The sequence below is a fragment of the Streptomyces sp. NPDC079020 genome, assembly GCF_044542225.1.
Taxonomy (GTDB): domain Bacteria; phylum Actinomycetota; class Actinomycetes; order Streptomycetales; family Streptomycetaceae; genus Streptomyces.
Genome location: NZ_JBITUB010000024.1, coordinates 1 through 47706 on the forward strand (window position 1 = coordinate 1; position 47706 = coordinate 47706).

A 47706-nucleotide genomic window follows, 5' to 3' on the forward strand; every position below is an offset into this window, starting at 1 on the left:
CACTGTACTTCGAGGGCCGTGCCACGTAGATCTACACCTTCCAGGATCAGCAAGATCCATTGTCAGGTGTGTCCACACCACAGGGGTCACCTCAGGGCGGCCGTGGAGGATGTCGCCGCGCCCGCGCATGACGGCCTCGGTGGAGAACACGACAGACTGGCCGACGAGGTAGTCCTCGGGGTCCTTGAGCGGGGAGCGGGCCACCGAGATGACGGGGCAGGGCAGTTTGTCGAGGGCTTCGTAGCGGCGGTGGCCGTTCTCGGTGTCCTCGACGACACCGACCAGGCGGCCGGTGAAGCGGCTGTGGATGTCGGTGAGGGTGGGGGTGAAATAGCCGCCGACATCGAGGAGAGAGATGGGTTCCCCGGCGGCCCGGGATTCGAAGTAGTCCAGCGCGGTGTCCGGGTCGGTGAACAGTTCGCGGGTCAGGGTGTCGACGGCGACGGTCCGCTCGGTCTCGCGCTGGGCAGCCGGGTGGACGGATTTCGGCTTGGGCAGCACCGCCGTGAGCCGCGTCATCGCGGCAACGGCGCGGACGAATGCGGGGCGCTCGGCCAGTAGGTGGGTGATCAGGAACGACGAGGTCTGCTCGTCGGGAGCGAACTGGACGGCGATCCGGGCGAAGTATGCGTCCAGCTTGGCGCGTTCGAAGGTTTCCACGGCACTTGCCTCTCATCCGTACAACAGGGGCCGTGCAGGGAGTTCCAGGGGGTCAGCGGCTGCGGGCAAGCCCGAACAGCAGCCGGTCGGCCCCGCTTGCGGTATCCAGGTAGGTGTCGAGCTGAGAGGCGCCGGCGGACTGCGACAGCGGTTCCAGACCGAGCAGGAGAACGGCTGTGCCGGTGCGGGCGACCAGCGCTGTCCAGTCGAGGCGGCTCGGCAGCCGCAGCCTGCGGGAGGCGCCTGGGAAGTGCAGAAACACGTGGTCGCCGATGATGTGGAGGCAGCGGCCAGCGTCCCGGACCACGTCCCCCGCCCGGCCCAGTCCGCCGAGGCTGTCTGCGAGACGCCGCATGCGGGCTTCGGGCGCGTCAGCAGTGCCAGGGAGGGCGGAGGCAGGACTGTGGGTGATCAGGATGTGGGCGATCTCGCGGCCGTCCGGACCGGTGCCCGGCCAGCTCCAGGCGGCGAGCGAGATCAGTAGCCGAAGCTCGGGGCCGGTCGGAGTGAGGGTGGCGCTCACGCGGTCGTCCCTCCTGCGGTCTTGAAGCAGGACCAAACGATCTTTCCGAGCGGTGTGCGGTCCTGCACTCCCCAGCCGTCGGCGAGCGCGGCCACCAGGACCAGACCGCGTCCGGACAAGTCGGTGTCGGCGGCTTGGCGAGTCTCGGGGCGCCGACGGCGGCTGTCGTGCACCTCTAGGCGTACGACGTCGTCCTCGGCGTCGAGACGGACCAGGAATCCGTGGTCGGAGACAGTGCCGTGGACCAGTGCATTCGTCGCCAACTCGGACACACAAAGGCGGATGTCGTCGATCCGTTCCGCAAGGCCCCATCCGGCCAGGGTCTCGGAGGCGAATTCCCGTGCCTGTCCCACGGATTCGGGGTGGGCCTTGAAGAAGCGGTGCACCGTTTCAATCATTGCTGCCCTCATGACTCGGCATCCAGGAGGCGGATGGTTCCCGGGCTGTGGCGTCGGGCCGCCGTGCTGGAGGCAATCGGCGGGCATGCGGGGTGGGACCGGCGGACCAGAAGCAGCCGGGAGCCGGCAGCCTCGATCCGCCGACCGCGTTCAGCGGCTATCGCCTTGGGGCCGAGGTGTGACGCGGCCGGGGCGAGCACGCCGTAGACGTCCGGCAGGGCCAACACGTCCAGCAGACCGGTGAAGGCCGCCGAGCCGGGGCTGGCACTCGCCTCGCGTTCGGTGAAGACGCCGGACAGCTCCAGCTCGTGGCTGCGGCAGTACTCGGCGAGCGAGGCGACCAGCGCCTCCTGCCGGGCTTCGGAGACCCGCACCAGCCGCAGGAAGCCGTAGACGACAGGCCCGCTGACCAGGCGATGTTCCGTGAGGGGTTCCATGCGGGGGACCGTCCAAAGGGTCGACGAGTAGTGACGATCCTGAGCATGGAGGTCCCCGAACTCCCGGCCAATTACCTGCCGTTCTACTTCCGTTCCACTTTTGTCCCGCCGCCCCCACCCGTCTGCTTCGATGACGGTGGAAGGGAGTGAGCGTGGCAACCGTGCACCACTGGACCGGCTTGGAGGCCAGGGCACTGCGTCTCGCCCTGCGCTTGAGCGTGCGGGCCTTTGCCGAGCACCTCGGCGTGGCCGTCGCGACGGTCTCGAAGTGGGAGAGCAAGCGCGCCGAAACCGAGCCCAGACCCGACACCCAGGCCATCCTCGATACCGCCCTCGGACGCGCGGACGCCGCCGCCCACCTGCGCTTCGAGACGCTCCTGTCGGAGATGGCCAGCACCGTGCAAGGTGCCGGACGGCGCGTCACCCCCGCCGGCCCCCGAGCCTGGGAGTACGAATCGTGGGCGGACGACCTGGACCACGACTACGCGACCCGCGTCATGCAGGCCGCGACCCGCGACTTCGAGGACCTCACCGAACCCGACGACTGGTCGGTCGCCCACCAGAAACTCGCCCTCGCCCGCCGTGGCGCCGGCGACCTCACCCAGGCCCTGCACTTCATCGACATCGCCCGCAGCAGCGGGGCCGCCGACTCCCCGATGCAACGCGTACGGCTGGACACCGCTCATGGCCACATCCTGCTCTCCGACGCGGCGACCCGGGATGATGGACTCCTTGTCCTCGATCAGGCCACCCGCACGGCCGCGCAATACGGACTCGTGCACCAACTGCGCAGTATCGAGGGCATCAAGGCCATGAACGAGGGGCCGACCCGCCCCCGGCGACGGTGACCAGGGAGAGACGCGTGAGTGACAACCAGCAGGCCATCACCGAGGACCAGTGGCGCCGGGCCGCGCTGATCTGGGACTACCACCAGATGCACCACCAGCTGCGGCCCGTCGACGTGGCGATCGGGCTGGGCAGCCACGACCTCGGCGTGGCCACCCACTCCGCCGAGCTGTACCGCGCCGGGCTGTTCCCGACCCTGGTCTTCACCGGCGGCAACAGCCCCACCACCGCCAAGGTCTTCCCGCGCGGCGAGGCCGTCCACTTTCGCGAGCACGCCATCGACCTCGGCGTCCCCGCCGAGGCGATCCTGCTGGAACCGGAGGCTGGCAACACCGGGCAGAACGTCACTCTCTCCCGAGAGGTCCTCGCCGCCGCCGGCATCACCCCGACGACGGTGATGCTGGTCTCCAAGCCCTACATGGAACGGCGGTCGTTCGCGACCGCCCGCAAGCTGTGGCCCGACGTCGAGATCCTCTGCGCGTCGGAGCCGCTGGAGTTCGACGACTACGTGAAGTCCATCGGCGATGAGAAGCTCGTCCTGGACATGCTCGTCGGCGATCTCCAGCGGGTCATCGAGTATCCGAAGCTCGGATTCGCCATCGAGCAGGAGGTCCCGGAGGACGTGCATGGAGCGTACGAATCCCTCATCCATGACGGCTTCACCAGCCGTCTCATCTCTTCCTGACCTGCCCGAGTCGGGCGGGCTGTGTGCAATTCACCAGCCCAATCTGTTCCCGAGACTGACCACACTGGCCAAGCTGTTCGCGGCGGACTACTGGATCGTCCTGGACGACGTGCAGTTCACCCGCCGCGACTACCAGCACCGAGCCCGCCTCGGTGCCCTCGACGAACCGGATCGTCGGCAGTGGCTCACCGTCCCCACACACCTTCCCCACGGGCGGTCGACTCTCATCCGGGACGCGTTGATCGACGATCCCGACCGGGCCCGCCGGAAGACCGCGGGTGTACTGCGGCAGCACTACGGAGCGAGCCCACACTGGCCGGCCCTCGCACAGGCCCTGGACCCCGTACTGGATGCCTTCGGCACCGGCAGGACCGCCACTGTTGCTGCAATCTCCACCCGCGTTCTGCTCGGCCTGCTCGGCTGGCAGGGCCAGATCCTCGCCAGCAGCGATCTGCCCTCCCGCCCGGGACGCTCCCAGCGGCTCGCCGACCTCTGCGCCGCTACCTACGCCCGCGCGTATATGTGCGGGACCGGCGGCATGACCTATCTCGACCCGGCACCGTTCGCCGCCGAGGGCATCGCCGTCACGCCCTTCCAGCCGCCGACGACCAACATCTGGTCCTCCAGCCGAAGGCTCAGTGCGCTGTGGGCGTTGGCGGCACTCGGCCCACAGGATCTGGCGGCCCGCCTGCAGGAGCTCACTCCATCCATGCCGAGTGAGGGCACCGGGCATGGCACAAACGCTGTGGATGAACGGACCGAGTGCCGTACTGCGCGGCTGCCGGTGCTTCGCTCCGTCCCAAAGACGAAGACGTGAACGATGGGCGCGACGCGACCATGTTCTGTGGCGGTGCATGGGCTCTTGGGAGGTCGGTAGGCGACGGCGCCCAGGCGGTGACTACTGCATCACCAACGTCGAAGGCCCCCGCAGCAAGCTGCGGGGGCCTTCGACGTATTGCCCGGTGAGAGCAATGGCGGAGGATACGAGATTCGAACTCGTGAGGGGTTGCCCCCAACACGCTTTCCAAGCGTGCGCCCTAGGCCACTAGGCGAATCCTCCGCGGCAAACAATACAAGACGTTGGGGAGTGCTCGCGAACCTGTTCCCTCGTTGATCGTCCGGGACGGTTCCGGAGCCGGGTGGTGGGTGGGCGGGGGTGGACCGGAGGGGGTGGGGATCCGCTAAGGTGGGCGTCAGCCCCTCACGTGGCGCTATCTGACTGAACTCCCCCAGGGCCGGAAGGCAGCAAGGGTAGGTTGGCTCTGGCGGGTGCGTGGGGGGCCCTTTGCGTTGTCCGGGCGGGTTCCGCTGCGGGGTCGCCGGACGGTACGGGGCCGGTTGTCGGTCCGTCCCGATAACCTCGTAGGTGTGTCGTCCCTTGCGCTGTACCGCCGCTACCGCCCCGAGTCGTTCGCCGAGGTCATCGGTCAGGAGCATGTCACTGACCCGCTGCAGCAGGCCCTGCGTAACAACCGGGTCAATCACGCGTACCTGTTCAGCGGGCCGCGCGGCTGCGGAAAGACGACCAGTGCGCGCATCCTCGCCCGCTGTCTGAACTGTGAGCAGGGCCCGACGCCGACCCCGTGCGGCGAGTGCCAGTCCTGCCAGGACCTCGCGCGCAACGGGCCGGGTTCCATCGATGTGATCGAGATCGACGCGGCATCGCACGGTGGCGTGGACGACGCCCGTGACCTGCGCGAGAAGGCGTTCTTCGGTCCCGCGTCGAGTCGCTACAAGATCTACATCATCGACGAGGCGCACATGGTCACCCCGGCAGGGTTCAATGCCCTGCTGAAGGTGGTCGAGGAGCCGCCGGAGCATCTCAAGTTCATCTTCGCGACCACCGAGCCCGAGAAGGTCATCGGCACGATCCGGTCGCGTACGCACCACTACCCGTTCCGGCTGGTCCCGCCGGGGACGCTGCGCGGGTATCTCGCCGAGGTCTGCGGCAAGGAGAACAGCTCCGTCGAGGACGGAGTGCTGCCGCTGGTCGTGCGGGCCGGTGCGGGATCCGTGCGTGACTCGATGTCCGTCATGGACCAGTTGCTGGCCGGCGCGGGCGACGACGGTGTGACATACGCCATGGCGACCTCTCTGCTCGGCTACACGGACGGGTCCCTGCTCGACTCCGTCGTGGACGCCTTCGCGGCGGGTGACGGAGCCGCCGCCTTCGAGGTCGTGGACCGGGTGATCGAGGGCGGCAACGACCCGCGCCGCTTCGTCGCCGACCTGTTGGAGCGGCTGCGCGACCTGGTGATCCTGGCCGCCGTCCCCGACGCCGGGGACAAGGGCCTCATCGACGCCCCCGCCGATGTCGTCGAGCGCATGCAGGCCCAGGCGTCCGTCTTCGGTGCCGCCGAGCTGAGCCGCGCCGCCGACCTGGTCAACGAGGGGCTCACGGAGATGCGCGGGGCGACGTCGCCGCGCCTCCAGGTGGAGCTGATCTGCGCCCGGGTCCTGCTGCCCGCCGCCTTCGACGACGAGCGTTCGCTCCAGGCCCGGCTGGACCGGCTGGAGCGCGGCGCGTCCTTCGCGGCACCCACCGCCGCCCCCGCCGCCGGTCCCCCCCTGGGGTACGTACCGGGGCCGGAGGCTCAGGCCCACGCTCCCGTCGCTCCGGCCGGACAGCCCGGTGGCGGACCCGCCGCGGCCCGTGCGGCGGTACGGGGCGACGCCCCCGCGGCCCCCGCCCCTGCGGCGTTCGCGCCGCCGGTCGCGGCCGAGCCCGTGGCCCCCGCCGCGCCCGCCCAGCAGCCCCCGGCACAGGCTCCCGCGCCCGCCCAGCGCCCCGGGTCGTGGCCCGCGGCCGCCGGTACGGAACAGGCGCGCCGGCCCGGCGGCTGGCCCACCGCCTCCGCGCCCGGCAGCACGCCCCCCGCCCCGCAGAGCGCCGCCCCGGCCCCCGCGCGGCCGGCCGCGCCCGCCGCCCCGGCCCCCGTCGCCCCCGCCCCCGCGCCCGGCCAGGGCATGGTGCAGGGCGCCGCCCAGGTCCGGAACATGTGGCCGGACATCCTGGAGGCGGTGAAGAACCGCCGCCGGTTCACCTGGATCCTGCTCAGCCAGAACGCCCAGGTCACCGGCTTCGACGGAACCACCCTCCAGATCGGCTTCCTCAACGCGGGCGCCCGCGACAACTTCGCGAGCAGCGGCAGCGAGGAAGTGCTGAAGCAGGCGCTCTCCGAGCACTTCAACGCCCAGTGGCGGGTCGAGGCCGTCGTCGATGCCTCCGGCGGTGCCGGAATGCCTCCGGAGACCGGCGGTGGACGCCCGGCGGCCCCCGCGTACCAGCCCGCGCCCGCGGCCCCCCAGCCGTACGAGTCCCAGCCGGCCCCGGCACAGCAGCCCCCGCAGCCCCACTCCGCACCGGCCCACCAGCCCCCGCAGTCGCAGCCGCCCCAGCGCGGCCAGGGCCAGGGGCCCGGCCAGGGACCGGGCGCGGAGCACTCTTCCTTCGGTGCGGAACCGCCGCGTCCGGTGGCACCGGAGGACGACACCCCGGAGGCCGACGACCCGGATCTCGTCGACTCGGCGCTCTCCGGGCACGACCTGATCGTCCGCGAGCTGGGCGCCACGGTCGTGGAGGAATTCACCAACGAGCAGTGACGAGGCCGGTGGCACCTCCCGCTGTCCACGGCCTGGCGGACCTGGAGGTGTCCACGGACCGGCGGCCGTCAAGACCCCCGGCACCCGGCGGTTAGGCTGCACCCGTGAAGGTCCTCGTCATCGGCGGCGGCGCCCGCGAACACGCCCTGTGCCGCTCTCTGTCCCTCGACCCCGACGTCACCGCTCTGTACTGCGCCCCCGGCAACGCCGGCATCGCAGAGGTGGCCGAACTGCACCCGGTCGATCCGCTCGACGGCGACGCCGTCGCGCGCCTCGCCACCGACCTGGGCGCCGAGCTGGTGGTCGTCGGCCCGGAGGCACCCCTTGTCGCGGGGGTCGCCGACTTCGTGCGCGCGGCCGGCATCCCGTGCTTCGGCCCCTCCGGCGAGGCCGCCCAGCTGGAAGGCTCCAAGGCGTTCGCCAAGGACGTCATGGCCGGAGCGGGCGTTCCGACCGCCCGCAGCTATGTCTGCACCACCCCCGCCGAGATCGACACGGCCCTCGACGCCTTCGGTGCCCCGTACGTCGTCAAGGACGACGGTCTCGCGGCGGGCAAGGGCGTTGTCGTCACCGACGACATCGAGGCGGCCCGCGCCCACGCGCTGGCCTGCGACCGCGTGGTCATCGAGGAGTTCCTCGACGGCCCCGAGGTCAGCCTCTTCGCGATCACCGACGGCATCACCGTGCTGCCGCTCCAGCCCGCCCAGGACTTCAAGCGGGCCCTGGACGGCGACGAAGGCCCGAACACCGGCGGCATGGGCGCGTACTCCCCGCTCCCGTGGGCCGACCCCAAGCTGGTCGACGAGGTCATGGAGACCGTTCTCCAGCCGACGGTCGACGAGCTGCGGCGCCGCGGTACGCCCTTCTCCGGGCTGCTCTACGCGGGCCTCGCGATCACCTCGCGCGGGGTACGGGTCATCGAGTTCAACGCCCGCTTCGGTGACCCCGAGACCCAGGTGGTCCTGGCCCGTCTGAAGACCCCGCTGGCCGGTGTCCTGCTCGGCTCCGCCAACGGCACGCTCGACCTTCTCCCCCCGCTGACCTGGCGCGAGGACGCGGCGGTCACCGTGGTCATCGCCTCGCACAACTACCCGGGCACCCCGCGCACCGGCGACCCGATCGAGGGCCTCGCGGACGTCGAGGCACAGGATGCCCCGCACGCGTACGTCCTGCACGCGGGGACCCGGACCGAGGGGGACGCGATCGTGACCGCGGGCGGCCGGGTGCTCTCCGTGACGGCGACCGGCAAGGACCTCACGCAGGCCCGTGAGCGCGCTTACACCGCGCTGGGCCGGATCCGGCTCGACGGCGCCCAGCACCGTACGGACATCGCCAGGCAGGCCGCGGACGCCTGACCGCCGACGCGGAGACCCGAGGCGACCTGACGTGGAGGCCTGACGCGGAGACCCGAGGCGACCTGACGCGCGTACGGGGTGGGGTCCGGGGGTGGAGACCCGAGGTGGAGACCCGACCGCCGGGTGGCTCTCCGCCGACCGGTATCTCCGTGGTTGCGCGCCCCTTGTGCGCCGGTGCGTGAGGCGCTTTTGAGCCGCACGTACCGGTTGCACTGCCTTATCGGCGTCGACAAGTCAGCAGCTTTGCCCAAAGCCATTCCATCGAGTGACGACTAGGCCATCCGGATGACGTCCGCCGGGCCCCCAACTAGGGTGCGGCGGAAGCGTTCCGGCACTTGGCCCACCGGCATTGCGATGTCAGTGACGGGTGCCACAGTGGGGGAGTGAGCAACAGCGTCGCGGGGGCAGAGGGGGTGACTTCCGGCCGTGTCCGGTACCGACGTAGGTGAGGAACTGGGGGCGCGGGCAGCGCGGGCCCGAGCGCTCGCGCTGCTGCGTATCCGCAGCAGGGCACTCGCCGTGGCGATCCTGCCGGCGGCCGTGGCCGTCGTGCTGTTCGCCGCGGCCGCGCAGGGCCACATCGGCGGCGCGGGCTGGGACGCGGTGCGCTGGTCGATGGCCTGTGTGGCCGTCCTGGTGCTGCTGGTCACTGTCGGCGTCGCCGTGTCCGTCGCCCGCGCGCGCCCCGCGGTCAGTCCGACCGTCGCCGTGACGGAGGAAGCGGCCCCCGATCTCTACCGGCTGGTCAGGGACCTGGCCGAGCGGCTCGATGTCCCGGCGCCGTCGGCCATAGCGCTGACCCCGGACTGCGACAGCTGGCTGGAGGACCGTACACATCCCGCCGCCCAGCCGAAGGGGCGCGCCGGACCAGGAGCGGTGGCCCAGGAATTCGCGGCCGAGCGCCGCCGCCGCAGGGTGCCGGCCGCCCCCGTCCTGGTGATCGGCTCGCCCTTCCTGTGGTGGATGCGGGTCGCCGAGCTGCGCGCGGTGCTCGCCCCGGTCGTCGCGGGCACGGCGCCCTCCGCGCACCCCGACATAGCCGCGGCACGCCGGTTCGTGCGCGGGCTCGACGCGGCGGTGGCGGACGCCTCCGCCGCCGGATCCGGGCCGGTACGCGGGCTCCCGCTCGCCTTCGTCGGCTGGATCTCCCGGCTGCTGCTGCGCGGTTGCCGCGGCCACGCCGCCGAGATGGAGCGGTGCGTGGCAGCTTCCGCCTCCATGCGCGCACAGGGTGTGGATCACAGGCTCCGCATCGTCGCCCAGGAACAGGTCGGACTCGCCTACGCGGGCTGGGACCGGCTGCTGACCCGGGTCGCGCTGCCCGCCTGGCGAATGGGGCGCTGGCCCTCGCGGCTGGACGCGGGCGTCGTCTCCGCGCTCACGGAGCTCTCCCGGCGCGACCGGTTGGCCGAGGGGTTCACCTCCCGGCTCGGCGAGCGGCCCGCCTGCGACCTCCTGGAAGAACCCGGTACGGCCGACGAGGCGACCTCGCTGCTCGCCGCCCGGCTCTTCCACGGCGGTCCCGCCGAGAGCGGCCCCGACTGGGCGCCGGTCGACTGGCAGCAGTATCCCGAGGAGGTCGTCGACCGGAAGTGGCGCTCGGAGGCCGCCCGGCTGCACCGGGTGCTCGACTCCCTGGGCGTACCTCCGGTGTCCGCGGCCGAGCCCGGGGGGCCCACCCTGGCCCGGGTCATGGAACACCTCGCAGGACCGGGCGGTACGGGCGAGGAGCTGGCGGCCGGGATCAGTGCCGAGGTCGCCCGTGAGGAGGCCGCGGCCCCGCCGGCCGGGGGCGGTGCGTCGGAGCCGCGCACATCGGGCGGCGCGGGCCCGGACCCCCTTGACCTCTGGGGCCCCGATCCGCTTCCGCTCTTCCCGCTCCAGCCGCCGCGTACGGGCACGGAGTTGCTCGCCGACCATGTCGCGGCGATGGTCTGCTGTGCGGCCGTGGACACGGCAGGGGCGGCCCCCGGCCTGGACTGGCTGGACGGCCCCGCGCTGCTGGTCGACGGCGAGCGCCGGGCGGACCTGGGCACTCCGGTCCTCAGCCTGGTGGAGGACGGTGACGCGGGACCTCTGCGGAGCTGGCTCACCGATCTGGGTGTGCGCTCGGACAAGCCGGTACGCCTGGTCTGAGCAACGGGCCACGCCTCGGGGCCGCGAGGGACCGTGCGCGGGCCGCTGCCGGGCCGCGAGGGACCGTACGTGCTGCTTCCCGGGCCGCCGCGTGCGGACCGCAAGGGAGACCCTGTACGCGGGCTGCTCCCTTGCCGCCCCCGGGACGGCAAGGGACCCCGTACGCGGGGATGTCCCCGGGCCGCGCTCCCGGGCCGCGCTCCCGGGCCGCGCTCCCGGGCCGCGAGGGACCCCGTACGTCGGCCGCTTGCCGCGCTGCCGCCCCTGGCCGCAAGGGAACCCGCACGCGGGCTGCTCCCGGGCCGCGAGGTCGGCCGCTTGCCGCGCCGCCGCCTCCTGGCCGCAAGGGAACCCGCTCCCGGGCTGCTCCCGGCCGCATCGGGCCGCTGACGAGCCGCAACGGGCGGGACCCGGCGGGCAACCGCTCCCCGTCCGCAACGGGCCGTACACGGCGCTCTGTTGCCCCAGAGGCGTACGCGCGGCTGCCGCCCAGCCGTTCCTCCCGCCCTGCTGTTCCCGTCACTTCGCCGTCCCGCCCTGCCGTCCCCGTCACTCCGGCCGTCCCACCGCTCTCCCGCGCCCGGTCCCACCCCGACCGGCCGTAAACGCCCGCCTCCGACCCGCCTCCGAGCCGCACCGGTCCCGCCCCCGACCCGCCTCCGAGCCGCACCGATCCTGCCCCCGACCCGCCCTGTCCACGCACCGGCCGAAACTTGCCCATCCGGTCCGCTCGACTCGTCCCAACTCGCCCCGGATGCCCGCCGGGAGCCGCCCCGGCCCGTGGAGGGCGCCGCCGCGTGCGCCTCCCGAACAGAGTCCCTCGCCCACCCTCTTCGCGGCGCGGTGCGGACCGGTCCCAGCTCTCAATAACCGGAAGGGCAGGTTCCGTTCACGTCAATTCGCGACGAACGGTGACGGATCGCATGCGTTATGTGATGTGCTGGGGCCCAGTGCTGACATCAAGCCACAGGATTGGCGCACCAACGATGTCCGGGGACTGAGGGAGGGGAGCGGTATGGGGGCGGAGCAGATTCGCCGGGCGGAACACATCCGCCGATGGGAATCGGGTGCCCTCGCGCATGCCGTGAGCGATCCTTTCGGCCAAGGGCCACTGCCCTGGCTGCGCGGCAGCGAGAACTATTTCGACGACACCGGCCAGGTCGTCCCCTGGTACGCGGACCCGGATCTCGGCCGTGGAGGGGCCGGCGGCGGCACTCGTACGGCTGATGATGTGCACCGGCAGATCAAGGGTTTCGTCTCGCCCAGTGCCGCCGCCCCGGGCGAGGCCATCGACTTCCACATCACCGTGGACCCGCCCCAGCAGTTCTCCGTCGACATCTACCGGATCGGCCACTACGCGGGCGACGGCGCAGCCAAGATCACCACGAGTCCCCGGCTCTCCGGCATCGTCCAGCCCGCCCCGCTGGCCGCCGACCGTACGGTCTCCTGCCACCACTGGTGGATGTCGTGGCGGCTGCAGATCCCCGGCTACTGGTCGGTCGGCGCGTACGTCGCCGTCCTGACCACCGTCGACGGCTACCGCTCCCACATCCCCTTCACGGTCCGCGACGACCACCCCGCCGATCTGCTGCTCCTGCTGCCCGACATCACCTGGCAGGCGTACAACCTCTATCCCGAGGACGGCCGTACCGGCGCCAGCCTCTACCACGCCTGGGACGAGCAGGGGCGGCTGCTCGGCGAGCAGGACGCCGCCGCCACGATCTCCTTCGACCGCCCCTTCGCGGGCGCCGGGCTGCCGCTCCACGTGGGGCACGCCTACGACTTCATCCGCTGGGCCGAGCGGTACGGCTACGACCTCGCCTACGCGGACGCCCGCGACCTGCACGCGGGCCGCGTCGATCCCAGCCGCTACCGGGGCCTGATCTTCCCCGGCCACGACGAGTACTGGTCCCTGCCCATGCGGCGCACCACCGAGCTCGCCCGGGACACCGGCACCTCGCTCGTCTTCCTCTCGGCGAACACCATGTACTGGCAGGTCGGCCTCGCCCCGTCCGCCTCCGGGGTCCCCGACCGCCTGCTCACCTGCCGAAAACGCCGGGGGCCGGGGAAGCCGACGCTGTGGCGCGAGGTCGACCGGCCGGAGCAGCAGCTCCTCGGCATCCAGTACGCGGGCCGGGTCCCCGAACCCCGCCCCCTGGTCGTGCGGAACGCGGAGCACTGGCTCTGGGACGCCACGGGCGCCGCCGAGGGCGACGAGCTGGACGGTCTGGTGGCGGGTGAGGCCGACCGCTACTTCCCGCGCACCTCGCTGCCCGAGCACGACAACCGCATCCTGCTCGCCCACTCCCCGTACCAGGACTCCGAGGGGGCCACCCGCCACCAGGAGACGTCCCTGTACCGGGCCCCGTCGGGCGCTCTGGTCTTCGCCTCCGGCACCTTCGCCTGGTCCCCGGCGCTGGACCGCCCCGGTCATGTGGACGCGCGGATCCAGCGCGCCACGGCCAATCTCCTCGACCGGATCTGCAAACGCGACTGACCTGCCGGCCCGTGCGCCCCAGGAACGGCCCATGGCACCTCAGGAACGGCCCGTGCGCCCCAGGAACGGCCTGTGCGGCCCTGTGCGGGGTCCGAACCCGCGCAGTCGGGCCCAGGGATGGCGGGACGGGTGCCGGTGACGCGTTCCCCGGCCCGCACCACCGGTCGCACCACCGGCCCGCACTTGCCCGCACCGCCCGCCCCGGCCCTTCGGACGCACCGGGCGGCCCCGCTCCCGGGTCCGGCGCCGGGATACGGGACAATCGGAACCGCTCCTGGATCAACCTACGCGGAGGCAGCGTGTCCGGTTTCGTAGAAAAGCCCGAGCCCGTGCAGGTCTCGGGCCTCACCCACCTGCACACCGGCAAGGTGCGTGACCTGTACCGGAACGAGGCGGGCGACCTCGTCATGGTCGCCAGCGACCGTATGTCCGCGTACGACTGGGTCCTGCCCACCGAGATTCCCGACAAGGGCCGCGTCCTCACCCGGCTCTCGCTGTGGTGGTTCGACCAGCTCGCCGATCTGGTGCCCAACCATGTGCTGTCCACCGAGCTGCCGGCCGGCGCTCCGGCGGACTGGGCGGGCCGCACGCTGGTCTGCAAGTCGCTGCGGATGGTCCAGGTCGAGTGCGTGGCCCGCGGCTATCTGACCGGCTCGGGACTCGTCGAGTACAACCGCTCCCGTACGGTCTGCGGCATCGGCCTTCCCGAGGGGCTCCTCGACGGCTCCGAGCTCCCCGGCCCGATCTTCACACCCGCCACCAAGGCGGCCGTCGGCGACCACGACGAGAACGTGAGTTACGAGGAGGTCGCCCGGGAGGTCGGCGTCGAGACGGCGGCCCTGCTGCGGCAGACCACCCTGGACGTCTACCGCAGGGCCCGGGACGTCGCGCACGAGCGGGGGATCATCCTCGCCGACACGAAGTTCGAGTTCGGCTTCGAGCCCACGGCGGACGGCGACGAGCGGCTGATCCTCGCGGACGAGGTGCTGACCCCCGACTCCTCCCGCTTCTGGCCTACCGCGGGCTGGGAGCCGGGCCGTGCCCAGCCCTCGTACGACAAGCAGTTCGTCCGGGACTGGCTGACCTCGCCGGCCTCCGGCTGGGACCGCGCGAGCGAGCAGCCGCCCCCGGCGCTGCCGCAGGAGATCGTCGACGCGACCCGGGCCAAGTACATCGAGGCGTACGAGCTGCTGACCGGCAGCAGCTGGTAGCCGCCGGCAGCCGCGTACGGCGGACAGCGAGAAGGCCCCGGTCCTGAGGACCGGGGCCTTCTCCGTGGAGCGAACGACGAGGTTCGAACTCGCGACCTCAACCTTGGCAAGGTTGCGCTCTACCAGCTGAGCTACGTTCGCATGCGCCGAAGCGCGATGCCCACTATACCCATCCTCGCTCCCGTGCGAGACGCACTGCCGTATGACGGTTCTCCGCACCGATCTTCGAGGCGGCGGAGGACAGGTAGTTCCGCACGGTTCCCTGCGACAGCGAAGCCCGTTCCGCGATCTCCGCGACCGGTGCCCCGTCCGCCGCGAGCTCCAGTACTTCGGCCTCCCTGACGGTCAGCGGAGAGTCCCCGGCGGCGATGGCGTCGGCGGCCAACTCCGGGTCCACGTAACGGTTTCCGGTGTGCACGCTGCGGATGATCTCGGCGAGTCGGCGGGCGCTCACCGTCTTCGGCACGAAGCCCCGCACGCCCGCCGCGAGGGCCCGCTTGAGATGTCCCGGGCGGCCGTGGCTCGTCACGATCATGGTCCGGCAGCCGGGCAGCGCGGACCGCAGGGATGTGGCGACGTTCACACCGTCCGCCCCCGGCATCTCCAGGTCGAGGACCGCGACATCGGGCCGGTGGGCCAGTGCCATGGCGATGGCCTCGGGGCCGGTCGCCGCCTCCGCGACCACGACGAGATCGTCCTCCAGGGCGAGGAGAGCGGCCAGCGCGCCCCGGATCAGATGTTCGTCGTCGGCGAGCAGCACCCGTACGGGCGGCGCGGTTGTCATCGTTCCTCCATGAAGGGTTCCAACGGCGATGACCCGGAACCGGAACCGGAATCGGAACCGGAACCGGGACCCGCCCCGGCCCTGGCGGCCCCGGACACAGGACCATCCCCCGACCCCGCCCCCGACCCCGCCCCGGACCCCGACGCCGCCCCGGATCCCGAACCCGCCCCGGACCTCGACCCCGACGCCGCCCCGGATCCCGAACCCGCCCCGGACCCCGCCCTCGCGTCCGATTCCGGTACCGTCGCGGTCAGCCGGAAGAGGCCGGCTGCCGCCGGTCCCGCCTCCAGCGATCCGCCGAGCGCCGCGAGCCGTTCCCGCAGTCCGGCGAGGCCCGAGCCGCCGCCCGGGGTCCCGGAGGCGGTGTCCGCCGCCCCGCCGCCCTCCGCGGCCATCCCGTCGTTCTCCACGACCAGGACGGCGGCGCCCCCGGCCGTCGTGAGCCGGATCGTGCACCGCTGCGGGTCGCCGTGCCGCAGCACATTCGTCGCGGCCTCCCGGACGACCCAGCCGAGCGCGGCCTGCACCGGCGGGGCGAGCAGCCCGCCGCTCCGGTCGTCGATGCCGCAAGCGATTCCGGCGGCCCGCAACACGCCCTGGGCGCCCAGCAGTTCCGTACTCAGGTCCGCCTCGCGGTAGCCGCGTACGACATCGCGCACCTCTTGCTGGGAGGTGCGCGCGATGCGCTGCACCTCGACCATCTGGTCCATGGCCGCCGCGTTGCCGCGCTGGGCCAGCTCCACCGCCAGTTCGCTCTTCAGCGCGATCACCGCCAGATTCCGGCCCAGCACGTCGTGCATGTCGCGGCCGAACCGCAGCCGTTCCTCGGCGACGGCGAGCCGGGTCTCCATGTCCTGGGCGTCCCGCAGCTTCGTCATCACCCCCAACGACCACGCGGACACGCGCGTCGTGAACGCGACCAGCCCGCTGCCGAACACCGACGAGACGATGATGCTCACCACGAACGCTCCGTCCGCTCCGGCCAGCGCGGCGCCGCCGCTCAGCGCCGCGGCCACCGCGGTCTGGAAGACGAGGGACACCCACAGCGGTACGAAGAGGACGAGCGGGGTGACGTACGGCACCGCCGAGGCGATGAGGGCCAGTTGCAGCTCGGGGAACTGTTCCACCCCGGTGTACCGGCCGAGGGCCAGCAGCCCGGTGGCATTCGCCAGGAACAGGAGGAATCCGAGGACGGCGAGCCGCCGGTCGACGGCGCTCCGGCCCAGGTACTCGTCGAGCGCGCGGGCGGTCAGCCGGGTCCCGCAGAACCCTTGGGCGAGCGCGGTCAGCAGTGCCGCGACGATCAGTACGACGGGTGCGTCGGAGGCCCGCACCGGACGGGTCACCATCAGCAGGGACTGGGAGACGACCGTCAGCCATACCAGCGAGTACAGCGTGCCGCGCGTGTAGAGATCGATCTTGTCGAAGCCGCTGCGGCTCTGCCAGCCCCGCATCCTCGTCCTCAGCCACACGGCACAGCCCTCCCTCTCAGCGACGCGGGTCCCAGCGGAACCACCGCTTCACAGCAAACACGGCGAACACGGTCCAGGCCAGCGCCGTCACCGCCGCCCCGATCAGGTCACCGCCCCCGCCCCCGCCCCCGCCGAGCCAGCCGGCCCGTACGAGGGTCATCACCCCGGTCAGCGGCAGCAGCTCGCACACCGAGGCGACCCGGTCCGGGAAGACGTCCAGCGGGATGAAGACACCCGAGCCCAGCATCGAGACGAAGAACAGCGGCAACGTGGTGAGCTGCGAGGTCTGCACCGTACGGGTCAGAGTCGCGGTCGCCGCCGCCAGCGCGGACAGCAGGACGGACCCCACCAGGAGCCCGGCGACGAGCAGGTCCGGCCGCCCCGGTGCGCCGAGGCCGAAGGCGAGCGTGCCGATCACCACGATCAGTACGCACTGGACGAGGGCCAGGAGCACGGCCGGCAGGGCGGTCCCGGTCAGGATCTCCGGGTCGGAGACCTCGCCCGTGCGCAGCCGCTTCAGGACGAGTTCCTCGCGCCGGGCCACGTACGCGGAGACGAGGTTCAGGTAGACGACCTGGAGCAGCACCATGCCGATGCCGCCGGTCAGGGCCGCCCCGGCGACGCTCAGCCCGGTGCCGCCGAGGTCGATCCGGTCGAGCGAGGACTTGATCGCGAAGATCATCAGGAGCGGCATGAGCAGCGCGATGAAGACGGCTGTCCGGTTGCGCGCGAGGAGGGTCAGTTCGGCCCGCCCGAGCGCGCTCAGCCGCCCCGCAGCGGTGGAGGTCGCGGTCATGCCGTCACCTGGCCCTTCCGTACGTTCGTACCGTCCGGCCGTGCGTCCGCCGGGTGCGGGGCCTGTGCGTGCTGGGTCTTCGCGATGTCGAGGAATGCCTCTTCGAGCGACCCGGAACGGGCATCGAGCCCGGCCAGCCGGACCCCCGACTCCCGCGCCCAGTGCAGGAGTTCGTGCAGGGACTCCTGGAGCTCCGGGGTGCGGATCTCGATGCGCCGGCCGTCGGCCGCCGCCCGCAGCGTGAGCGGGAGCCGTGAGGCCGGTACGTCGTCCGGCAGCGCGAACCGGATCCGGGCCGGCTGCCGGGCCGTGACCTCGGCGGTCGTCCCCGTGGTCACGATCCGCCCCTGGTGCATGATCGCCAGCCGGTCGGCGAGCGCCTCGGCCTCCTCCAGGTGGTGGGTGGTCAGCAGCACGGTCGTGCCGTTGTCGCGCAGCGCCCGGACCAGGTCCCAGGTGTCGCGCCGTCCCTCGGCGTCGAGCCCGGTGGTCGGCTCGTCCAGGAAGAGCACCTCGGGCCGGGAGGTCAGGGCCAGCGCCAGGTCGAGGCGGCGCCGCTCGCCGCCGGACAGCTGCTTGACCCGCACCCCGGTGCGCGCGGACAGACCCACGAGCTCCAGGACCTCGGCCCCGGGCCGGGCGCCGCTGGTGCAGGCCGACCACATCCGTACGGTCTCGGCGACCGTCAGATCGGATGGGAAGCCGCCCTCCTGGAGCATCACCCCGGTCCGCGGGCGGACGGCGGCGCGCTCGCGGTACGGGTCGTGGCCGAGCACCCGTACGGTTCCGCTGTCCGGGCCGGCCAGGCCCTCCAGGAGCTCGACGGTGGAGGTCTTGCCCGCACCGTTGGTCCCGAGCAGGGCGAACAGCTCACCGCGGGCCACCGAGAAAGTGATCCCGGACATGGCCTCGAAGCCGCCCGCGTAGCTGCGCCGGACGTCGACCGCCTCGATCACGGGGTCCTGCCCCCGCGCCGGCCTTTGTCCCCGTTCCCGTCCCTGTCCCCGTTCCCGTCTCTGCCTCTGTCCCTGTCTCTGTCCCTGTCCGCGTTCGCTGAGAGCGTCGTCGCTGGTCATGACTTCAGACTCGCGCCGGATCAGGAACGGGAGCAGTGCGCGCTGTCATCACTGCTCATGACAAACGTCATGGATGCCGGAAACCCATGGGGAACGGAGAGCGGGCGGCGCGTATCGGGATCGGAGATACGACAAAGGCCCCGATCGAAATCGATCGGGGCCTTTGATCAAGAGCGGACGACCAGGTTCGAACTGGCGACCTCAACCTTGGCAAGGTTGCGCTCTACCAACTGAGCTACGTCCGCATTGCCGCCACTCGGCTTTCACCGGTGGAGCACTCACCACTCTACCCGATCCACCGAAGTGGTCGGACAAGGTGATGTAGAGCGGGTGACAGGAATTGCACACTGCGCCTTCCCCCTGGAAGGGGGATGTTCTACTACTGAACTACACCCGCACGCTGCGTGGGATTCGGCTTTGCGGCCTCGCCCCTCGGCGTGCTCCAGACTCTAGCCGACCTGCAGGGGTGTCGCGCAAGTCGGCTTCCTGCGGGTGTCGCGGGAAGGGGTCGGAGCGGGCGGCCGGGGAGGGTCCGGAGCGGGCTCCCGGGCGGGCTCCGGAAGGGCATCCGCGGGGGTTCTCCCACGGGTGTCCGCCAACTGACGGTCCGACGGGCATGTCCCCGGCGTCCCCTCGGCATCCTCCCGGCAGCTTCCCCCGGCGTCTCCTCGGCATCCTGCGGAGCGTCTTCGGGTGCTTCCCCGGGACTCTCCCCGGCCGCCGCTCCGAGCGGGTCCCGCCGGCTCCCGTCGGCCCCGGCGACGCCCGGTGACGCAACGGCGAGGATGACCCGCCGTCGCCCCGCCGTCCGCCCCGCCGGTGCGCTCACCGGCGGAGGGACGGTCCGGCAGGGCGGCGCGGCGCCCTGCCCGGGGCTTACGCGGCGCCCCGTCCCGGGCTCACGCGGGCGCCCTGCCCCGGGCTCAACTGGCGGCGTGGAACGCCTCGTAGACCTTCTTCGGGATCCGGCCGCGGGCCGGCACCTCCATCCGGTGCGAGCGGGCCCAGGCGCGGACGGCCGCCGGGTCGGGGGCGAGTGCCGTGTGGTGGTACGACGTCGGCTTCCTGCCGCTCCTGCCGGCGCGTGTCTGCTTGCGGCCGGCCGCCACGTACGGCGCGAGGGTCTTGCGCAGTTTCTTTGCGTTGACGGTATTGAGGTCGATCTCGTACGACTTCCCGTCCAGGGCGAAGCTGACCGTTTCCGCCGCTGTTCCCCCGTCGATGTCGTCGGAGAGCGTAACCACTACGCGCTGAGCCACGGATATCGGTCCTTTCCTACGGCAACCTCGCGACTGGTATGCGGGGATGCCGGCCTTCCGGCTGTTAGGCGGATGCGGATCGACTGATGTCGACTGTTCCGGTGTTCCAGTGTTCCGGGGCAATGTTGTTTTCCCCGGTAATCATTTGTACAGCGGTTGGTGCCGCATTGTGAAGCCCTGCCAATTACATCCGCGTGTCAGCATGCAATCCGGACGTGATTTTTCCCAGGACTTTCCCCGGACGTTGTCCCCGCCGATATCTCCGCGTGATCTGCGTCCCATGATATCTACCCGCGTAGAATTTTCGGCCAGGTACGCTGAGTGGACCCGCGGGGGTCTGGGGAACCCCCCGGAGAAACAGCCGCACCACACCACCGGGAGTGCCAGTGGCACGCGTCGTAGTCGACGTCATGCTCAAGCCGGAGATCCTCGACCCGCAGGGACAGGCGGTGCAGCGTGCACTGCCCCGTCTCGGCTTCGAGGGAATCGCGGACGTTCGTCAGGGAAAGCGTTTCGAGCTGGAGGTCGAGGGGCCGGTCGACGAGGCCGCTCTGGCCCGTATTCACGAGATGGCCGAGACCTTCCTCGCCAACACCGTCATCGAGGACTTCGTCGTGAAGGTCGAGGAGTCCAAGTGACCGCTCGCATCGGCGTCGTCACCTTTCCCGGCACGCTCGACGACCAGGACGCCCTGCGGGCGGTACGGCTCGCGGGCGCGGAGCCCGTATCGCTGTGGCACCGCGACAAGGACCTCCACCAGGTCGACGCGGTGGTCCTGGCCGGCGGTTTCTCCTACGGGGACTACCTGCGCGCCGGAGCCATCTCCCGCTTCTCGCCGGTGATGGAGCCGATCATCGAGCAGGCGCGGGCGGGGATGCCGGTCCTCGGCATCTGCAACGGTTTCCAGGTCCTGACCGAGGCGCACCTGCTGCCCGGCGCGATGCTGCGCAACAACCACCTCCACTTCATCTGCCGCGACCAGAAGCTGCGGGTGGAGAACGCGGGGACCGCCTGGACCTCGGACTACTCCGCGGGCCAGGAGATCTCCGTACCGCTGAAGAACATGGACGGCCGGTACACCGCCGACGAGCACACGCTCGACGCGCTGGAGGCCGAGGGCCGCGTCGCCTTCCGTTACCTGGACGGCAACCCCAACGGCTCGCTGCGCGACATCGCGGGCATCACCAACGCCGCGGGCAACGTCGTCGGCCTGATGCCGCACCCGGAGCACGCCGTCGAGCCGCTGATCGGAACCGGTCGCACCGACGGCCTCGGTTTCTTCACCTCGATCATCAAGAAGCTGGTCAACGCATGAGCCTGGATACGGTCAAGCACGCGGCCGAGACCCCGGACACCGAGCAGCCCTGGAAGGAGCTCGGTCTCAAGGAGGACGAGTACGCCCGGATCCGCGAGATCCTGGGCCGCCGTCCCACCGGTGCCGAGCTCGCCATGTACTCCGTGATGTGGTCCGAGCACTGCTCGTACAAGAGCAGCAAGGTCCACCTCAAGCAGTTCGGTGAGAAGGTCCCCGCCAACGACGCCATGCTCGTCGGCATCGGCGAGAACGCCGGTGTGGTCGACGTCGGGCAGGGTTACGCGGTCACCTTCAAGGTCGAGTCGCACAACCACCCCTCGTACATCGAGCCCTACCAGGGCGCGGCCACCGGCGTCGGCGGCATCGTCCGCGACATCCTCGCCATGGGGGCCCGTCCGGTCGCGGTCGTGGACCCGCTGCGCTTCGGCGCGGCCGACCACCCCGACACCAAGCGCGTCCTGCCGGGCGTCGTCGCGGGCATCGGCGGGTACGGCAACTGCCTGGGTCTGCCGAACATCGGCGGCGAGGTCGTCTTCGACGCCTGCTACCAGGGCAACCCGCTCGTCAACGCCGGCTGTATCGGTGTGATGAAGCACGAGGACATCCACCTGGCCAAGGCCTCGGGCCCCGGCAACAAGGTGATCCTCTACGGTGCCCGCACCGGCGGCGACGGCATCGGCGGCGTCTCGGTGCTGGCCTCGGAGACCTTCGAGTCGACCGGCCCGGCCAAGCGGCCGGCCGTCCAGGTCGGTGACCCGTTCCAGGAGAAGCTCCTGATCGAGTGCACCCTGGAGATCTTCAAGGAGAAGCTCGTCGCGGGCATCCAGGACCTCGGCGGTGCCGGTCTGTCCTGCGCCACGAGCGAGCTCGCGAGTGCCGGCTCCGGCGGTATGCGCGTCGAGCTGGACACCGTGCCGCTGCGCGACTCCTCCCTCTCGCCCGAGGAAATCCTCATGAGCGAGTCGCAGGAGCGCATGTGCGCGATCGTCGAGCCGCAGCACGTCGCGCGGTTCATGGAGATCTGCGAGAAGTGGGACGTCATCGCCACCGTCATCGGTGAGGTGACCGAGGGCTCCCAGCTGGAGATCTTCTGGCACGGCGAGCAGATCGTGGACGTTCCGCCGCGGTCCGTCGCCCACGAGGGCCCGACGTACCACCGTCCGTTCGCCCGCCCGTCCTGGCAGGACGCGCTCCAGGCGGACGACGCCGGACGGCTGGCCCGCCCGGCGAACGGCGCCGAGCTGCGCGAGCAGGTCCTCCGGCTGGTCGCGTCCCCGAACCAGGCCTCCAAGGCGTGGATCACCGACCAGTACGACCGCTTCGTGCAGGGCAACACCGTGCTCGCGATGCCCGAGGACGCCGGCATGGTCCGGATCGACGCGGAGTCGAACCTGGGCGTGGCCATGGCCACCGACGGCAACGGCCGCTACGCGAAGCTCGACCCGTACACGGGTGCGCAGCTCGCGCTGGCGGAGTCGTACCGCAACGTCGCCGCCTCCGGTGCCAAGCCGCTCGCGATCTCGGACTGCCTGAACTTCGGTTCGCCCGAGGACCCGGATGTCATGTGGCAGTTCGCCGAGGCCACCCGCGGTCTCGCGGACGGTTGCCTGGAGCTGGGCACCCCGGTCACCGGCGGCAATGTGTCGCTGTACAACCAGACCGGTGAGACGGCGATCCACCCGACGCCGGTCGTGGCCGTGCTCGGTGTGATCGACGACGTCACACGGCGTACGCCGGTCGCCTTCGCGGAAGAGGGCCAGCTCCTCTACCTGCTGGGTGACACGCACGAGGAGTTCGGCGGCTCGGCCTGGTCCGAGGTCATCCACCAGCACCTCGGCGGCATGCCGCCCAAGGTGGACCTGGGCCGCGAGAAGCTGCTCGGCGAGATTCTCATCTCGGCCTCCCGCGACGGCATGGTCGACGCGGCGCACGACCTGTCCGACGGCGGTCTGATCCAGGCGGTCACCGAGTCCTGCCTCCGCGGCGGGAAGGGTGCCCGGCTGGTCGTGCCGGACGGTCTGGACGCGTTCACCTTCCTCTTCTCCGAGTCGGCGGGGCGCGCGGTCGTCGCGGTTCCGCGCAGCGAGGAGCTCCGCTTCAACGACATGTGCGGGGCGCGCGGTCTGCCCGTCGCCCGCATCGGTGTCGTGGACGGCGAGGAGATCGAGGTCCAGGGCGAGTTCAGCATCCCGCTGAGCGAGCTGCGTACGGCGCACGAGGAGACCATCCCGGCGCTGCTCGCCTGAGCCGCCCGCCGTCTCTGCCCGAAGCCCCCGCCCGGTCGTCGTCCGGACGGGGGCTTCGGCCTTTCCTGTTGTGTGGGATTACGTAATTACGTAAGGTTGAGTCATGGGGCTTGAGGAACGCGTCGCCGAGCTGGAACGGCGGCTCACCGCACTGGAGGGTGCGGACCGCGAGGCGCCGCGCCTCGGGGACGGTGACTTCTGGGCGCTGGAGGGGCTCAAGGCGCAGCTCACCGATGCCGGGAGCGTGGCCGACAGCGGCGGTGTGCTCTACACCGGGGCGGTCCGGCTGCCGTCCGGCGAGACGTACGAATGGCAGTACGGCGCGCTCACCGGGAGCCTCATGGGCGCCGACTGGACCGAGAGCGCCGAGTCGTTCGCCGCCCTCGGTCATCCGGTACGGCTGCGGCTGCTCCGCGAGATCCTCGGCGGCCGGCGCACGGCCGCCGAACTGGCCGCGCTCGACGAGGTCGGTACGACCGGCCAGATCTACCACCATCTGCGCCAGCTGACCGGCGCGGGCTGGCTGCACACGACGGGGCGCGGGCGGTACGAGGTACCGGGCGTCCGGGTGGTGCCGCTGCTGGTGGTGCTGACGGCGTCCCGGCCCTGAGCCGACGGCGCCCCACGACATCGCACACCTGACCAACTGGGGGAAGACATGTCCGTCCGCAAGACCCTGATGGTGCTGCACCGTGTGTGCTGGATCGCCTTCGTCGCCATGGCTGTGGTGGGGGTGTTCGCCGGCCGTCTGTATCCGTTCTGGCTGACCTTCGTGCCCGCGGCCGCGGCGATCGCGATCGCGGTCCACCTGAGCCGCACCGGCGCCGTGTCCCGGGCCCGCGAGCCGCACCGCCGCCCCGCCGTGGAGGTCGGCCCTCCGGTGGCCGGGCGCTGGGTCGCGGTCAACAGCCCGGCGGACAAGGTGCCCAGCCACGGCACCCATGTGTACGGACAGGCGTACGCGATCGACATCGTCGCCGAGCCGGAGGGGGAGGGCGGCACATCAGAGGGCGAGGGCGACGCGTCCGGGGGAGAGGGCGCGCCCCCCCCGGCCGCCGTTCCGCTGGGTGTGGCCGATCGCACGCCGCAACCGTGACTTCCCCGCCTTCGGCGCCCCGCTGCTCGCGGTGGCCGACGCGACCGTGGTCCACGCGAGCCACGGTCAGCGCGACCATCTGAGCCGGAACTCCGGCCTCGGCCTCATCTACCTGATGCTGTTCGAGGCCTCGTTCCGGGACATGTGCGGAGCCGGCAAAATCGTCGGCAATCATGTCGTTCTGGACCTCGGCGAGGGTGTATTCGCCCTGTACGCGCATGTCCGGCGCGGGTCGCTCCAGGTGAAGGCGGGCGACACCGTACGGGCGGGGCAGCAACTCGCCCGCTGCGGCAATTCCGGAAACTCCACCGAACCGCATGTGCATTTCCAGCTGATGGACGATCCGGATCTGGATGTGGCCCGCGGAATTCCGTTCACCTGGCGGGGCATCGGCGTCCCGTCCAATGGTGAGGCGTTCGTCGTGGGGGAGCCCGCCGCTCCCTCGCCCGCCTCCTCCCCCGCCCCTTCCTCTTCACCGGCCCCCGCCCCTTCCCTCTCCATCCCGATGAGGCCGGATCCCTCCTGACGCCCGAGCGCCGGGCGGTGTCGGCGGCGCCTGCAAGCCCTTAGTCTCGGCGGTATGCCACCGGCCAAGAAGCGTTTGCGCAGCTACGACCACGCCAGGACGCGCACCGCTGTCCTCGCCCAGTTCACCCATGTCCGGGAAGCCGTGGCCACGTTGACGCCCGAACAGCTCGTCCTGCCGACCCGGCTCGGGGACTGGAAGGTGCGGGATCTCGCCGCGCATATCGCGATGGCGCTCGCCCGCGTCACCAGGGGCCTGGAACTGCCCGAGCCGTCCGGCCCCAGGCCGGAGCTCGCACTCCTCCAGTGGCCGTTCTCCACCACCGGGGCGGCCGGACGGATCGCCGACGACACCATGGCGCTCGCCGTGGACCGCCCCGACCTCGACGCGCTGTACGCGGAGACGGCCGAGCGGTTCGCGGCGGCGGTGCCGGCCGACACGGGGGACCGGCTGCTGCCGACCCGGCTCGGGACCATGCGCCTCGGGGACTTCCTGGTCACCCGCACTGTCGAACTGGTCGTGCACACCGACGACTTGAACGAGGCGGCCGGGCTCGACATCCCGTACGACCGGCAGGCTCTCGCGGCCTGCACCCGGCTGCTCGCCGACGCCCTCGCGGACAAGGCGCCCGGCGGCTCGGTCGAGGTGCGCGTCCCGCCCTTCGCGGTCGTCCAGTGCATCGGCGGCCCCAAGCACACGCGCGGTACGCCGCCCAATGTCGTGGAGAGCGCGCCGCTCACCTGGATCCGGCTCGCCACCGGCCGGGTCGGGTGGGCGGAGGCACTGGACGAGGCCCGCGTCAGCGCCAGTGGTGAGCGGGCGGATCTCGGGCCGCTGCTGCCGCTGATGGGCTGAGGGGAACCGGATCGGCCACTCGTTCCGTCCCATGGCCATGCGCACACAACGTATGGCAGTCAGCGTTCTGGCTCTCTTCGCCCTCGCGGCCTGCGGTACGCAGGCCGCCCCCGGATCGGGCAACGGTTCCGGCTCCGGTTCGGGCGGCTCCGGCTCCGGTTCCGGTTCCGGCGACGGAAGCGGCACCGTACGGACGGATCTGCCCGTCACCGGGGTCCGGTGGAGCGTCGATTCCCTGACCGTGGGGGGTGAGAGGACGAAGGCCCCGCCGGGGGCGCACGTCGAGATCGACCCGAAGGGCAGGGCCACCGGCAATCTGGGCTGCAACCACTTCACCGCCGACGTCGGCATCGACGGCGACGCGGTCACCGTGGGACCGGGCACCACCACCGAGATGGGGTGCGAGGAGGACGTCCAGCAGTTCGAGAAGGCCATGTCCGGCGCGTTCAGCGGCAAGCTCACCGCGGCCGTGAACGGCAAGCGCCTGACCCTCACCACGGCGAAGGGCGATTCCATCAGCCTCACATCACGGCCGGCGGCCCCGCTCACCGGCACCAAGTGGACGGTGACCAGCCTGGTCAGCGGCCGGACCACCACCGCCCTGCCCGCCGATCTGCCGGCCGGCAGGGCGCCGCACCTCACCTTCGGCAAGGACGGCACGGTGGAGGGCAGCCTCGGCTGCAACACCTTCCACGGCAAGGCGGCCGTGAAGGGATCGGCGATCACCTTCGGTCCGCTCGCCTCGACCCGCAGGATGTGCGAGGGACAGGCCATGGAGGTGGAGCGATCCGTCCTCGCGGTCCTGACCGGGGGAACGACGTACACGATCGAGGACCAGGCCCTGTCCCTCACCGCCGCCGGAGGCAAGGGACTCGGCGCCTCGGCCGCGGCGCCGGAGCCGGGGAAGAGCCAGGGATGACGCGGAAGAGCCGGGGATGAGGGGCGGGGACGAAGAGCCGGGGCCGAGGACCGGCGGGGGCGGGTACGGCGGACTCCTCAGGAACCCGTCGGGTACGGCAGCAGGCCCGCGGGGCCGGGCCGTGCTCCGCCCAGCTCCAGCAGCGTCGCCGTCCAGTCGGGCGAGAACACCGGCAGGTCGCTGACCTCCTTGTACTCGGCGTCGCCCTCGAACAGGTCGTACCAGCCGTAGCCGCCGAGCTTGGAGCAGTAACTCCGGCGCACCGCCGAAGTTCCCGAAGAACTCGCCACGGCCCGACCTGGTCGGGCCGTGGTCCGGCAGGTAGCCGCAGTGCCACGTGCCGATCAGCGCCGTGGCGTAGCCGCTGTCGCTGCCGCGCGGCAGCGAGGCGAGCGTCGGGTGCCTGGGTTCGAGGCCCACCGACCGGTCCGCGATGGGCTCGGCCGTACCGCCCTTCGTGCGTCCCGGGCAGCGCCCGGTGCAGAGGCTGAATCCGCACCGCACCCCCACCCCACGTGTGAGGCTCACCACGAAACGAGCGTTCGACCGGTGGTCGGTACGCCGTCGGTGACGGTTCACCCAGCGCCACGGCCGGGCGCACTCCCTCCGGCCGCGGCCGATGGCCGGAACTGGCCGGTAACCGGCTTTTTTTCGGGGTGACGCCCCTGCCCGGGGCCTCGCGGCGCTTTCCGGACACCGCTCGATGATCACTCCGCGTGATCGCGCGAAGCCCCCCGAAACGCCTGCCCCCGACCGCCCCTCGGGGTGTTCCCGGTGCTCCAGCGGCTCTTCTCGGACCGGTCCCGAATTCGGACCAGTGGTCGACCTCGCCTACACTCGGTGTTGTGCCCCGTGGTGATGGACGACTCAACCACGACCTGCTCCCCGGAGAGAAAGGCCCCCAGGACGCTTGTGGCGTCTTCGGTGTCTGGGCTCCGGGTGAAGAGGTCGCCAAGCTCACCTATTTCGGACTGTATGCCCTGCAGCACCGTGGACAGGAGTCCGCGGGCATCGCAGTGAGCAACGGGTCCCAGATCCTGGTCTTCAAGGACATGGGACTGGTCTCGCAGGTCTTCGACGAAACGTCTCTGGGATCTCTCCAGGGCCATATCGCGGTCGGTCATGCCCGCTACTCCACCACCGGTGCCTCGGTGTGGGAGAACGCGCAGCCGACGTTCCGTGCCACCGCGCACGGCTCGATCGCCCTGGGCCACAACGGCAACCTGGTCAATACGGCCCAGCTCGCCGAGATGGTCGCCGACCTTCCCCGCAAGGACGGCCGCGCCACCCAGGTCGCCGCGACCAACGACACCGACCTGGTGACCGCGCTGCTCGCCGGCCAGACCGATGACGACGACAAGCCGCTCACCGTCGAGGAAGCCGCAGCGAAGGTGCTTCCCCAGGTCCGGGGCGCCTTCTCGCTCGTCTTCATGGACGAGCACACGCTGTACGCGGCCCGTGACCCGCAGGGCATCCGCCCGCTGGTCCTCGGCCGTCTGGAGCGTGGCTGGGTGGTGGCCTCCGAGTCCGCCGCCCTCGACATCTGCGGCGCCAGCTTCGTACGCGAGATCGAGCCGGGTGAGCTCGTCGCCATCGACGAGAACGGCCTGCGCACCTCCCGCTTCGCGGAAGCGAAGCCCAAGGGCTGTGTCTTCGAGTACGTCTACCTGGCCCGCCCCGACACCGACATCGCCGGGCGGAACGTCTACCTCTCCCGGGTCGAGATGGGCCGGAAGCTGGCCGCCGAGGCCCCCGTCGAGGCGGACCTGGTCATAGCGACGCCGGAATCCGGCACACCTGCGGCCATCGGCTACGCGGAAGCCAGCGGCATCCCGTTCGGCGCCGGACTGGTCAAGAACGCCTACGTCGGCCGGACCTTCATCCAGCCGTCCCAGACCATCCGCCAGCTGGGCATCCGCCTCAAGCTGAACCCGCTCAAGGAAGTCATCAAGGGCAAGCGCCTGGTGGTCGTCGACGACTCGATCGTCCGCGGCAACACCCAGCGCGCCCTGGTCCGGATGCTCCGCGAGGCCGGTGCCGCCGAGATCCACATCCGGATCTCCTCGCCGCCGGTGAAGTGGCCCTGCTTCTTCGGCATCGACTTCGCGACCCGCGCCGAGCTCATCGCCAACGGCATGTCGGTCGACGAGATCGCCACCTCGATGGGTGCCGACTCCCTCTCGTACATCTCGCTCGACGCGATGGTCGAGGCGACCACGATCGCCAAGCCGAACCTGTGCCGCGCCTGCTTCGACGGTGAGTACCCGATGGAGCTGCCGGACCCGGAGCTGCTCGGCAAGCAGCTGCTGGAGACCGAGCTGGCGGCCGGCCCCGCGGCGACCGCCGCGGCCGACGCGCTGCGCCGTCCGTGACCCGGACCGGCCGGCGGCCTTCCCCCCAGCCCCGTATCTCCACACGAAAGATCCCAGGCAATGTCTGAGACAACAGGTGCTTCCTACGCGGCAGCGGGCGTCGACATCGAAGCCGGTGACCGCGCCGTCGAGCTGATGAAGGAGTGGGTGAAGAAGACGCAGCGCGCCGAGGTCGCGGGCCTCGGCGGCCTGGGCGGTTTCGCCGGCCTCTTCGACGCCTCGGCGCTCAAGCGCTACGAGCGCCCGCTCCTCGCCTCCGCCACCGACGGCGTCGGTACGAAGGTCGACCTGGCGCGCCGGATGGGCGTGTACGACACCATCGGCCACGACCTCGTCGGGATGGTCGTCGACGACCTCGTCGTCTGCGGTGCGGAGCCGCTCTTCATGACCGACTACATCTGTGTCGGCAAGGTGCATCCCGAGCGTGTCGCGGCCATCGTGAAGGGCATCGCCGAAGGCTGTGTCCTGGCGGGCTGCGCGCTCGTCGGCGGCGAGACCGCCGAGCACCCGGGCCTGCTGGGCCCCGACGACTTCGATGTCGCCGGCGCCGGTACGGGCGTGGTCGAGGCCGACCGTCTGCTCGGCCCGGACCGTATCCGTAAGGGTGACGCGGTCATCGCGATGGCGTCCTCCGGTCTTCACTCCAACGGGTATTCGCTGGTCCGCCACGTCGTCTTCGACCGGGCCGGCTGGGCGCTGGACCGCCAGGTCGAGGAGTTCGGCCGCACGCTCGGCGAGGAGCTCCTGGAGCCCACCAGGATCTACTCGCTGGACTGCCTGGCCCTCACCCGTACGACCGAGGTGCACGGCTTCAGCCATGTCACCGGCGGTGGCCTGGCCAACAACCTGGCCCGGGTCATCCCGGACGGCCTGCACGCCACGGTGGACCGTTCCACCTGGACGCCGGGCGCGGTCTTCGAGGTCGTCGGCCGGACCGGCCGGGTCGAGCAGCTGGAGCTGGAGAAGACGCTCAACATGGGCGTCGGCATGATCGCGGTCGTGCCCGCCGATTCGGTGGACGCCGCACTGACGACGCTGGCCGACCGCGGGGTCGAGTCCTGGGTCGCCGGTGAGATCACCGACCGCGGCGCGCACACCACGGGCGCCGAGCTGACCGGCAGCTACGCGAGCTAGGGCCCGGTGCTCCCGGCAGGCTCCGCCCCAGGGCGGGGACTGCCCCCGAACGCCGGACGGGAGTGATCACCCGCTCCGTCCGGCGGCCGGGTGTTCACGCTCCGTTCCCGGACCGGGACAGCACAGAACCCGGTCCGGGACAGGCCCGGACCGGGTTGTTGTGTCAGCGCGAGGTCAAGCGCCGCGGCGCTGTGACGACGGACCGGACTGGTCGTCCTCGTCCTCGTCATCGTCGTCGTTGTACAGATCCGCGTACTGTGCGTACGGGTCATCTTCCTCGTCATCGTCCTCGAACGGCTCAGCGTTCGGTGGCTGACTCGAAGGCGATGCGCCCAGCTCATTGGCCAGACGCGACAGGTCTGTCCCGCCGCTGCTGTACTTCAGCTGGCGGGCGACCTTTGTCTGCTTGGCCTTTGCCCGGCCGCGCCCCATGGCTCGACCCCCTCGGTGACGGGGCTCGACGGCCCCAGAGTCTTGACACGCGTTCATGTTTCGGGACGGACTCTCAGTTGAGAGACCGCGCCCGTAGAGCTTTAACGGTACCTGCTTCCGTGGCCATACGGTACGCCGCCCGTGTCATGCGCCCCGGTGCAGGGTCAGCGAGGAGCCCTGTCCTCCCTGGTCAACTGCGATTTTAACCTCTTCTCGGCGGGCGACCCGCCGACCGGCGTGAGTCTTGTCTCGCCGGTCGGCGGCTCTGCCCTGCCCGGTCCGTGTGAGGACCCGCATGCCCGTGTGACGGGCTTCTGAACGGCCCGTGACCGGTCAGTGACGGCGGGCTTCGGCCATCCTCTGCTCGGCGATGCGGTCGGCCGCCGCGGCCGGCGGAATTCCATCGACCTTCGCACGTGCGAATATGGCCAGCGTGGTGTCGAAGATCTTCGACGCCTTCGCCTTGCACCGGTCGAAGTCGAAGCCGTGCAGCTCGTCGGCGACCTGGATCACGCCACCGGCGTTGACCACGTAGTCGGGGGCGTACAGGATCGAGCGGTCGGCCAGGTCCTTCTCGACGCCCGGGTGGGCGAGCTGGTTGTTGGCCGCGCCGCACACCACCTTCGCGGTGAGCACCGGGACGGTGTCGTCGTTGAGAGCACCGCCGAGCGCGCACGGGGCGTAGATGTCGAGGCCCTCGGTACGGATCAGCGCGTCGGTGTCCGCCGCGACGGCGACCTCGGGGTGGAGGTCGGTGATCCGGCGTACGGACTCCTCACGGACATCCGTGATGATGACCTCCGCCCCGTCCTGGAGCAGGTGCTCGACGAGGTAGTGGCCCACCTTGCCGACACCCGTGACGCCGACCTTGCGGCCGCGCAGCGTCGGGTCGCCCCACAGGTGCTGGGCCGAGGCCCGCATGCCCTGGAAGACGCCGAACGCGGTGAGGACGGAGGAGTCGCCGGCGCCGCCGTTCTCGGGGGAACGGCCGGTGGTCCAGCGGCACTCCCGGGCGACGACGTCCATGTCGGCGACATAGGTGCCGACGTCGCAGGCGGTGACGTAGCGCCCGCCGAGCGAGGCCACGAAACGGCCGTAGGCCAGGAGGAGTTCGTCCGACTTGATCTGCTCCGGATCGCCGATGATGACGGCCTTGCCGCCACCGTGGTCGAGTCCGGCCATGGCGTTCTTGTACGACATCCCGCGCGAGAGGTTCAGCGCGTCGGCGACGGCCGCTTCCTCGGAGGCGTAGGGATAGAAGCGGGTGCCGCCGAGGGCCGGGCCCAGGGCGGTGGAGTGGATGGCGATGACGGCCTTGAGGCTGGTGGCACGGTCCTGGCAGATCACGACTTGCTCGTGACCCCCCTGATCCGAGTGGAACAGGGTGTGCAGGACGCCGTCGGTTACATCGGTCACTGTGGTGACTCCCAAGTACGAAGCGGCGGAAGCCCTCCTGCAGGTGGGGAGGGCCCTGTACCGGCCGGCACGGCCGGTACGGGCAAGAGCGTAAGTCCTACGGACTCGTAGACCGCTGCCGGTGTGGAGGATCACCCCCGGGGGGGAGTACGGGCGTGACACGATTCGCTGTATGTCGGTGGTGTCTTCAGTGTTCGTCCCTTACACGTCCTACCTCCGGGTGTACGAGCCGCTCGCCGCGTTCCCGGAGCCCGAACGAAGCCACTGGGCCCGTTACGCACAGCGCTCCTACCTGCCGACGTACCAGGACGAACTGCGCCGTTCGCTGGCCGACTTGGTGCCCACCCCTCCGGTCGGGGTGCCCGTTCACGAGAGCGGCGACGCGTTCGTGGCGGAGCTGGACGGGGTGGTGTGCGTCTGTCCGTGGCGTACACGGCTGCGCGGCTGGCTGGCGCTGGAGGAACTGGGGGGACTGTTTCCGGCCACTGTGCTCGACGCGCTGCTGCCGCCGGTGGTCCGGGGGCAGCAGAGTGCGGATCACGAGCGCTGGCAGAAGCGGAATCCGGATGCGCGCCCATGGATCCGGACCACGGTGTGGCACGTTCCGGTGCGCTGGTTCGTGCTCTTCGCCGACGAGGAGCGGGAGTACCGGGCGTACGCGGCCGAGGACGGGAACGGGGAGGACGGCGGGGCGGGCGGCGACGACGGCGACGGCGGGCCGCCCGTGCTGCGCTACCGGACCCCGATGGTGCACGCCCGGCGCAGGCTGGCGCGGGCGCTGAGGACACTGCGCGAGAGCGTCGACGGCGGACCGCTGGCCGAGGGGCTGGTGGACGTGGGGCGCTGGCTGGAGGAGTTCCATCCGCGCGCGCTCGTCGAGCTCGACTACGGCGGCCTGGTGCACGCGCTGCCGGCGGAGCATCTCGCGGCGGACCGGTCGGCCGCGGACGTGTCCGAGGGGCTGGCCGCGCTGCGGGACGGCGACAACGACGGGGCGAGCGAGGCGTACGCCCGGCTGGCGGAGCGCTGGCGGACGGTACGGGACCGCCAGTTCACCAATTGACGTGAAAAGGCGCACAGCGGAATCAACCTGAGTGAACCGGGGCATCCTCCCTTCGGGGCGAATCCGGCCGGGAGGAGGTAGCGAGGCGCTGAAGCGGCGCTGAGGTGGGATGCCGGGAGGAACAGCCGGGTTTCCATGGGAACTGACGGGGTGTGAACCTGCGTCCCGTGTGTCACGTGGGATGGCCGAGGCGGAAGACTACTCGTTACGGTCCGGGACCTACGTCCCGAACCGGGCCTTTACCTCAAGCGTGACGGATAGCACTAACGGGGCCCTTGCGCCCATCCCTACTCCTCGTGCCAAAATAGGACAAGGAGTCCGGGGAGGGCTCCATCCGTCCAACTAAGGGCGGAATGCTCAGCATTGCACGCTATGGGGGGTCTGGTGACTCCTGATCGCTCTGTGACTGATCGTCACGGTGGCGTGACTGTCCGCTATGGCATGGTCCATCGGCTTCCGTCGCTGATGAACACCTGGGAGGGCAATTCCATCGGTTTGGCCGAAGCGGCTGGACGGATGGTGTAGTTGTAGTGCCGAGGACAAGCCGTTCGTCCTATAACCGACTCGGCCCGCGTCCGCCATTTCGGGCAACGCGGGTCAAGGTGCAGAATTTAGAGGAAAGAACCGAGAATGTTCGGTTCTCCCGAGGAGGCCGCTCATGACCGCTCGCACCCCTGATGCCGAGCCGCTGCTGACCCCGGCTGAGGTTGCCACGATGTTCCGCGTGGACCCGAAGACGGTCACCCGTTGGGCCAAGGCTGGCAAGCTCACGTCCATCCGCACGCTCGGTGGGCATCGCCGGTACCGCGAGGCAGAGGTCCGCGCACTGCTTGCGGGTATTCCGCAGCAGCGCAGCGAGGCCTGACATACCCCTGTCACGCCGCACCACAACCGGGCTGCCGCCAGGTCCCCCAAACCTCAGGCGCCCACCCATAGCTCCACACGACGGACGCCCGCCCCAACGGGCGTCATGCCTTCGTCAGAGGGCTACGTCGTTTTGATCGCGCTGGACTCCGCCGGGTCCAGCGCGATCTTTTTTGTGTCCGCGCTCACACCCGCGCTTGCGCCCGTGCTCATGCCCGGGGCGGGGGCCGGCCCCGGGGGGTCCTGACGGCCCTGACGGGCCTGACGGGCCCGGTGCAGAACCGCGCGGTCGGTTCGGTTCGACTGGCTGTGTGCGGGTCTGCGGGGGAGTGTGGGTGAGCGTCCCGGACGCTCGGGGACAGCTCCGGACGGAACGGTCCGGTAGTACTGGCGCGTAAGTACAATTGCACATATTAAATTCGCCAGTTGTAGGAAGGGCGTAAAGTCACCCCTTCTGAAAACTGCTGCCGTGACTCCCGTCACACTGCATGGAGCTTGCCAACTGCGAGCCTGCCACCGCCGGGAGGCGAAACCGTCCGGCCGATGGTCATGTCGGGGCAGGACTTTCGTCCTCGGTCACCTCCGGCGCTCCGGCGGGTCTCTCCCGGCTCTCCAGGGCCTCGGGGGGCTCTGGAGCCTCCGGGGGCGTGCGAGGGGCCTCGGAGGCCTCTGGGGGCTCCATGGCGAGCCGCAGCAGGCGGTGGCAGACCGGACAGTGCCGGGTGAGGTGGCGGAAGTCGGAGGCGGCGGCCAGATGGGCCCGCAGCAGTGCGCGGGTCTCGTGCCGTGCTGTGGGCGCGGACATACGAGCCACCTCCCGGTGGGCCCGCCGCTCCTCGCCGGGGAAACAGGAGCGGCCCTGCTCTACGGGGTACCCGTGGCAGATGCCGCCGTCAAGACGAACGAAGGCCCGGATCCAGGGGATCCGGGCCTTCGTCTACTGCGGTCCTGACGGGATTTGAACCCGCGGCCTCCACCTTGACAGGGTGGCGAGCACTCCAAACTGCTCCACAGGACCAGGTTTTTGCTGCCTGCCTCGCGGCTGGCTGCGAAACCAGACTGTACAGGAGGTGGGAGGTCCAGGTCGACTTCACTCCTGGTGGTGACTCCGTTACGCCACCGGGGCGGCCCGGAGCCGGGCCCGCGGCCCGGCCCGGAGCGCGCCCCCGGTCACGGGGCCGCCGCGTCGATCGCCTTCACGATCCGCTTGTCCGAGACCGGGTAGGCCGTGCCCAGCGCGTGCGCGAAGTAGCTGACCCGCAGTTCCTCGATCATCCAGCGGATGTCCAGCACCTCCTGCGGAACGGGCCGGCCCCGCGGCAGCTGTTCGAGCAGCCAGGCGTACTCGTCCGCCATCTCGTGGACCTTCGCCATGCGTGTGGTGTCGCGCTGGACGGCCGTCGGCATCTGCTGGAGCCGACGGTCCGCGGCGACCAGGTAACGCATGAGGTCGGGCAGCCTGCGCAGCCCGGTCGCGGTGACGAAGCCGGGCGGCATGAGCCGGGCCAGCTGGTCCCGTACATCCGTGACGTTGTTGACCAGCGTCAGGCTGTTGGTGGACTTCAGACGGCGCTCACAGGCCTGCCAGGCCGCCAGGATCTGCTGCACCTGGTCGATGGTGCGGACCGTCAGGTCCACGAGGTCGGCGCGCACCTTGTCGAACAGCTTCCGGAACGACTGCTCGTCCCAGGCCGGACCGCCGTGGGCGGCGATCAGCCGGTCGGCGGCGGCGGTCGCGCAGTCCTCGAAGAGCGCCTGGACGGAGCCGTGCGGATTGCGGGACAGGGCCAGCTTCTGCTGGTTGGTCAGCCGGTCCGAGGCGAACTTGGCGGGGTTCACCGGAATGTTCAGCAGGATCAGCTTCCGGGTACCGCGCCACATCGCCTGCTGCTGCTCGGCCTCGGTGTCGAAGAGCCGTACGGCGACGCTGTCGCCCTGGTCGGTCAGCGCCGGGTAGGCCTTGACCGGCTGGCCGGCCCGCCGGGTCTCGAAGACGCGGTCGAGCGTGCCGATCGTCCAGTCCGTGAGGCCGGAGCGCTCGATGGACTCGCCCGAGGGGCCCGCGGTCGCCGCGGCGGCCTTGGAGAGCGCCTGACGGGCCTTGGGGCGCAGCTGGAGCTTCAGCGCCTCCAGGTCCTTGTCCTCGGCGACCTTGCGCCGCCGCTCGTCGACGATCCGGAACGTGATCTTCAAGTGGTCCGGGACGCGGGACAGGTCGAAGTCGTCGGCCGTGACCGGGACGCCGACCATCCGCTGGAGCTCACGGGCCAGCGTGACCGGCAGCGGCTCCTGGAGGGGTACGGCACGGTCCAGGAACTTGTCCGCGTAGTCCGGTGCGGGGACGTAGTGGCGGCGGATCGGCTTGGGCAGCGAGCGGATCAGCTCGGTGACCACGTCCGCGCGCAGCCCCGGGATCTGCCAGTCGAAGCCCTCGGAGGTCACCTGGTTGAGGACCTGGAGCGGGACATGGACGGTCACACCGTCGGCGTCCGCACCGGGCTCGAACTGGTAGGTCACCCGGAATTTGAGCTTCCCCTGCCGCCAGGAGTCCGGGTAGTCGTCCTTGGTGACGGCCCCGGCCTTCTCGTTGATGAGCATCGAGCGCTCGAAGTCCAGGGCGTCCGGCTCGTCGCGGCGCTTGTGCTTCCACCACGAGTCGAAGTGTGCTCCCGAGACGATGTGCTCGGGAATCCGCTGGTCGTAGAAGTCGAACAGCGTCTCGTCGTCCACCAGGATGTCGCGGCGCCGGGCGCGGTGCTCCAACTCCTCGACCTCGCCGAGGAGTTTGCGATTGTCATGGAAGAACTGGTGGTGCGTGCGCCAGTCGCCCTCGACCAGGGCGTTGCGGATGAAGAGGTCGCGCGAGGCCTCCTGGTCGATACGGCCGAAATTGATCTTGCGCTGGGCGATGATCGGCACCCCGTAGAGCGTGACCCGCTCGTAGGCCATCACCGCCGCCTGGTCCTTCTCCCAGTGCGGCTCGCTGTAGGTCCGCTTCAGCAGATGCTGGGCGACCGGCTCGATCCACTCCGGCTCGACCCGGGCGTTGACCCGCGCCCAGAGCCGGGACGTCTCGACCAGCTCGGCGGACATCACGAACCGCGGCTGCTTCTTGAACAGCGCCGAACCGGGGAAGACCGCGAACTTGGCGCTGCGCGCGCCCAGGTACTCGTTCTTCTCGGTGTCCTTCAGCCCGATGTGCGACAGCAGCCCGGCCAGCAGCGAGGTGTGCACCGCCTGCTCGGGGACGCCCTCGTCGGCCTTGGGCTCCTCGACGGTGATGCCCATCTGCTTGGCCACCGTACGCAGCTGGGCGTAGATGTCCTGCCACTCACGGATGCGCAGGAAGTTCAGATACTCCTGCTTGCACATCCGGCGGAAGCTGGAGGAGCCGCGCTCCTTCTGCTGCTCGCGGATGTAGCGCCACAGATTCAGGAACGCCAGGAAGTCGGAGGTCTCGTCCTTGAACCGCGCGTGCTGCTGATCGGCCTGCGTCTGCTTCTCCGAGGGCCGCTCGCGCGGGTCCTGGATGGAGAGCGCGGCGGCGATCACCATGACCTCACGGGCACAGCCGTTGCGGTCGGCCTCGATGACCATGCGGGCCAGCCGCGGGTCGACCGGCAGCTGGGAGAGCTTGCGTCCCAGCGGTGTGAGCCGCTTCGACGCGTCCTTCTCGGCGGGATCCAGCGCGCCGAGCTCCTGGAGCAGCTGGATGCCGTCGCGGATGTTGCGGTGGTCCGGCGGGTCGATGAAGGGGAACTTCTCGATCTCGCCGAGGCCCGCCGCGGTCATCTGCAGGATGACGGAGGCCAGATTCGTCCGGAGGATCTCGGGGTCCGTGAACTCCGGCCGGGTCACGAAGTCGTCCTCGGAGTACAGCCGGATGCAGATGCCGTCCGACGTACGGCCGCAGCGGCCCTTGCGCTGATTCGCGCTGGCCTGGGAGATCCGCTCGATCGGGAGCCGCTGGACCTTGGTGCGGTGGCTGTAGCGGGAGATACGGGCGTTGCCCGGGTCGATCACGTACTTGATGCCGGGAACGGTCAGCGAGGTCTCGGCGACGTTCGTCGCGAGCACGATCCTGCGGCCGGTGTGGCGCTGGAACACGCGGTGCTGCTCGGCGTGCGAGAGGCGCGCGTACAGGGGGAGCACCTCGGTGTGCCTGAGGTTGCGCTTGTTCAGCGCGTCCGCCGTGTCGCGGATCTCCCGCTCGCCGGAGAGGAAGACCAGGACATCGCCGGGCCCTTCCCCGTGGAGCTCGTCGACGGCGTCGCAGATCGCGGTGATCTGGTCCCGGTCGGGGTCCGCGCTGTCCTCTTCGAGGAGCGGGCGGTAGCGCACCTCGACCGGATACGTACGCCCGCTGACCTCGACGACCGGCGCCTCGCCGAAGTGCCGGGCGAAGCGCTCGGGGTCGATGGTCGCGGAGGTGATGACGACCTTCAGATCCGGGCGCCTGGGCAGCAGCCGGGCCAGATAGCCGAGCAGGAAGTCGATGTTCAGCGACCGCTCGTGGGCCTCGTCGATGATGATCGTGTCGTACGCGAGCAGCTCGCGGTCCGTCTGGATCTCGGCCAGCAGGATGCCGTCCGTCATCAGCTTCACGAACGTCGAGTCCGGGTTCACCTGGTCGGTGAAGCGGACCTTCCAGCCGACGGTCTCGCCGAGCGGGGTGTCCAGCTCCTCGGCGACCCGCTCCGCGACCGTGCGCGCCGCGATGCGGCGCGGCTGGGTGTGCCCGATCATGCCCCGGACGCCGCGCCCCAGTTCCATACAGATCTTGGGGATCTGCGTGGTCTTCCCGGAACCGGTCTCCCCGGCGACGATCACGACCTGGTGGTCGCGTATCGCCTCCAGGATCTCGTCCTTCTTCTGGCTGACCGGAAGCTGTTCCGGGTACGACAGGGCGGGCATCCGCGCGGCGCGCCCGGCGAGCCGCTCGGCCGCCTTCCCCGACTCGGCCGCGATCTCGTCCAGCACGGACTGTCGGGCCTCGGGCTTGCGGATCCGGCGGGCACCTTCGAGGCGACGGCCGAGCCGGTGCGCGTCACGGAGCGAGAGCCGGCCGAGCTGGGACTGGAGATCGGCAAAGGAAGTAGACATACGGGTCCCAGGATCTCACCCTGGCCCGAGGAGTGGCGAACGCATTTCACGCGGACTGCGTCACCTTCCCGGTGACCGCGGGAGCGGACGCGGTCGTGGCACGTACCATTTCGGGCAACTGAACGCGTGCCCCGCAGGATTCTCCAGGAAGGCCGTCCCCGTGTCCCGTACGCAGTGGTGCTGCCTGACGGCGGTGCTCGCGGTGGTCCTGGGGCTGTTCTGCGGACCGGCGGCGACGGCGGCCCCGGTGGTCGCCCGGGACACGGCGGTGGTGGTCCCGGCGGGGGCGGCGGCGGTGTCCGGTGCCGACGCCTCCGATGCCGTGTCCGCCCTGTCCGCCCTGTCCGGGGTCCCCGCCGCCGATGACACCGCCGTCCTCGCCGGTGAGGACCGCGGCGGCCCCGGCATCCCGGGCTGCGGCAAGAAGCGGAACCACGACGGCACCGAACCCGCCGCCCCGGTCCGCGCCCGCGCGCTGAACGACCAGGCGCCCGGCCTCGTCCAGTGGGGCCTGCCCGCGGCCATCGGCCAGGAACCGGCCCGCGCGCTCGTACGGATACGGCTGTGCGCCCCCGCGCCCGCCACGCCCACCCCCGTCGAACTCTCCGTGCTGAGGGTGTAGCAGCCCCGCTGCCCCGCCCTGCCCCTTTTTTTCCGCATCATCAGCACGGAGTGCCGCATGCCCACGCCCAACCGCACCCGCTCCACCTCGTCCTCCTCCCCGCGCTCTTCCTCGTCGGCCAGGAAGCCGCTGATGTACGGCGCCGTCGTCGTCATCGCCGCCGGGCTTCTCGGCTTCGTCTCGTACCGCGCCACCGCCCCCGACCCGGGCTCCGGTTCCGGCTCCGGTTCCGCCTCGGCACCGGCCGCCGAGGTGTCCACCGACCCGGCGGAGGGCGTCTACCCCGAGCTGGCGAAGCTGGCCCGCCGCGACGCCGGCGACAAGCTGGCCCAGGGCCGCGCGGACGCCCCTGTCGTGCTCATCGAGTACGCCGACTTCAAATGCGGCTACTGCGGGAAGTTCGCCCGCGACACCGAGCCCGAACTGGTCAAGAAGTACGTCGACAACGGCACCCTGCGCATCGAATGGCGCAACTTCCCGATCTTCGGTGAGGAGTCCGAGGCCGCCGCCCGCGCCGCCTGGGCCGCCGGGCAGCAGGACCGCTTCTGGCAGTTCCACCAGGCCGCCTACGCCGAAGGAGCCAAGGAGAAGGGCTTCGGCAAGGACCGGCTCAAGGCGCTCGCCCAGCAGGCCGGGGTGAAGGACATCGACCGGTTCATGACCGACCTGGACGGCTCCGCGGCGCGCGCCGCGGTCGGCAAGGACCAGGAGCAGGGGTACGGCATCGGCGCCACCTCCACCCCCTCCTTCCTGATCAACGGCCGCCCGATCGCCGGGGCCCAGCCGATGGAGACCTTCACCCAGGCCATCGAGGACGCGGCCGAGCAGGCGAAGAGCGCCGGCACCGGCAACGCGGGGAACTCCGCGAAGTGACGGCGGACATCGGCTACTTCGCGGCCTTCCTCGGCGGGCTGCTCGCACTGGTCAGCCCGTGCAGCGCCCTGCTGCTCCCGGCCTTCTTCGCGTACTCCATCGACTCCACCTCGCGCCTGCTGGCCCGGACCGGCATCTTCTACGCCGGTCTGGCCACCACCCTTGTCCCGCTCGGCGCCGCCGGCTCGTACGCGGGACGGCTCTTCTACAGCCACCGCGACGCCCTCGTCATGGGCGCGGGCTGGCTGATCATCGCGCTCGGCGTCGCGCAGATCGTCGGGCTGGGCTTCGCCTCGCGGCGGATCGCGGCCCTCAGCGGCCGGATCCGCCCCACCACCGCGTTCTCGGTCTACGCCCTGGGCGCGGTCTACGGCCTGGCCGGATTCTGCGCGGGTCCGATCCTCGGCAGCGTCCTCACCGTGGCGGCCGTCAGCGGCAGCCCGGTCTACGGGGGGCTGCTGCTCGCGGTCTACGCCCTGGGCATGGCCGTACCGCTCTTCGTGCTGGCCCTGCTCTGGGAGCGCTTCGACCTCGGCCGCCGCGCCTGGCTGCGCGGCCGTACCTTCCGGCTCGGCCGCTTCGAGCTGCACACCACGTCGCTGCTGTCCGGGCTGTTCTTCATCGGCCTCGGCGCGCTGTTCCTCGCGTACGACGGGACGACCGCGCTGCCCGGCCTGCTGGACGTGGACGATTCGTTCGCGGTCGAGCAGTGGGCGCAGCGTCTCGGCGAGCGGGTGCCCGATGGTGTGCTGCTGGGGTCCGTGGTGGCCGTGGTGCTGCTGGTGCTGGGCGTACGTGCCTGGCGGCGGCGGGACGGCGGCACCACCGGTACGCCGGAGCAGAAGGAAGGCGCCTGACACGGCGAAGGCCCCGTCCGGTGGACGGGGCCTTCGGGTGGTGGCTGGGGCCGGGATCGAACCGGCGACCTATCGCTTTTCAGGCGATCGCTCGTACCAACTGAGCTACCCAGCCACGCAGCGCACAAGGGCTGCAGCGGTCCTGACGGGATTTGAACCCGCGGCCTCCACCTTGACAGGGTGGCGAGCACTCCAAACTGCTCCACAGGACCAAGCAATGTGCGAGACGAGTCTCGCACACGGTAAAGCGTGCCCCCAACGGGATTCGAACCCGTGCTACCGCCTTGAAAGGGCGGCGTCCTGGGCCACTAGACGATGAGGGCTAATTGGCCCACCTGTTCGCTTTGCAGCGCGTCGGGGACGTGAGAAGCATATGGGATGCGGGGAGCTATCGCCAAAACGGTTTACCGGGAGGTCGCGACGGGCGTCGGCGAGGGTCCCCCTTTCTTCAGGTTCTCCTCCGGCAGATGGCGGCTGACCTCGGCGGTCGTCAGGCCCAGACCGCCCAGGGTGATCTCGTCCCAGGCCTGCAGCCGGCGGGTGGCCCGGTCCAGATAGAGCACCGAGGCGCGCACCTTCTCGGGCTTCTCGTTCTGCACCGCGCGCAGCCCGCCGCCGCCCGTGGAGCCCTCGGCCTTCAGCCGCGTACCGAGCTTCAGGAGTTCGTTCACCCGGTGGTGCACATGCCCGGCGAGCACCAGCGGGACCGTGCCGTCGGTCTGCCGGGCGGCGTTCGGGTCGTGGGCGACCGTGATGTCCACCGGGGTGCCGGCCCGGTTCTGGGCGCGGTTGGCCGCGGCGAGCCGGGAGCCCGCCGCCTGTTCGGCGGCCCGGCCCTCGGCGGGGAGGGAGCGGTCCGGGGTGAACTGCGGATCGCCGGTGCCGGAGATCCGCAGCCCGGCGACGCTCACCGCGCTGCCCTCGTCCAGGACACGCACGTTCTCGAAGCCCTTCAGATAGTCCTGGGTGACCGTGGAGTCGTGGTTGCCGCGGACCCAGACGTAGGGCGCGCCGAGGTCGCGGACCGGGTCCAGGAAGCCGTTCTCGGCGGCGCTGCCGTGGTCCATCGTGTCGCCGGAGTCGATGATCACGCCGATCTCGTACTGCTCGACGAGGGAGCCGATGATGTGCCAGGCCGCGGGGTTGAGGTGGATGTCGGAGACGTGCAGGACGCGGATGGTGCCGGGGTCCGGGCGGTAGACGGGGAGCGTGGACGTGGCGTCGTACAGCTTGGTGACATTGGTGACGAGCCGGGCCAGTTCCCGCTGGTAGACATCGAATTCGGTGACGATCGAGCGGGCGTCGCCGACGACCGAGGGGGCGCTGGACAGCAGTCCGGAGAACTTCGGCTCCAGGACGGACTTCGGGTTCCAGGTGGCGTACGCGCTGACGGCGGACGCGGCCAGGAGCGTCAGCGCGAACCCTCCGGCGGCCAGGGCGCGGCGCGGGCGGCGGTAGACGGCGAGGCCGAGCGCGGTGGCGCCGGAGACGACGGCCACGCAGGAGCGCACGGCCAGCTCACGGGTGCCGGTGGCGACGTCCCCGGTGACCTGGTCCTGGAGGCCGGAGAACTGTTCGGGGTGGTCCACCAGGGCCTGGGAGCGCCCGGGGTCGAGGCGGTCGATGTCGACGTCCAGCCGGAGCGGGGCGACGTGCGAGTTCAGCTCCAGGGCGCCGAGCGGGGCCACGTTGATCCTGCTGCCGCCGGTGAGGGAGGGGCGCAGGGTCATGTTCGTGTCCATGGGCCCGACCGGGGTGCGGACGCTGCCGACGATCAGGAGCCCCAGCCAGGCCCCCAGGACGACGACGGCGAGCAGGCCCAGGGCGCGGAGGTACGGGTTCGGGGCGCCGGCGAGGGGGTCGGCGGGGTTCCCGGGGGAGCGGAAGGGGCTGCGGAGGGCGCCGCGGAGAGAGGCGCGGAGGGACGCGCGGGGGTGGCGCTCGGTTCGGGGGCGGTGCCGGGTGCGGGCGACTGCGGCACGGAACGGGTCGCGGGCCATTGGGCCCGTATGCCCCGATACGGCGCCCGCCATGCGGGGGCACGGCCGCAGGTGGCGGGCCCACCCCGGCGGACTCCCCCGTTCGGGTCCGTCATACGTGACAATGGCGGGGTGCTGGAGATGACGCGGGAGCAGTTCGAAGAGCTGGTGAGCCAGGCTCTTGACCGGATTCCGCCGGAGCTGACGCGGCTGATGGACAACGTCGCGGTGTTCGTCGAGGACGAACCGGACCCCGGCGACCCCGAGCTGCTCGGGCTGTACGAGGGCACCCCGCTCACGGACCGCGGTGAGTGGTACGCCGGAGTGCTGCCGGACCGGATCACCATCTACCGGGGTCCGACGCTCCGGATGTGCGAGTCCCACGAGGACGTCGTCGCGGAGACCGAGATCACCGTGGTCCACGAGATCGCCCACCACTTCGGCATCGACGACGAGCGGCTGCACGCGCTGGGCTACGGGTGAGCGGTCCCCGCTCCGGACAGCGGCCCGGCGGCGGTGCGATCAGCGGCGATGACGGTGGCGCTGGTGATGGCCGAGGCTCCGGAGGTGCTGGCGCCGGTCCGTCCGGGCAGGCGAGGGTGCTCGGGGCGGTCGCGGCGGGCGGGGCGCTGGGCGCCGTGGCGCGGTACGCGGCTCTGCGGCTCTGGCCGGCCGCCGACGGGGGCTTCCCGTGGACCGTCCTCGTCGTCAACGTGACCGGCTGCGCCCTGATCGGCGTACTGATGGTGCTGGTCTCCGAGCGGGGCGCGGTCGCCGGTCCGCTGGTGCGGCCGTTCCTCGGGGTGGGGGTGCTCGGCGGGTTCACGACCTTCTCGACGTACGCGGCCGGTGTGTCGGGGCTTCTGGTCCGCCAGGAGGCGCCGCGGGCCATGGCGTACGCGGCGGCGACGGTCCTGGGCGCGCTCGGCGCGGTGTGGGGCGCGGCCGTGACGACCCGGGCGCTGCTGGGCCGGCGCGAGGGCGGGCTGCGCGAAGGCGGCCGGCGCGGATGAACTGGCTGCTGGTGGTGATCGGCGGTGCCGTCGGGGCACTGTTGCGCTATCTGACGGACCGTGCGGTGCGGGCGCGCCACGGCGAGGGGCTGCCGTACGTGTTCCCGTGGGGGACGTTCACCGCCAACGCGGCGGGCAGTCTGCTGCTGGGGGTGCTGACCGGGGCCGCGGTCTCCGCACATACGTACGCCCTGCTGGGTACGGGGCTGTGCGGGGCGCTCACGACGTACTCGACCTTCTCGTACGAGACGCTGCTGCTGGCCGAGGGCGGCCGGGCCTCTCTGGCGGCCGCGAACGTGGTGGCGTCCCTGCTGGTGGGGCTGGGGGCGGTTTTCCTGGGCGCCGGGCTGGCGGGCGGATTCGGCGTCTGACGGGACGTGGGGAGCGTGCGCCGGGGCGCGGCGGGCGGGGCCGGGGTGCGACGGGAGGCGCCGCGGGCCGGGCGGGTGAGGCCGCGGGCGTGTCTCCGGCGGGGGTCGGGGAGTTGGGCACGGCGCCGCTCCTTTTACGGCCCTGTCGTCGCGCGTCCTCGCGGTCCCACCGCGTCGTTCCGTCCGGCCGTCGCTTCCGGCCGTTCCGCGCGGCTGTTCCACTCCGCCGTCTCCTCGCCCCGGAGGTATCACCCGTGCGCCATGTGTCCGCTCCTGTCCGCTGGGCAACTGTCACCGCGTTGACGATCGCCGCGTCCGCCGGCTGTATGAGCGTCGGCGACGACGCCGCGCGGCCGGGTCCCTCGCGGTCCGCCGACGAGAAGGGCGGGGAGGCCGGGCCCGGCGGTGGAGCGGTGCCGGACTCCGGCCGGGCCGGCTCCGGCGGACGCCTCGCCCACACGCACTCCGACCGGGAGGCCCCGGGGGAGCCGGACCCGGACGCCTCGGGGGCGACGTCCTCGCGCGCCCCGCGGGGCCCGCGCCCGGCCCCCGGCAGCCCGCTGCCCACCCGGGGCGGCCATCTGCCGACGCCGAGCTCTTCCGTACCGGGGTCCGTGGAGTCCCCGCCGCCGGTCACCCCGGAGCCGCCGGGACCCTCGCAGCCCGGCCCCGGAACCGACCCCGATCCGGAGCCCCCGCAGCCCTCGGAACCGTCCCCGCCGCCCACCTCGGCCTCGCCCGTCGCACAGTTCCGGACCGATGCGATGAGAGCACCGGTGCACCTGGAGTCGCTGCGGATCCCGGAGGCATCACCGCAGGTGGGGCCGGTGTAGGGCGGCGGGGAGAGGGGGTGGTTTGCGCAATGTGGGTGAGAGTGCGTATGGTGGTAGATCGTTTGATCCCATTGCCCGGCGCCGACACAGAAGAGCGCCGTGTGGCGCGTACTCTCCCTTGCCGTGGCTGGACCGCATTGAGGCGGTCGAAATTGCGAATCACGGAGTTACGGGCGCGTGCCGAGACTCCGGAAGGTTTCGCATTTCGCATGTCAATTTCCAGTTCTGACCACACCGTCATGCCCGAGAGCGTCGACAACGCCGAGCTCGCAGAGCTCGCCGAGGCCGTAGTGGCCCAGGCTTCGCAGGCATCCCAGGCGGCTCAGGCCGACACCCCCGTCGCCGTCACCGTCGTGGACATCGTCGAGGCCGAGGCGCCCGCCGAGGTCTCCGAGGTCTCCGACGTGCAGGCCGACGTCTCCGACGTGCAGGCCGGCAGCGACGAGGCCGAGGCCGACGTGCAGGCCGACGTCTCCGACGTGCAGGCCGGCAGCGACGAGGCCGAGGCCGACGCCGAGCCGACCGTCACCTTCGGCTCGCTCGGACTGCCCGACGGCATCGTCCGCAAGCTCGCCCAGAACGGTGTGACCGCCCCCTTCCCGATCCAGGCGGCGACCATCCCGGACGCCCTGGCCGGAAAGGACATCCTCGGCCGTGGCCGTACGGGCTCCGGCAAGACCCTCTCCTTCGGTCTGCCGACCCTGGCCGCGCTGGCCGGCGGCTTCACCGAGAAGAAGAAGCCCCGCGCCGTCATCCTCACCCCGACCCGTGAGCTCGCGATGCAGGTCGCGGACGCGCTCCAGCCGTACGGCGATGTGCTCGGCCTGAAGATGAAGGTCGTCTGCGGCGGTACGTCGATGGGCAACCAGATCTACGCGCTGGAGCGCGGTGTCGACGTCCTCGTCGCCACCCCGGGCCGGCTGCGCGACATCATCAACCGGGGCGCCTGCTCCCTGGAGAACGTCCAGGTCGCCGTCCTCGACGAGGCCGACCAGATGTCCGACCTGGGCTTCCTGCCCGAGGTCACCGAGCTGCTCGACCAGATCCCCGGCGGCGGCCAGCGCATGCTCTTCTCCGCCACCATGGAGAACGAGATCGGCACCCTGGTCAAGCGCTACCTGACCAACCCGGTGAGCCACGAGGTCGACAGCGCCCAGGGCAACGTCTCGACCATGTCGCACCACGTCCTCGTCGTGAAGCCGAAGGACAAGGCGCCGGTCACGGCCGCCATCGCCGCCCGCAAGGGCCGCACGATCATCTTCGTCCGTACCCAGCTGGGTGCCGACCGCATCGCCGAGCAGCTCATCGACTCCGGCGTGAAGGCGGACGCGCTGCACGGCGGCATGACGCAGGGTGCCCGTACCCGCGTTCTTGAAGACTTCAAGAAGGGCTACGTCAACGCCCTGGTCGCCACCGACGTCGCCGCCCGCGGTATCCACGTCGACGGCATCGACCTGGTCCTGAACGTGGACCCGGCCGGTGACCACAAGGACTACCTGCACCGCTCGGGCCGTACCGCCCGCGCCGGCAAGTCCGGTGTCGTCGTCTCGCTGGCGCTTCCGCACCAGCGCCGCCAGATCTTCCGCCTGATGGAGGACGCGGGCGTCGACGCCTCGCGCCACATCGTCCAGGGCGCGGGCGTCTTCGAGCCGGAGGTCGCCGAGATCACCGGCGCCCGTTCGCTGACCGAGGTCCAGGCCGACTCCGCGAACAACGCCGCCAAGCAGGCCGAGCGCGAGGTCGCCGACCTGACCAAGCAGCTGGAGCGCGTCCAGCGCCGTGCCGGTGAGCTGCGCGAGGAGGCCGACCGCCTGGTCGCCCGCGCCGCACGCGAGCGGGGCGACGACCCGGAGGCGGCGGTGGCCGAGGTCACCGCCGAGGCGGAGGCCGCGATCGAGGCCGCCGTGTCCGTGCCGGAGCAGCCCGTTGTGCGCGAGGAGCGCCGTGACGAGCGCGGCAACTACGAGCGCCGCGACAACCGCGGCGGCGACCGCGGCGGCGACCGCGGTGGATACCGCGGTGGCAACGACCGCGGTGGCGACCGGGGTGGCTTCCGCTCCGGTGGCGGCGACCGTCGTG

At 71.1% G+C, this 47706-nt stretch carries 39 protein-coding genes, 8 tRNA genes, 1 other RNA gene and 3 pseudogenes; 28 read left to right on the plus strand and 23 right to left on the minus strand.

Annotation, left to right across the window (positions count from 1 at the left end; translation table 11 throughout):
* The 4 genes and pseudogenes from ACIGJO_RS32685 to ACIGJO_RS32700 all read right to left on the minus strand — a co-directional run.
* Positions 1 to 660 (minus strand): annotated as a pseudogene (locus ACIGJO_RS32685) (hypothetical protein); the annotation flags it as partial.
* A gap of 52 nt (positions 661 to 712) precedes the next feature.
* A complete protein-coding gene (locus ACIGJO_RS32690) occupies positions 713 to 1183 on the minus strand; it encodes a hypothetical protein (RefSeq protein ID WP_399964484.1) in 471 nt (156 codons plus the stop codon).
* Positions 1180 to 1581 (minus strand): ATP-binding protein, encoded by a 402-nt coding sequence (locus ACIGJO_RS32695; RefSeq protein WP_399964486.1) that lies wholly within the window; start codon positions 1579 to 1581, stop codon positions 1180 to 1182. The genes ACIGJO_RS32690 and ACIGJO_RS32695 overlap by 4 nt, the downstream gene beginning before the upstream one ends.
* Positions 1582 to 1589: 8 nt before the next feature.
* The gene (locus ACIGJO_RS32700) at positions 1590 to 2018 is read right to left on the minus strand and encodes a hypothetical protein (protein WP_399964488.1); all 429 of its coding nucleotides are present in this window, start codon (positions 2016 to 2018) and stop codon (positions 1590 to 1592) included.
* A 152-nt stretch (positions 2019 to 2170) separates the two neighbouring features.
* On the opposite strand from ACIGJO_RS32700, the gene ACIGJO_RS32705 reads away from it, so the two are divergent.
* From ACIGJO_RS32705 to ACIGJO_RS32715, 3 genes are read left to right on the plus strand one after another with little or no spacing between them, the layout of a single operon-like run.
* Entirely contained in the window at positions 2171 to 2866 is a 696-nt protein-coding gene (locus ACIGJO_RS32705) for a helix-turn-helix domain-containing protein (RefSeq protein ID WP_399964490.1), read from the plus strand.
* Between the two features lie 14 nt (positions 2867 to 2880).
* Entirely contained in the window at positions 2881 to 3549 is a 669-nt protein-coding gene (locus tag ACIGJO_RS32710) for a YdcF family protein (protein ID WP_399964492.1), read from the plus strand.
* Complete coding sequence (locus tag ACIGJO_RS32715) at positions 3515 to 4366, plus strand: WbqC family protein (RefSeq protein ID WP_399964494.1); 852 nt, start codon at positions 3515 to 3517, stop codon at positions 4364 to 4366. Before ACIGJO_RS32710 ends, ACIGJO_RS32715 begins: the two co-directional genes overlap by 35 nt.
* 155 nt (positions 4367 to 4521) lie before the next feature.
* Here ACIGJO_RS32715 and ACIGJO_RS32720 read toward each other — a convergent pair.
* Positions 4522 to 4609 (minus strand) — tRNA-Ser (locus ACIGJO_RS32720).
* 133 nt (positions 4610 to 4742) lie between these two features.
* Here ACIGJO_RS32720 and ffs point away from each other — a divergent pair.
* The 6 genes from ffs (at position 4743) to ACIGJO_RS32750 (ending at position 14351) form a co-directional block, all read left to right on the plus strand.
* Positions 4743 to 4837, plus strand: an RNA gene (gene ffs, locus ACIGJO_RS32725) — signal recognition particle sRNA small type.
* Positions 4838 to 4917: 80 nt separating this feature from the next.
* Positions 4918 to 7152 (plus strand): DNA polymerase III subunit gamma and tau, encoded by a 2235-nt coding sequence (locus tag ACIGJO_RS32730; RefSeq protein WP_399964496.1) that lies wholly within the window; start codon positions 4918 to 4920, stop codon positions 7150 to 7152.
* Positions 7153 to 7256: 104 nt separating this feature from the next.
* A complete protein-coding gene (purD, locus tag ACIGJO_RS32735) occupies positions 7257 to 8507 on the plus strand; it encodes a phosphoribosylamine--glycine ligase (protein ID WP_399964498.1) in 1251 nt (416 codons plus the stop codon).
* Between the two features lie 426 nt (positions 8508 to 8933).
* The gene (locus ACIGJO_RS32740; protein WP_399964500.1) at positions 8934 to 10643 is read left to right on the plus strand and encodes a hypothetical protein; all 1710 of its coding nucleotides are present in this window, start codon (positions 8934 to 8936) and stop codon (positions 10641 to 10643) included.
* Positions 10644 to 11658: 1015 nt separating this feature from the next.
* The gene (locus ACIGJO_RS32745) at positions 11659 to 13140 is read left to right on the plus strand and encodes a N,N-dimethylformamidase beta subunit family domain-containing protein (RefSeq protein ID WP_266932438.1); all 1482 of its coding nucleotides are present in this window, start codon (positions 11659 to 11661) and stop codon (positions 13138 to 13140) included.
* A gap of 299 nt (positions 13141 to 13439) precedes the next feature.
* Positions 13440 to 14351: a phosphoribosylaminoimidazolesuccinocarboxamide synthase gene (locus ACIGJO_RS32750; RefSeq protein ID WP_399964504.1), complete on the plus strand. Its 912-nt coding sequence runs from the start codon at positions 13440 to 13442 to the stop codon at positions 14349 to 14351.
* Positions 14352 to 14416: 65 nt separating this feature from the next.
* On the opposite strand, the gene ACIGJO_RS32755 is transcribed toward ACIGJO_RS32750, so the two are convergent.
* The 8 genes from ACIGJO_RS32755 to ACIGJO_RS32790 form a co-directional block, all read right to left on the minus strand.
* Positions 14417 to 14492: transfer RNA gene (locus ACIGJO_RS32755), tRNA-Gly, on the minus strand.
* A 22-nt stretch (positions 14493 to 14514) separates the two neighbouring features.
* Positions 14515 to 15135: a response regulator gene (locus ACIGJO_RS32760; RefSeq protein ID WP_399964507.1), complete on the minus strand. Its 621-nt coding sequence runs from the start codon at positions 15133 to 15135 to the stop codon at positions 14515 to 14517.
* Positions 15132 to 16607: a sensor histidine kinase gene (locus ACIGJO_RS32765; protein ID WP_399964509.1), complete on the minus strand. Its 1476-nt coding sequence runs from the start codon at positions 16605 to 16607 to the stop codon at positions 15132 to 15134. Before ACIGJO_RS32765 ends, ACIGJO_RS32760 begins: the two co-directional genes overlap by 4 nt.
* Before the next feature lie 16 nt (positions 16608 to 16623).
* A complete protein-coding gene (locus ACIGJO_RS32770; RefSeq protein ID WP_399964511.1) occupies positions 16624 to 17403 on the minus strand; it encodes an ABC transporter permease in 780 nt (259 codons plus the stop codon).
* Positions 17400 to 18479 (minus strand): ABC transporter ATP-binding protein, encoded by a 1080-nt coding sequence (locus ACIGJO_RS32775; RefSeq protein ID WP_399964513.1) that lies wholly within the window; start codon positions 18477 to 18479, stop codon positions 17400 to 17402. Before ACIGJO_RS32775 ends, ACIGJO_RS32770 begins: the two co-directional genes overlap by 4 nt.
* Before the next feature lie 172 nt (positions 18480 to 18651).
* Positions 18652 to 18724, minus strand: a tRNA-Gly gene (locus ACIGJO_RS32780).
* Between the two features lie 80 nt (positions 18725 to 18804).
* Positions 18805 to 18876 (minus strand) — tRNA-Gly (locus ACIGJO_RS32785).
* Between the two features lie 526 nt (positions 18877 to 19402).
* Positions 19403 to 19738 carry an Lsr2 family protein gene (locus ACIGJO_RS32790; RefSeq protein ID WP_399964515.1) on the minus strand — a complete coding sequence of 112 codons (336 nt, stop codon included), beginning with the start codon at positions 19736 to 19738 and terminating at the stop codon, positions 19403 to 19405.
* 386 nt (positions 19739 to 20124) lie between these two features.
* Between ACIGJO_RS32790 and purS the strand changes: the two genes are divergently transcribed.
* The 7 genes and pseudogenes from purS to ACIGJO_RS32825 all read left to right on the plus strand — a co-directional run bounded on the left by purS (position 20125) and on the right by ACIGJO_RS32825 (position 26695).
* Positions 20125 to 20376: a phosphoribosylformylglycinamidine synthase subunit PurS gene (gene purS, locus ACIGJO_RS32795; RefSeq protein ID WP_266932431.1), complete on the plus strand. Its 252-nt coding sequence runs from the start codon at positions 20125 to 20127 to the stop codon at positions 20374 to 20376.
* Positions 20373 to 21053 carry a phosphoribosylformylglycinamidine synthase subunit PurQ gene (purQ, locus tag ACIGJO_RS32800; protein WP_399964517.1) on the plus strand — a complete coding sequence of 227 codons (681 nt, stop codon included), beginning with the start codon at positions 20373 to 20375 and terminating at the stop codon, positions 21051 to 21053. The genes purS and purQ overlap by 4 nt, the downstream gene beginning before the upstream one ends.
* Positions 21050 to 23299: a phosphoribosylformylglycinamidine synthase subunit PurL gene (gene purL / locus ACIGJO_RS32805; RefSeq protein WP_266932429.1), complete on the plus strand. Its 2250-nt coding sequence runs from the start codon at positions 21050 to 21052 to the stop codon at positions 23297 to 23299. Before purQ ends, purL begins: the two co-directional genes overlap by 4 nt.
* A 103-nt stretch (positions 23300 to 23402) precedes the next feature.
* Complete coding sequence (locus ACIGJO_RS32810) at positions 23403 to 23909, plus strand: ArsR/SmtB family transcription factor (RefSeq protein WP_399964520.1); 507 nt, start codon at positions 23403 to 23405, stop codon at positions 23907 to 23909.
* A 48-nt stretch (positions 23910 to 23957) separates the two neighbouring features.
* A pseudogene (locus ACIGJO_RS32815) lies at positions 23958 to 24921 on the plus strand (M23 family metallopeptidase).
* A gap of 54 nt (positions 24922 to 24975) precedes the next feature.
* On the plus strand, positions 24976 to 25776 hold the full coding sequence (locus ACIGJO_RS32820) for a sterol carrier family protein (RefSeq protein WP_399964522.1): 801 nt from the start codon (positions 24976 to 24978) through the stop codon (positions 25774 to 25776).
* A 37-nt stretch (positions 25777 to 25813) separates the two neighbouring features.
* Positions 25814 to 26695 (plus strand): META domain-containing protein, encoded by an 882-nt coding sequence (locus tag ACIGJO_RS32825; RefSeq protein WP_399964524.1) that lies wholly within the window; start codon positions 25814 to 25816, stop codon positions 26693 to 26695.
* Positions 26696 to 26877: 182 nt separating this feature from the next.
* Here the strand turns inward: ACIGJO_RS32825 and ACIGJO_RS32830 are convergent.
* Positions 26878 to 27187 (minus strand): annotated as a pseudogene (locus tag ACIGJO_RS32830) (twin-arginine translocation pathway signal protein); the annotation flags it as partial.
* A gap of 353 nt (positions 27188 to 27540) precedes the next feature.
* Between ACIGJO_RS32830 and purF the strand changes: the two are divergent.
* On the plus strand, positions 27541 to 29067 hold the full coding sequence (purF, locus tag ACIGJO_RS32835) for an amidophosphoribosyltransferase (RefSeq protein WP_399964526.1): 1527 nt from the start codon (positions 27541 to 27543) through the stop codon (positions 29065 to 29067).
* Positions 29068 to 29127: 60 nt separating this feature from the next.
* Positions 29128 to 30201, plus strand: coding sequence for a phosphoribosylformylglycinamidine cyclo-ligase (gene purM, locus ACIGJO_RS32840; RefSeq protein ID WP_399964528.1), 1074 nt, complete (start codon positions 29128 to 29130; stop codon positions 30199 to 30201).
* Positions 30202 to 30375: 174 nt separating this feature from the next.
* Here the strand turns inward: purM and ACIGJO_RS32845 are convergent, their stop codons facing one another.
* Together ACIGJO_RS32845 and ACIGJO_RS32850 are read right to left on the minus strand one after the other, a co-directional pair.
* Positions 30376 to 30633 (minus strand): DUF3073 domain-containing protein, encoded by a 258-nt coding sequence (locus tag ACIGJO_RS32845; protein ID WP_030979949.1) that lies wholly within the window; start codon positions 30631 to 30633, stop codon positions 30376 to 30378.
* Positions 30634 to 30966: 333 nt separating this feature from the next.
* Positions 30967 to 32049 carry a Leu/Phe/Val dehydrogenase gene (locus tag ACIGJO_RS32850; RefSeq protein ID WP_399964530.1) on the minus strand — a complete coding sequence of 361 codons (1083 nt, stop codon included), beginning with the start codon at positions 32047 to 32049 and terminating at the stop codon, positions 30967 to 30969.
* A 172-nt stretch (positions 32050 to 32221) separates the two neighbouring features.
* On the opposite strand from ACIGJO_RS32850, the gene ACIGJO_RS32855 reads away from it, so the two are divergent.
* Positions 32222 to 33112, plus strand: a complete 891-nt coding sequence (locus ACIGJO_RS32855) for a hypothetical protein (protein WP_399964532.1) — start codon at positions 32222 to 32224, stop codon at positions 33110 to 33112.
* A gap of 658 nt (positions 33113 to 33770) precedes the next feature.
* Positions 33771 to 33977 (plus strand): developmental transcriptional regulator BldC, encoded by a 207-nt coding sequence (gene bldC, locus ACIGJO_RS32860; RefSeq protein ID WP_003949541.1) that lies wholly within the window; start codon positions 33771 to 33773, stop codon positions 33975 to 33977.
* A 546-nt stretch (positions 33978 to 34523) separates the two neighbouring features.
* Here bldC and ACIGJO_RS32865 read toward each other — a convergent pair.
* From ACIGJO_RS32865 to hrpA, 3 genes are all read right to left on the minus strand, one after another.
* Positions 34524 to 34781, minus strand: a complete 258-nt coding sequence (locus ACIGJO_RS32865; protein WP_399964534.1) for a DUF6274 family protein — start codon at positions 34779 to 34781, stop codon at positions 34524 to 34526.
* Between the two features lie 138 nt (positions 34782 to 34919).
* Positions 34920 to 34994: transfer RNA gene (locus ACIGJO_RS32870), tRNA-Asp, on the minus strand.
* Between the two features lie 152 nt (positions 34995 to 35146).
* Positions 35147 to 39079, minus strand: a complete 3933-nt coding sequence (hrpA, locus tag ACIGJO_RS32875) for an ATP-dependent RNA helicase HrpA (protein ID WP_399964536.1) — start codon at positions 39077 to 39079, stop codon at positions 35147 to 35149.
* A gap of 160 nt (positions 39080 to 39239) precedes the next feature.
* On the opposite strand from hrpA, the gene ACIGJO_RS32880 reads away from it, so the two are divergent.
* Genes ACIGJO_RS32880 through ACIGJO_RS32890 form a run of 3 tightly spaced genes read left to right on the plus strand, consistent with a single transcriptional unit; the run spans position 39240 to position 41431 of the window.
* Complete coding sequence (locus ACIGJO_RS32880) at positions 39240 to 39701, plus strand: hypothetical protein (RefSeq protein WP_399964538.1); 462 nt, start codon at positions 39240 to 39242, stop codon at positions 39699 to 39701.
* 57 nt (positions 39702 to 39758) lie between these two features.
* Positions 39759 to 40574 carry a DsbA family protein gene (locus ACIGJO_RS32885; RefSeq protein ID WP_399964540.1) on the plus strand — a complete coding sequence of 272 codons (816 nt, stop codon included), beginning with the start codon at positions 39759 to 39761 and terminating at the stop codon, positions 40572 to 40574.
* Positions 40571 to 41431, plus strand: coding sequence for a cytochrome c biogenesis CcdA family protein (locus ACIGJO_RS32890; protein ID WP_399964542.1), 861 nt, complete (start codon positions 40571 to 40573; stop codon positions 41429 to 41431). Before ACIGJO_RS32885 ends, ACIGJO_RS32890 begins: the two co-directional genes overlap by 4 nt.
* Positions 41432 to 41469: 38 nt before the next feature.
* Here the strand turns inward: ACIGJO_RS32890 and ACIGJO_RS32895 are convergent.
* The 4 genes from ACIGJO_RS32895 to ACIGJO_RS32910 all read right to left on the minus strand — a co-directional run bounded on the left by ACIGJO_RS32895 (position 41470) and on the right by ACIGJO_RS32910 (position 43431).
* Positions 41470 to 41546 (minus strand) — tRNA-Phe (locus ACIGJO_RS32895).
* Positions 41547 to 41568: 22 nt separating this feature from the next.
* Positions 41569 to 41643: transfer RNA gene (locus ACIGJO_RS32900), tRNA-Asp, on the minus strand.
* 38 nt (positions 41644 to 41681) lie between these two features.
* Positions 41682 to 41754 (minus strand) — tRNA-Glu (locus tag ACIGJO_RS32905).
* Positions 41755 to 41835: 81 nt separating this feature from the next.
* Entirely contained in the window at positions 41836 to 43431 is a 1596-nt protein-coding gene (locus ACIGJO_RS32910) for a metallophosphoesterase (RefSeq protein ID WP_399964544.1), read from the minus strand.
* Between the two features lie 111 nt (positions 43432 to 43542).
* On the opposite strand from ACIGJO_RS32910, the gene ACIGJO_RS32915 reads away from it, so the two are divergent.
* The 5 genes from ACIGJO_RS32915 to ACIGJO_RS32935 all read left to right on the plus strand — a co-directional run.
* A complete protein-coding gene (locus ACIGJO_RS32915) occupies positions 43543 to 43893 on the plus strand; it encodes a metallopeptidase family protein (RefSeq protein WP_266932415.1) in 351 nt (116 codons plus the stop codon).
* A gap of 38 nt (positions 43894 to 43931) precedes the next feature.
* Positions 43932 to 44423, plus strand: a complete 492-nt coding sequence (locus ACIGJO_RS32920) for a CrcB family protein (protein ID WP_399964608.1) — start codon at positions 43932 to 43934, stop codon at positions 44421 to 44423.
* Positions 44420 to 44794 carry a fluoride efflux transporter FluC gene (locus ACIGJO_RS32925; RefSeq protein ID WP_399964546.1) on the plus strand — a complete coding sequence of 125 codons (375 nt, stop codon included), beginning with the start codon at positions 44420 to 44422 and terminating at the stop codon, positions 44792 to 44794. Before ACIGJO_RS32920 ends, ACIGJO_RS32925 begins: the two co-directional genes overlap by 4 nt.
* A 254-nt stretch (positions 44795 to 45048) precedes the next feature.
* A complete protein-coding gene (locus tag ACIGJO_RS32930) occupies positions 45049 to 45627 on the plus strand; it encodes a hypothetical protein (protein ID WP_399964548.1) in 579 nt (192 codons plus the stop codon).
* 209 nt (positions 45628 to 45836) lie between these two features.
* Positions 45837 to 47706 (plus strand): DEAD/DEAH box helicase (locus ACIGJO_RS32935; protein WP_399964550.1); only part of this gene is annotated, 1870 nt, incomplete at its 3' end.

What these genes read in the sequence shown, in the direction of transcription:
- ACIGJO_RS32695 (WP_399964486.1), bottom strand. Translation starts at nt 1,581, where the DNA reads ATGATTGAAACGGTGCACCGCTTCTTCAAGGCCCACCCCGAATCCGTG.
- ACIGJO_RS32700 (WP_399964488.1), bottom strand. Translation starts at nt 2,018, where the DNA reads ATGGAACCCCTCACGGAACATCGCCTGGTCAGCGGGCCTGTCGTCTAC.
- ACIGJO_RS32715 (WP_399964494.1), top strand. Translation starts at nt 3,515, where the DNA reads ATGACGGCTTCACCAGCCGTCTCATCTCTTCCTGACCTGCCCGAGTCG.
- ACIGJO_RS32745 (WP_266932438.1), top strand. Translation starts at nt 11,659, where the DNA reads ATGGGGGCGGAGCAGATTCGCCGGGCGGAACACATCCGCCGATGGGAA.
- ACIGJO_RS32760 (WP_399964507.1), bottom strand. Translation starts at nt 15,135, where the DNA reads ATGACAACCGCGCCGCCCGTACGGGTGCTGCTCGCCGACGACGAACAT.
- ACIGJO_RS32770 (WP_399964511.1), bottom strand. Translation starts at nt 17,403, where the DNA reads ATGACCGCGACCTCCACCGCTGCGGGGCGGCTGAGCGCGCTCGGGCGG.
- ACIGJO_RS32775 (WP_399964513.1), bottom strand. Translation starts at nt 18,479, where the DNA reads ATGACCAGCGACGACGCTCTCAGCGAACGCGGACAGGGACAGAGACAG.
- purL (WP_266932429.1), top strand. Translation starts at nt 21,050, where the DNA reads ATGAGCCTGGATACGGTCAAGCACGCGGCCGAGACCCCGGACACCGAG.
- ACIGJO_RS32810 (WP_399964520.1), top strand. Translation starts at nt 23,403, where the DNA reads ATGGGGCTTGAGGAACGCGTCGCCGAGCTGGAACGGCGGCTCACCGCA.
- ACIGJO_RS32820 (WP_399964522.1), top strand. Translation starts at nt 24,976, where the DNA reads ATGCCACCGGCCAAGAAGCGTTTGCGCAGCTACGACCACGCCAGGACG.
- ACIGJO_RS32825 (WP_399964524.1), top strand. Translation starts at nt 25,814, where the DNA reads ATGCGCACACAACGTATGGCAGTCAGCGTTCTGGCTCTCTTCGCCCTC.
- purM (WP_399964528.1), top strand. Translation starts at nt 29,128, where the DNA reads ATGTCTGAGACAACAGGTGCTTCCTACGCGGCAGCGGGCGTCGACATC.
- ACIGJO_RS32845 (WP_030979949.1), bottom strand. Translation starts at nt 30,633, where the DNA reads ATGGGGCGCGGCCGGGCAAAGGCCAAGCAGACAAAGGTCGCCCGCCAG.
- ACIGJO_RS32855 (WP_399964532.1), top strand. Translation starts at nt 32,222, where the DNA reads ATGTCGGTGGTGTCTTCAGTGTTCGTCCCTTACACGTCCTACCTCCGG.
- bldC (WP_003949541.1), top strand. Translation starts at nt 33,771, where the DNA reads ATGACCGCTCGCACCCCTGATGCCGAGCCGCTGCTGACCCCGGCTGAG.
- ACIGJO_RS32865 (WP_399964534.1), bottom strand. Translation starts at nt 34,781, where the DNA reads ATGTCCGCGCCCACAGCACGGCACGAGACCCGCGCACTGCTGCGGGCC.
- hrpA (WP_399964536.1), bottom strand. Translation starts at nt 39,079, where the DNA reads ATGTCTACTTCCTTTGCCGATCTCCAGTCCCAGCTCGGCCGGCTCTCG.
- ACIGJO_RS32885 (WP_399964540.1), top strand. Translation starts at nt 39,759, where the DNA reads ATGCCCACGCCCAACCGCACCCGCTCCACCTCGTCCTCCTCCCCGCGC.
- ACIGJO_RS32910 (WP_399964544.1), bottom strand. Translation starts at nt 43,431, where the DNA reads ATGGCCCGCGACCCGTTCCGTGCCGCAGTCGCCCGCACCCGGCACCGC.
- ACIGJO_RS32925 (WP_399964546.1), top strand. Translation starts at nt 44,420, where the DNA reads ATGAACTGGCTGCTGGTGGTGATCGGCGGTGCCGTCGGGGCACTGTTG.